This window comes from Flavobacterium sp. K77 (assembly GCF_021608205.1).
Taxonomy (GTDB): Bacteria; Bacteroidota; Bacteroidia; order Flavobacteriales; family Flavobacteriaceae; genus Flavobacterium; species Flavobacterium turcicum.
Genome location: NZ_JAKIHO010000001.1, coordinates 1,211,103 through 1,266,111, shown reverse-complemented (window position 1 = coordinate 1,266,111; position 55,009 = coordinate 1,211,103). Strand labels below are relative to the sequence as shown.

The 55,009-nt window shown below is 34.8% G+C and carries 54 protein-coding genes and 1 other RNA gene (1 of these 55 running past the window's edge); 33 read left to right on the top strand and 22 right to left on the bottom strand.

All coding sequences use genetic code 11. From position 1 onward, the window contains the following. The 3 genes from L1S34_RS05630 to L1S34_RS05620 all read left to right on the top strand — a co-directional run. A partial coding sequence (locus tag L1S34_RS05630; protein WP_236363169.1) for a DUF7507 domain-containing protein occupies positions 1–1,497 on the top strand: 1,497 nt, incomplete at its 5' end. Between the two features lie 141 nt (positions 1,498–1,638). Next, a complete protein-coding gene (locus L1S34_RS05625) occupies positions 1,639–2,547 on the top strand; it encodes a PorP/SprF family type IX secretion system membrane protein (RefSeq protein ID WP_236363168.1) in 909 nt (302 codons plus the stop codon). A 10-nt stretch (positions 2,548–2,557) separates the two neighbouring features. After that, entirely contained in the window at positions 2,558–4,498 is a 1,941-nt protein-coding gene (locus L1S34_RS05620; protein ID WP_236363167.1) for an OmpA family protein, read from the top strand. 595 nt (positions 4,499–5,093) lie between these two features. Here the strand turns inward: L1S34_RS05620 and L1S34_RS05615 are convergent. From L1S34_RS05615 to pyrR, 6 genes are all read right to left on the bottom strand, one after another. Next, on the bottom strand, positions 5,094–5,600 hold the full coding sequence (locus tag L1S34_RS05615; RefSeq protein WP_236363166.1) for a CAP domain-containing protein: 507 nt from the start codon (positions 5,598–5,600) through the stop codon (positions 5,094–5,096). A 167-nt stretch (positions 5,601–5,767) separates the two neighbouring features. Continuing rightward, the gene (gene pdxH, locus L1S34_RS05610) at positions 5,768–6,412 is read right to left on the bottom strand and encodes a pyridoxamine 5'-phosphate oxidase (protein ID WP_236363165.1); all 645 of its coding nucleotides are present in this window, start codon (positions 6,410–6,412) and stop codon (positions 5,768–5,770) included. 88 nt (positions 6,413–6,500) lie between these two features. Further along, a complete protein-coding gene (locus L1S34_RS05605; protein ID WP_236363164.1) occupies positions 6,501–7,406 on the bottom strand; it encodes a ribonuclease Z in 906 nt (301 codons plus the stop codon). Between the two features lie 67 nt (positions 7,407–7,473). Further along, the gene (locus L1S34_RS05600; protein WP_236363163.1) at positions 7,474–7,806 is read right to left on the bottom strand and encodes a ribonuclease Z; all 333 of its coding nucleotides are present in this window, start codon (positions 7,804–7,806) and stop codon (positions 7,474–7,476) included. A 75-nt stretch (positions 7,807–7,881) separates the two neighbouring features. Then, a complete protein-coding gene (locus L1S34_RS05595) occupies positions 7,882–8,808 on the bottom strand; it encodes an aspartate carbamoyltransferase catalytic subunit (RefSeq protein ID WP_210788993.1) in 927 nt (308 codons plus the stop codon). A gap of 44 nt (positions 8,809–8,852) precedes the next feature. Continuing rightward, positions 8,853–9,392, bottom strand: a complete 540-nt coding sequence (gene pyrR, locus L1S34_RS05590; protein ID WP_236363162.1) for a bifunctional pyr operon transcriptional regulator/uracil phosphoribosyltransferase PyrR — start codon at positions 9,390–9,392, stop codon at positions 8,853–8,855. A 201-nt stretch (positions 9,393–9,593) separates the two neighbouring features. Here pyrR and L1S34_RS05585 point away from each other — a divergent pair, with 201 nt between their 5' ends. Further along, complete coding sequence (locus L1S34_RS05585) at positions 9,594–9,767, top strand: hypothetical protein (RefSeq protein ID WP_236363161.1); 174 nt, start codon at positions 9,594–9,596, stop codon at positions 9,765–9,767. 72 nt (positions 9,768–9,839) lie between these two features. Here L1S34_RS05585 and L1S34_RS05580 read toward each other — a convergent pair whose 3' ends face one another. Next, positions 9,840–11,459 carry an ABC-F family ATP-binding cassette domain-containing protein gene (locus L1S34_RS05580; RefSeq protein WP_236363160.1) on the bottom strand — a complete coding sequence of 540 codons (1,620 nt, stop codon included), beginning with the start codon at positions 11,457–11,459 and terminating at the stop codon, positions 9,840–9,842. Positions 11,460–11,941: 482 nt separating this feature from the next. On the opposite strand from L1S34_RS05580, the gene L1S34_RS05575 reads away from it, so the two are divergent. Further along, positions 11,942–13,603, top strand: coding sequence for an MFS transporter (locus L1S34_RS05575; RefSeq protein ID WP_236363159.1), 1,662 nt, complete (start codon positions 11,942–11,944; stop codon positions 13,601–13,603). A gap of 111 nt (positions 13,604–13,714) precedes the next feature. On the opposite strand, the gene fsa is transcribed toward L1S34_RS05575, so the two are convergent. The 4 genes from fsa to ffs form a co-directional block, all read right to left on the bottom strand. Continuing rightward, positions 13,715–14,371, bottom strand: coding sequence for a fructose-6-phosphate aldolase (fsa, locus tag L1S34_RS05570; RefSeq protein ID WP_166137560.1), 657 nt, complete (start codon positions 14,369–14,371; stop codon positions 13,715–13,717). A 146-nt stretch (positions 14,372–14,517) separates the two neighbouring features. After that, complete coding sequence (locus L1S34_RS05565; protein WP_236363158.1) at positions 14,518–15,363, bottom strand: hypothetical protein; 846 nt, start codon at positions 15,361–15,363, stop codon at positions 14,518–14,520. 10 nt (positions 15,364–15,373) lie between these two features. Beyond that, positions 15,374–16,177 carry an SDR family oxidoreductase gene (locus L1S34_RS05560; RefSeq protein WP_236363157.1) on the bottom strand — a complete coding sequence of 268 codons (804 nt, stop codon included), beginning with the start codon at positions 16,175–16,177 and terminating at the stop codon, positions 15,374–15,376. A 97-nt stretch (positions 16,178–16,274) separates the two neighbouring features. Then, positions 16,275–16,372, bottom strand: an RNA gene (ffs, locus tag L1S34_RS05555) — signal recognition particle sRNA small type. 88 nt (positions 16,373–16,460) lie between these two features. On the opposite strand from ffs, the gene L1S34_RS05550 reads away from it, so the two are divergent. Together L1S34_RS05550 and hutI are read left to right on the top strand one after the other, a co-directional pair. Next, entirely contained in the window at positions 16,461–17,537 is a 1,077-nt protein-coding gene (locus L1S34_RS05550; RefSeq protein ID WP_236363156.1) for a glutaminyl-peptide cyclotransferase, read from the top strand. Positions 17,538–17,543: 6 nt separating this feature from the next. Beyond that, on the top strand, positions 17,544–18,782 hold the full coding sequence (hutI, locus tag L1S34_RS05545; protein ID WP_236363155.1) for an imidazolonepropionase: 1,239 nt from the start codon (positions 17,544–17,546) through the stop codon (positions 18,780–18,782). Positions 18,783–18,835: 53 nt separating this feature from the next. Here the strand turns inward: hutI and L1S34_RS05540 are convergent, their stop codons facing one another. Continuing rightward, positions 18,836–19,720, bottom strand: a complete 885-nt coding sequence (locus L1S34_RS05540) for a hypothetical protein (RefSeq protein WP_166137545.1) — start codon at positions 19,718–19,720, stop codon at positions 18,836–18,838. 105 nt (positions 19,721–19,825) lie between these two features. Here L1S34_RS05540 and L1S34_RS05535 point away from each other — a divergent pair, with 105 nt between their 5' ends. Beyond that, complete coding sequence (locus L1S34_RS05535) at positions 19,826–20,854, top strand: formimidoylglutamase (protein ID WP_236363154.1); 1,029 nt, start codon at positions 19,826–19,828, stop codon at positions 20,852–20,854. Positions 20,855–20,967: 113 nt separating this feature from the next. Further along, positions 20,968–22,221 carry a DEAD/DEAH box helicase gene (locus tag L1S34_RS05530; RefSeq protein WP_236363153.1) on the top strand — a complete coding sequence of 418 codons (1,254 nt, stop codon included), beginning with the start codon at positions 20,968–20,970 and terminating at the stop codon, positions 22,219–22,221. 95 nt (positions 22,222–22,316) lie between these two features. Here L1S34_RS05530 and rho read toward each other — a convergent pair whose 3' ends face one another. After that, positions 22,317–24,098 carry a transcription termination factor Rho gene (gene rho / locus L1S34_RS05525; RefSeq protein WP_236363152.1) on the bottom strand — a complete coding sequence of 594 codons (1,782 nt, stop codon included), beginning with the start codon at positions 24,096–24,098 and terminating at the stop codon, positions 22,317–22,319. A gap of 187 nt (positions 24,099–24,285) precedes the next feature. Between rho and L1S34_RS05520 the strand changes: the two genes are divergently transcribed. From L1S34_RS05520 to L1S34_RS05510, 3 genes are all read left to right on the top strand, one after another. Then, positions 24,286–24,696: a DUF4293 domain-containing protein gene (locus tag L1S34_RS05520; protein WP_236363151.1), complete on the top strand. Its 411-nt coding sequence runs from the start codon at positions 24,286–24,288 to the stop codon at positions 24,694–24,696. A 237-nt stretch (positions 24,697–24,933) separates the two neighbouring features. Next, positions 24,934–25,593 (top strand): response regulator, encoded by a 660-nt coding sequence (locus L1S34_RS05515; RefSeq protein WP_236363150.1) that lies wholly within the window; start codon positions 24,934–24,936, stop codon positions 25,591–25,593. Between the two features lie 50 nt (positions 25,594–25,643). Beyond that, positions 25,644–27,368: a tetratricopeptide repeat-containing sensor histidine kinase gene (locus tag L1S34_RS05510; RefSeq protein ID WP_166137529.1), complete on the top strand. Its 1,725-nt coding sequence runs from the start codon at positions 25,644–25,646 to the stop codon at positions 27,366–27,368. Here the strand turns inward: L1S34_RS05510 and L1S34_RS05505 are convergent. After that, the gene (locus L1S34_RS05505) at positions 27,343–27,840 is read right to left on the bottom strand and encodes a metallophosphoesterase family protein (protein WP_236363149.1); all 498 of its coding nucleotides are present in this window, start codon (positions 27,838–27,840) and stop codon (positions 27,343–27,345) included. The two genes, L1S34_RS05510 and L1S34_RS05505, sit on opposite strands and share 26 nt — an antisense overlap. 240 nt (positions 27,841–28,080) lie before the next feature. On the opposite strand from L1S34_RS05505, the gene truA reads away from it, so the two are divergent. From truA to L1S34_RS05450, 11 genes are all read left to right on the top strand, one after another. After that, positions 28,081–28,821: a tRNA pseudouridine(38-40) synthase TruA gene (gene truA / locus L1S34_RS05500; RefSeq protein WP_236363148.1), complete on the top strand. Its 741-nt coding sequence runs from the start codon at positions 28,081–28,083 to the stop codon at positions 28,819–28,821. 113 nt (positions 28,822–28,934) lie between these two features. Beyond that, complete coding sequence (locus L1S34_RS05495; protein ID WP_236363147.1) at positions 28,935–30,692, top strand: ABC transporter ATP-binding protein; 1,758 nt, start codon at positions 28,935–28,937, stop codon at positions 30,690–30,692. A 47-nt stretch (positions 30,693–30,739) separates the two neighbouring features. Next, positions 30,740–31,282: a hypothetical protein gene (locus L1S34_RS05490; protein WP_236363146.1), complete on the top strand. Its 543-nt coding sequence runs from the start codon at positions 30,740–30,742 to the stop codon at positions 31,280–31,282. 163 nt (positions 31,283–31,445) lie between these two features. Further along, a complete protein-coding gene (gene lpdA, locus L1S34_RS05485) occupies positions 31,446–32,834 on the top strand; it encodes a dihydrolipoyl dehydrogenase (protein ID WP_236363145.1) in 1,389 nt (462 codons plus the stop codon). Between the two features lie 204 nt (positions 32,835–33,038). After that, on the top strand, positions 33,039–33,875 hold the full coding sequence (locus L1S34_RS05480) for a serine O-acetyltransferase (RefSeq protein WP_236363144.1): 837 nt from the start codon (positions 33,039–33,041) through the stop codon (positions 33,873–33,875). A 4-nt stretch (positions 33,876–33,879) separates the two neighbouring features. Continuing rightward, positions 33,880–34,797 carry a cysteine synthase A gene (cysK, locus tag L1S34_RS05475; RefSeq protein WP_236363143.1) on the top strand — a complete coding sequence of 306 codons (918 nt, stop codon included), beginning with the start codon at positions 33,880–33,882 and terminating at the stop codon, positions 34,795–34,797. Between the two features lie 231 nt (positions 34,798–35,028). Next, on the top strand, positions 35,029–35,319 hold the full coding sequence (locus L1S34_RS05470) for a hypothetical protein (protein ID WP_236363142.1): 291 nt from the start codon (positions 35,029–35,031) through the stop codon (positions 35,317–35,319). Positions 35,320–35,484: 165 nt separating this feature from the next. Continuing rightward, complete coding sequence (locus L1S34_RS05465; RefSeq protein ID WP_236363141.1) at positions 35,485–36,069, top strand: fasciclin domain-containing protein; 585 nt, start codon at positions 35,485–35,487, stop codon at positions 36,067–36,069. A gap of 204 nt (positions 36,070–36,273) precedes the next feature. Then, positions 36,274–36,720: an endo-arabinase gene (locus L1S34_RS05460; RefSeq protein ID WP_236363140.1), complete on the top strand. Its 447-nt coding sequence runs from the start codon at positions 36,274–36,276 to the stop codon at positions 36,718–36,720. Positions 36,721–36,933: 213 nt separating this feature from the next. Beyond that, the gene (locus L1S34_RS05455) at positions 36,934–39,546 is read left to right on the top strand and encodes a PAS domain S-box protein (protein ID WP_236363139.1); all 2,613 of its coding nucleotides are present in this window, start codon (positions 36,934–36,936) and stop codon (positions 39,544–39,546) included. Next, the gene (locus tag L1S34_RS05450; protein ID WP_236363138.1) at positions 39,539–39,925 is read left to right on the top strand and encodes a response regulator; all 387 of its coding nucleotides are present in this window, start codon (positions 39,539–39,541) and stop codon (positions 39,923–39,925) included. The genes L1S34_RS05455 and L1S34_RS05450 overlap by 8 nt, the downstream gene beginning before the upstream one ends. A 123-nt stretch (positions 39,926–40,048) precedes the next feature. On the opposite strand, the gene L1S34_RS05445 is transcribed toward L1S34_RS05450, so the two are convergent. Both L1S34_RS05445 and L1S34_RS05440 read right to left on the bottom strand, forming a co-directional pair. Further along, positions 40,049–41,173: a cysteine desulfurase family protein gene (locus tag L1S34_RS05445; RefSeq protein ID WP_236363190.1), complete on the bottom strand. Its 1,125-nt coding sequence runs from the start codon at positions 41,171–41,173 to the stop codon at positions 40,049–40,051. Between the two features lie 37 nt (positions 41,174–41,210). Beyond that, a complete protein-coding gene (locus L1S34_RS05440) occupies positions 41,211–42,110 on the bottom strand; it encodes an EamA family transporter (RefSeq protein ID WP_236363137.1) in 900 nt (299 codons plus the stop codon). 195 nt (positions 42,111–42,305) lie between these two features. Here L1S34_RS05440 and L1S34_RS05435 point away from each other — a divergent pair, with 195 nt between their 5' ends. Next, the gene (locus L1S34_RS05435; RefSeq protein WP_236363136.1) at positions 42,306–43,253 is read left to right on the top strand and encodes a hypothetical protein; all 948 of its coding nucleotides are present in this window, start codon (positions 42,306–42,308) and stop codon (positions 43,251–43,253) included. Positions 43,254–43,382: 129 nt separating this feature from the next. Here the strand turns inward: L1S34_RS05435 and L1S34_RS05430 are convergent, their stop codons facing one another. Together L1S34_RS05430 and L1S34_RS05425 are read right to left on the bottom strand one after the other, a co-directional pair. Further along, positions 43,383–43,934 (bottom strand): Smr/MutS family protein, encoded by a 552-nt coding sequence (locus tag L1S34_RS05430; protein WP_236363135.1) that lies wholly within the window; start codon positions 43,932–43,934, stop codon positions 43,383–43,385. Beyond that, complete coding sequence (locus L1S34_RS05425; RefSeq protein ID WP_236363134.1) at positions 43,924–44,109, bottom strand: hypothetical protein; 186 nt, start codon at positions 44,107–44,109, stop codon at positions 43,924–43,926. Before L1S34_RS05425 ends, L1S34_RS05430 begins: the two co-directional genes overlap by 11 nt. A 91-nt stretch (positions 44,110–44,200) precedes the next feature. Between L1S34_RS05425 and L1S34_RS05420 the strand changes: the two genes are divergently transcribed. From L1S34_RS05420 to L1S34_RS05410, 3 genes are all read left to right on the top strand, one after another. Next, the gene (locus L1S34_RS05420) at positions 44,201–44,488 is read left to right on the top strand and encodes a DUF2752 domain-containing protein (protein WP_236363133.1); all 288 of its coding nucleotides are present in this window, start codon (positions 44,201–44,203) and stop codon (positions 44,486–44,488) included. Positions 44,489–44,795: 307 nt separating this feature from the next. Beyond that, a complete protein-coding gene (cysM, locus tag L1S34_RS05415) occupies positions 44,796–45,683 on the top strand; it encodes a cysteine synthase CysM (RefSeq protein WP_236363132.1) in 888 nt (295 codons plus the stop codon). Positions 45,684–45,726: 43 nt separating this feature from the next. Beyond that, on the top strand, positions 45,727–46,407 hold the full coding sequence (locus L1S34_RS05410) for an SGNH/GDSL hydrolase family protein (protein ID WP_236363131.1): 681 nt from the start codon (positions 45,727–45,729) through the stop codon (positions 46,405–46,407). A gap of 63 nt (positions 46,408–46,470) precedes the next feature. Here the strand turns inward: L1S34_RS05410 and L1S34_RS05405 are convergent, their stop codons facing one another. Continuing rightward, positions 46,471–46,884 (bottom strand): OsmC family protein, encoded by a 414-nt coding sequence (locus L1S34_RS05405; protein WP_236363130.1) that lies wholly within the window; start codon positions 46,882–46,884, stop codon positions 46,471–46,473. A 249-nt stretch (positions 46,885–47,133) separates the two neighbouring features. On the opposite strand from L1S34_RS05405, the gene L1S34_RS05400 reads away from it, so the two are divergent. Next, positions 47,134–47,913, top strand: a complete 780-nt coding sequence (locus tag L1S34_RS05400) for a CPBP family intramembrane glutamic endopeptidase (RefSeq protein WP_236363129.1) — start codon at positions 47,134–47,136, stop codon at positions 47,911–47,913. 138 nt (positions 47,914–48,051) lie between these two features. Here L1S34_RS05400 and L1S34_RS05395 read toward each other — a convergent pair whose 3' ends face one another. Next, positions 48,052–49,107: a sensor histidine kinase gene (locus L1S34_RS05395; RefSeq protein ID WP_236363128.1), complete on the bottom strand. Its 1,056-nt coding sequence runs from the start codon at positions 49,105–49,107 to the stop codon at positions 48,052–48,054. 319 nt (positions 49,108–49,426) lie between these two features. Between L1S34_RS05395 and rlmD the strand changes: the two genes are divergently transcribed. From rlmD to L1S34_RS05380, 3 genes are all read left to right on the top strand, one after another. After that, positions 49,427–50,839, top strand: a complete 1,413-nt coding sequence (rlmD, locus tag L1S34_RS05390; protein WP_166137463.1) for a 23S rRNA (uracil(1939)-C(5))-methyltransferase RlmD — start codon at positions 49,427–49,429, stop codon at positions 50,837–50,839. 115 nt (positions 50,840–50,954) lie between these two features. After that, positions 50,955–51,452 carry a DUF6452 family protein gene (locus L1S34_RS05385; protein ID WP_236363189.1) on the top strand — a complete coding sequence of 166 codons (498 nt, stop codon included), beginning with the start codon at positions 50,955–50,957 and terminating at the stop codon, positions 51,450–51,452. Then, the gene (locus tag L1S34_RS05380; RefSeq protein ID WP_236363127.1) at positions 51,424–52,257 is read left to right on the top strand and encodes a DUF6048 family protein; all 834 of its coding nucleotides are present in this window, start codon (positions 51,424–51,426) and stop codon (positions 52,255–52,257) included. Before L1S34_RS05385 ends, L1S34_RS05380 begins: the two co-directional genes overlap by 29 nt. A 37-nt stretch (positions 52,258–52,294) precedes the next feature. Here L1S34_RS05380 and L1S34_RS05375 read toward each other — a convergent pair whose 3' ends face one another. Together L1S34_RS05375 and L1S34_RS05370 are read right to left on the bottom strand one after the other, a co-directional pair. Continuing rightward, on the bottom strand, positions 52,295–52,534 hold the full coding sequence (locus L1S34_RS05375) for a hypothetical protein (RefSeq protein WP_236363126.1): 240 nt from the start codon (positions 52,532–52,534) through the stop codon (positions 52,295–52,297). Positions 52,535–52,572: 38 nt separating this feature from the next. Further along, positions 52,573–53,769: a THUMP domain-containing class I SAM-dependent RNA methyltransferase gene (locus tag L1S34_RS05370; protein ID WP_236363125.1), complete on the bottom strand. Its 1,197-nt coding sequence runs from the start codon at positions 53,767–53,769 to the stop codon at positions 52,573–52,575. A 69-nt stretch (positions 53,770–53,838) separates the two neighbouring features. On the opposite strand from L1S34_RS05370, the gene L1S34_RS05365 reads away from it, so the two are divergent. Together L1S34_RS05365 and L1S34_RS05360 are read left to right on the top strand one after the other, a co-directional pair. After that, a complete protein-coding gene (locus L1S34_RS05365) occupies positions 53,839–54,603 on the top strand; it encodes a class I SAM-dependent methyltransferase (RefSeq protein WP_236363124.1) in 765 nt (254 codons plus the stop codon). 82 nt (positions 54,604–54,685) lie between these two features. Continuing rightward, a protein-coding gene (locus L1S34_RS05360; protein WP_166137448.1) for a ZIP family metal transporter crosses the window boundary here: on the top strand, positions 54,686–55,009 show its beginning. Its footprint extends 345 nt past the window's final position; the window shows 324 of its 669 coding nt (coding positions 1–324); the start codon lies at positions 54,686–54,688; the stop codon falls past the right edge of the window.

Genomic DNA, 55,009 nt, shown 5'->3' with positions numbered 1-55,009 from the left:
CTTGCAACTTCTGCTACGCAGTTCTCTAACGTAGGTGCTTATCCTATCGTGGTAACTTTAGGTAGCAATCCTAACTATAATGTTACTGCTGTAAACGGAACTTTAACAGTTACGCCTCTTAAAATTCTCGCAAAAGACGATGCAATTACAGCAACAGCCGGCACAACAGATGCTGGTAACGTATTACTGGATAACGGTTCTGGAAAAGATACATTAAATGGAGAACAAGCTACTACTACACTTGTGGTAATAACTGTAACAAGACCTGCAACGTCAGCTACAAATTCACCTGTACCTGTTCTTAACCCAACTAATGGACAAGTAAGTATTCCACTTGGGACATTACCAGGAACATACGAAATCAAATATGAAATTTGCGAAATTATAAATTCTTCTAATTGCTCTACTGCAACTGTGATAGTCAAAGTAAATGAACCAATCTATAATCCTGGAATTTCAGTTTTGAAAGAAGGTACTTATGTTGACAAAGATGGTAGCGGAAATGCAAACATCGGTGATACAATACAATATACATTTGTGATTAAAAACACTGGTGATGTAGACTTGACAAACGTAGTTTTAACAGATGATAACGCTGTTGTAAACGGTGGACCTATAGCTCTTTTAGCTGTTGGTGCAACAAATTCTACAACATATACAGCAGTTCATACAATAACTCAAAATGATATTGATGCTGGCTTCGTGTATAATTTAGCAATAGTAAAAGGTAGCTTACCAAATGGATCAACTGTAACTGCAACATCTACTGATCCAACACCTTGCACGACCTGTCCTGTAATTCCAACTTGTACAACATGCACGATAACACCTATTGCACAAAATCCTAGTTTATTGGTTGTAAAAACATCTAGTACTGAAAACTATATCAATGTTGGAGACGTCATCAATTACACCATTAAAGTCACAAACAATGGAAATGTAACTTTAGCACAGATTGTTGTAACTGACCCGCTTACTGGTATGAATGAAACTATCGACACTTTACTACCAGGAGCGTCTAAAGAATACGAGCAAAGCTACAGAGTAACTCAAAGCGACATCACTAATTTAAGTGTTACAAACGTGGCCTTCGCAAAAGGAAAAACACCTCAAAATAATGAGGTAAGTACTTCTGATGACGCAATAGTAGATGCAGCCATTGTGTTAGGTTGCGGAACTATAAAAGTTCACAAGGCATTTTCTCCAAACGGTGATGGTATCAATGAAGTGTTTGTAATTGACAATATTGATGCAACATGTTACCCAGAAAACACAGTTGAGATTTACAACCGTTGGGGAGTTTTAGTATTCGAAACGAAAAATTACAATAACGAAACTAATAATTTTGATGGTACTTCTAGAGGTAGATCTACAATTCAACAATCAGCTGGACTACCAACTGGAACTTACTTCTATATCTTGACATACAAATCAGTCGATGACAGTAATAGAGTTGAAACAAAAAAATTAGATGGATATTTGTATCTTTCAAGATAATAATCACAAATACAATCCTGAGCAACACCTATCTCAGGATTGTATTTAATATTACTCGAACTAACGCAAAGATGAAATAAATCGATTACAACCTTAAGAACACATTACAGCTTAGGTACCATTATATTAAAAAAGCCCACTATGAAGACGAAAATATTTTTTGTTTTGTTGCTACTTACAGCTTACAAGAGCGTTGCACAACAAGATTCCCAATTCACGCAGTACATGTACAATACCATAAATATTAATCCAGCATACGCAGGCTCTAGAGGGGCAATGAGTATTTTTGCTCTACATCGTGCGCAATGGGTAGGATTAGATGGTGCACCTGTTACTAATGTAGGCTCTATTAATACGCCCTTAAATAACAGCAACCTCGGACTTGGGGTGTCATTTATTAACGATAAAATTGGTCCAACGAACGAGACAACAATATCTGCAGATTTATCATACAGCATACAAATATCTCCAAGTTATAAACTTGCTTTTGGTTTAAAAGGAACAGCCAACTTGTTAAATTTAGATCCTTCACGATTAGATCCTGTTACATCAGATCCTACTCTACAAAATTTCAATAATAAGTTTACCCCTAATATAGGTACAGGTTTGTACTTACATTCAGATAAGGCATATTTGGGTTTATCTGTTCCTAATTTCATCGAATCCAGTCGCTATGACGATAATGAAGTAGCTATTTTAAAAGAAAGAATAAACTACTATTTAATTGGAGGATATGTATTTGATTTGAACAATAGTGTAAAGTTTAAGCCTGCGTTTTTGTCAAAGTTAGTTACTGGAACACCTTTACAAGTTGATATTTCTGGAAATTTTATGTTTAACGAAAAATTTGTTGTTGGACTTGCCTACAGATGGAGTGCCGCTGTTAGTGCTATGGTAGGATTCCAAGTAAGCGAAGGTATGTACATTGGTTATGGTTTTGACAACGAAACCACAAATTTGAAAAACTACAACAGAGGCTCACACGAAATATTTATTCGCTATGATATTTTCAAAAATAACGGTAAAATAGTAGCTCCACGATTCTTCTAAATAAAATTATATGAAACAGAATATACTCTTTTGTATCACTCTATTGATTACCATTTCAATATCAGGATATTCTCAAAAGTCACAAGTAAAATTAGCTAACAAGGAATATGAAAATTATGCTTTTATAGATGCTATTAAAACGTATGAAAAAGTAGCTGAAAAAGGATATAAATCTGCAGAGATGTTCAAAAAACTTGGCAACTCTTACTATTTTAATGCACAATTAGATCAAGCGGCGAAATGGTACCAGGCTCTTTTCGAAATGAATACTTCCGATTTAGAAACTGAATATTACTACAGATATGCTCAATCTCTAAGAGCCATCGGTCAAAATGACAAAGCGGATAGAATACTTCTTGAATTTACAAAAAAATCAGGTGGTGATTCACGAGGGATTTTATACAAGAAAAACACCAATTACTTAGAACAAATAAAAAAGAATTCAGGGCGTTACACAATTGAAGATGCCGGAATTAACTCTGTTTATTCTGATTACGGAACAACCATTTACAACGACAAAATTATCTTTACATCAGCGAGAGATACGGGTGGCATTAGCCAACGTAAACACAAGTGGACTAATCAACACTTTACCAACCTGTACAGTGCCTCTTTGGATCAAAGTTCTGCTACATCAAAACCGACAAAATTTGATGAAAATGTAAACTCCAAGTTCAATGAATCAACACCTGTTTTCACCAAAGACCTCAACACTATGTACTTTACTAGAAATAATTTTCTAGATGGTAAAAAAGGAAAAAACACAGAGAAAGTAACACTTTTAAAAATATACAAAGCCATCAAAGTGAACAACACTTGGACTAACATTATTGCACTTCCATTCACTAGTGACAATTATAATACAGCCCACCCAGCGCTTAGTCCTGACGAAAAAACGCTTTATTTTGCTTCTGATATGCCAGGCACAATTGGCCAATCTGATTTATTTAAAGTTGCAATTAACGCCGATGGCAGTTTTAGCAATCCTGAAAACTTAGGCAAAAGTATAAACACTGAAGGAAGAGAAACATTCCCTTTTATTAGTCAAGATAACGAATTGTATTTCTCATCTGATGGGCACCCAGGATTAGGAGGATTAGACATATTTGTATCTACATTGACCAGCGATTCCACTTGGGGAACTGTTGAAAATGTCGGATCGGATATCAACTCTCCTAAAGATGATTTCGCATACTATCTTGATACAACATCACGAAAAGGTTTTTTTACATCTAATAAAGATGGTGGAAAAGGATATGATGATATTTATAAATTTTTAGAACTCAAAAAGATAAAATGCGAACATGTATTGTATGGAGTTGTTACTGATTTGAGTACCTCGACCGGTTTAGCAAATGCAACAATAGTGTTATTAGATGAGCAATACAACACGCTTAAAACTCAACAAGCGGATGCTCAGGGCAAATACTCATTTAACGTGGAATGCGATAAGATATATTTTGTAAGAGGACAATATCCTGAGTTTACAACAAAAGAAGTAAAAGCAGAAACCAAAAAAGAGAACGAAAAAACATATGTTCCAATTGCTTTAGAAAGTTCAAAATGCAAAGTTGCAATTGGTGATGATTTAGGAAAATGTTTCAATATTAAAATGATCTATTTTGATTTGGATAAATCAACTATCAAGCAAGCTGCAGCATTTGACTTAGAAAAAATATTAGATGTATTGCAACAAAACCCAACAATGAAGCTAGATATAAGATCGCATACAGATAGCAGACAAACCTTCAAATACAATGAAGCATTATCTGATCGTAGAGCTAAAGCGACAATTGATTGGTTAATTTCTAAAGGTATCAATGCAAATCGTTTGACTGGAAAAGGATACGGTGAAACTCAGTTAGTAAACAAATGTGCTGATGGAGTAACGTGTACCGAAGAAGAACACCAACTAAACAGAAGAAGTGAGTTTATAGTTACAGCTTTATAATTAGAGTTAAATAAACAGTTTTCAAACTGATTGAAAAAAGGAGTAGTTGACACTACTCCTTTTTTTTTTTACGACAAGATTTGTGGATCAAAGAACTAATTTGGATACGACATCAAAATATAAGTAAGGATAAAATCTTTAAAACCGTATTCAAGATATAAAACTTCTTTACAAAATTAAAAGGCAATGCAATAATTTTCAACTGCGCGTATAAAACAACTAGATACTTTATCAATTGATATTAGTCCCATAATCGTTATGCGGCAATTTTAAAAATAGTATTTATTAGCTACGACCCTTTTCATGACCTACGTCTTCTCTAAACTATCAATAAGGTATTGCTTTTAAACGTGAAAAAGAAGAGCGTATAGCACTAAAAACACGTTAGTGCTAAAAGTGTACTTGTAATGCAAAATTGTCTCTCAAAACTAAATTAAATACATTATTAAAAGTAAAAGAATTGAAGGCCTAACTGCATTCCTAAACGCAAAAAACCGAAATTGGTAAATAAAAATAGCTGGTCACTACCCTATTTTAATAACAAAAAAAAGCTGCCTCTTGGGGAGAAGGCAGCTTTTTTTATCACAAACTCAACTTATATTTTAGCAAAGATATTAGTATAGTACTTTTTACCATTTGCTGGATTCTCTTTAATTGCTAGGCCAAAGTGTGTAAAATTTCCTTCGATATTTTCTTTGTGACTTGGACTTGCTAACCATGCATTTAGAACAGCTTCTGGCGTGTTAAAATTGTATGCTATATTTTCGCTTACTTTTTTTGCACCTAAAGTCTTCATAATGTTTTCAGATCTTGCAACAAAATCATTATGGTTTACTACATTGTTTGCAATCATATAATTATCATGTTCTTCAGATTTGAATGACATGTGATTAATACGTTGCAACGGATTTAAACCTTTACTCACTCTGTATTTATTGATCAAATCCATCGTTTCAATCTCGATAGTATTATACTCATAACTTACTACTTTTTCAAGCGATGCTGTTGGTTGCGTTTCTGCTTCTGAACCATCAGATGCACAAGAATTCATAGTTAAGATAACATTTGCAATCAAAAAGATACGGAGTAAAGTTTTTTTCATAATAAATAGTAGATTAAAATTAAAGTAGGTTGTGGGGCAAAAAACTTTAATACATCATTAATTTTTTCCTTGATTTCTTTGACAAATATACAAGCATTATCGTTAAAGTACCAAAAAAAATCGATGAACTACATCATTACAAAAAATAAACAGGTATTTATCTTACATCAAGGTGCCAAACGGTTATAATTCCAAACCCCGTTTTGATTGTCTGTAAATCGAATTCGATCATGTAAACGATTGGGTCTTCCTTGCCAAAATTCAATTTCAACTGGTGAAACTAAAAATCCACCCCAATGTTCTGGCCTTTTTACTTCTTTGTCTATCATTTCATTTTCTAACTCCGTCAAGGCATCCTCTAAAAATGATCTTCCGGCAACAATATCACTTTGATTCGATACAATAGCCCCTAACCTACTTCCTAATGGGCGCGAATTAAAGTAGGCATCCGATACTTCAGGACTTGTTTTAACAGCAATACCTTTAATTATTACTTGGCGCTCTAGATTAGGCCAAAAAAATGACAAACAAACTTGTGGATTAGAAATTATAGCTTTTCCCTTTTCGGAGTTGTAATTGGTGTAAAAAACAAATCCTTCTTGTGTTACTTGCTTTAATAAAACAACTCTCGATTTTGGGAACCCATCTTTACCAATTGTAGCAACAGTCATTGCATTTACTTCAAACTCTCCTCCTGCATCCTCAACTTCTCGAAACCATGAATCAAATAATTCCATCGGATTAGTTGGTATTGTCGACTCTAATAGTTCATTTTTATCATAAGACTTACGATAATTACTTAAATCATTCATACTTATATATTTTAATTTATTGTGAAAATCTATTTAGTAAATCAGAACTGATTGTAGTTACAGCTCCTTATTTCTACAGTATATCATTTTAGAACTCGAAAGTTTTACCATCTTCAGCCAAAAGAACAAAGGGGAAAATCGATTCAGCTTCGGCTTTAAATAATGAAATAGAATCATATCGTGTAGAATAATGACCTAATATCAATTGCGTGACCGCTGCTTTTTGGGCAATCAAGGCTGCTTCTTGTGCGGTGCAATGGAATGTTTTTTTTGCTAAAGCTTCTTCTGACTGCAAAAATGTCGATTCATGATACAATACATCAACATTTTTTATAATGGGAATAATTGCTTCATGATATATAGTATCCGAACAAAAGGCATAGCTCTTGGCAGCGTCAGGATCGAAAGTTAATACCGTGTTAGGTATGATAGTGCCATCATCTAATGTAATATCTCTACCGTTTTTGATGTTTTGGTAATAGCAAGTTTCTATTTTGTATTGCTGTACGGCTGCAACATTTAATTTTCGCTCTCCAACTTTTTCTTCAAATAAAAAGCCGTTCGTATAAACACGATGCTTTAAAGGAATCGTTTTCACTACTACCTTATCATCTTCATAAATAATCTCACTATCGAGCGATTTTAATTCATGAAAAAACAAACCATAATTAGTCCAAGCGTTTGATAATTTAAGTTGAAGTAGGATAATATCCTTAATTCCCTCAGGACCGTAAATGTGCAAATCAGTCGTTCTATTTAATAATGAAAAGGTAGAAACCAAACCAACAAGGCCAAAAAAATGATCACCGTGCAAATGGGATATAAAAATATGATTGATCTTAGAAAACTTAATCTTGTTCTTTCGGAGTTGTACCTGAGTACCCTCGCCACAATCAATCAAAAAAAGTCTGTTTTTTATCTCTAATACTTGCGAAGTAGGATTGGTAAAAGTGCGCGGAGTGGCGGCATAGCAACCAAGGATAGTTAGTTTCAAAGGGGTTCGTATTCAATTAATTTAGAGGTATTCCTTTTTGCAACACTTTCAAGATTTGAGAATAAGTTTAAAAACCCAAATCACGTTCAATTTCTTCCATTTCAATAATATCATGTGCTTCAAGTAATGAAGGTACAACAGTCAACTTGGCTGGAAGTGCGTTAAAATCAAAATCAGCTACCACAATGACAAATGATTTTTTTAATTTTCTGTGTTGTTTTGCCAAAGGAGCAAATGACTTTACATCAGCAACTGAAACTTCCTTGTACGCCAACAAATCAATTATTATATTGTGCGTTTCAAAGGTTTTGTGTTGGTGTGTTACTTTCATCAAAAATCCCATTAAATCTCCTTGTGTATCTTTAATGGTGATAGTATGTCCTTTTTGATCTACTTTCATTTTGTAATTATTCTGAAATCAATTTTTATAATGTAATTGTATTGCTTTGGCTAATTTACGAAGTTTTTCAACAAACTATTGAATTTTAGAAGCCAAAAGATAAATTACCGCCATACGGATTGCTACTCCATTTTCAACCTGATTCAAGATAACCGATTGACCAGAATCAGCCACTTCACTAGTAATCTCAACTCCACGATTTATCGGACCAGGATGCATGATGACAATTTCTTTATTCAACGATTCTAACAACGGAAGATCCACTCCGTACTGTTGGGCGTACTCACGAGTTGAAGGAAAAAAATTCACATCCATGCGTTCGTTTTGTACTCGTAACATATTGGCTACGTCACACCATTCTAATGCTTTGCGCAAATTAGGTTCGACTGTAACACCTAAGGATTCGATGTGTCTAGGAATTAATGTTTTAGGTCCGCACACTTTAACTTCAGCACCTTGCATTTGCAACGCGTAAATATTAGAAAGTGCAACTCGGGAGTGCAAAACATCACCCACAATAACTACTTTTTTACCTGCTACCTCTCCTAATTTTTCTCGAATAGAATAGCTATCTAACAAGGCCTGTGTAGGATGTTCATGTGCGCCATCGCCTGCATTTACAATACTGGCTTTTACATTTTTACTCAAAAAATAAGCGGCTCCAGGATTGGAATGTCTCATTACCACCATATCAACCTTCATGGAGAGAATATTGTTTACGGTATCAATTAAGGTTTCACCCTTTTTAACAGATGACTGCGCTGCCGAAAAACTAATAACATCAGCAGATAATCGTTTTTGAGCTAATTCAAATGATAATTTAGTTCGGGTACTGTTTTCAAAAAATATATTGGCAATCGTAATATCTCGTAACGAAGGTACTTTTTTAATAGGTCTGTTGATTACTTCTTTAAAATGATCCGCAGTTTCAAAAATTAGGTCAATATCATCTTTTGTAATGTACTTGATACCCAATAAATGATTTACGCTTAATTCTTTCATTTTAGTTTACGATTATATGTTTTTACTTGATAGTTTCGCTTGTATTAGCTTGTAATCAAATACACGCCATCCTCGCCTTCTTGCTCCTTCCAACTAACTTTTACTTTTTCGTTGTTGATGGCATCAACTTGCCTACCTCTGTAATCGGGTTGAATTGGCAAATGCCTACTGAAACGTCTGTCTACCAGAACCAAAAGTTCAATTTCTGAAGGTCGCCCAAAAGATTGAATTGCTGTTAATGCCGATCGAATACTACGACCGGTATAAAGTACATCGTCAATAAAAATTACTTTTTTATTTTCGACAATAAAATTGATCTTGGTTTTGTTTGCTTCCAGAGGTTTATCAGTTCTTCTAAAATCATCTCTAAAAAAGGTGATATCTAGATAGCCTAACGCAATTGCCGGTGTATTATATTCTTGCTCTAAGATTTGTTTTAAACGCTCTGCCAAAAAAACACCACGAGGTTGAATTCCTACTAGAATTGTATCTGAAAAATCTGAGTGTTTTTCAATTAATTGACAAGCCAAACGATGCAGTATGATAGTAACTTCTTGTGCAGTAAGTAATACTTTTTGACTCATAGTAATAAGGTAGATTGTTAAGCAAATATACAAATTCAATTTTAGCTTTTGGTAATTCAATTAGGAGAAAAAAGCGCAAATTATTTTCAAAAGAACTTTTTAAATATGACAATCGTGTAAAAACCAAACAGAATTGTATAACCCACATACTTGTAATTCGCTTACTTTTGTCACTTCACTAACCATTAAAACCTCTACCTTATGTTTCAGCAAATATCAAGAGTCTTTCTATTAGTACTCGTTTTACTCACCATATCAAGTTGTTCCTTAATCGAAGGTATTTTTAAAGCGGGTGTTGGCGTAGGAATTTTTATTGTAGTAGCCATACTAGCCATACTAGCCTTTATAATTTCAAGAATCTTAGGACGTAAATAGAATCCAAATAAAAACCCCAACGGCTAGTGCAGTTGGGGTTTAGGTATTGTTTTATAGATAAGTAATTTGTAATTAAACCGTATACATTCTAGTTCGTAATTCTTGAACTTTATCATCCTCAAGGTATTCATCAAATGTCATGTAACGATCAATAGCACCATTTGGCGTAAGCTCTACTACTCTATTACCTACAGTTTGTGCAAACTCGTGATCGTGTGTTGTAAAAATCACAGAACCTTTAAAGTTTTTAAGCGAGTTATTGAATGCAGTAATCGACTCCAAATCCAGGTGATTGGTTGGCTCATCTAACATCAAAATATTAGCACGCTCCATCATCATTCTAGACAACATGCAACGTACTTTTTCTCCTCCTGATAGTACTTTACTTGTTTTTAAAGCTTCTTCGCCAGAGAAAATCATTTTACCCAAAAATCCTCTGATAAAAACCTCATCACGCTCCTCTTCTGTTTTAGCATACTGACGTAACCAATCGACTAGTGTTAAGTCATTATCAAAAAAAGAATGATTTTCGCTTGGTAAATAAGCTTGATTTGTAGTAACTCCCCAATCAAATTTACCTGAATCAGCAACTTGATTGCCGTTTAAAATTTCATAAAAAGCGGTTGTAGCACGCGAATCTCTTGAGAAAAGAACAATCTTATCTCCTTTGGCCATGTTCAAATCGACTCCTTTGAATAAAAGTTCACCATCTACAGTGGCACTTAAATCTTGTACATTCAAAATTTGATCTCCTGCTTCGCGATCTTGATCAAATATAATAGCAGGATACCTGCGGCTTGAAGGCTTGATTTCAGAAATATTTAATTTAGAAATCATTTTTTTACGAGAAGTAGCTTGTTTCGATTTAGCAACGTTGGCACTAAAACGACGAATAAACTCTTCTAACTCTTGCTTTTTCTCCTCAGCCTTTTTGTTTTGTTGCGCACGTTGTTTAGCAGCTAATTGACTAGACTCATACCAAAACGTATAGTTACCAGAATAGTGACTAATTTTATTGAAATCGATATCAGAAATATGCGTACAAACCGCATCCAGGAAGTGTCTGTCGTGAGATACCACAATTACTGTATTCTCATAATTAGCCAAGAAATTTTCTAACCAAGCGATCGTTTCAAAGTCAAGATCGTTGGTAGGCTCATCCATAATCAATAAATCAGGATTCCCAAATAAAGCTTGCGCCAAAAGCACACGTACCTTCATTTTTCCTTCAAGATCAGCCATTAAGATGTAATGACTATCCTCATTAATACCTAAGTTAGACAACATAGCTGCAGCATCAGAGTCAGCATTCCAACCGTTCATTTCTTCAAATTGCACTTGCAATTCGCCGATTCTATCCGCATTTTTATCATTATAATCTAAGTACAGCTCATCCATTTCTTTTTTAACGGCATAGAGCACTTTGTTACCCATCATTACAGTTTCAAGAACGGTATGCTCATCAAACATGTTGTGATTTTGGTTCAAAACAGACATACGTTTGCCTGGCTCTAAATGAATGTGTCCAGAAGTTGGATCCATATCACCCGAAATTATTTTCAAAAAGGTAGATTTTCCAGCACCATTAGCACCAATCACACCATAAATATTTCCGTGCGTGAAAGTAGTGTTTACCTCGTCGAATAAAATTCGCTTGCCAAATTGAACTGATAAATTATTAACTGTTAACATGAAGATCTGATTATAAAATTTTTGCAAAAATACAAAAAAAATACGGTTTAAAAACCATCAAAAAAAATGGTGCATATTCTATTACGATTGCCCGTAAAACAAACATATTTTTAAAATTGTTCTTTCAAAATGACAAATGGTTTTTAGAAAGCAAAGCTCCTTTTTTAATTAATAGTCTAGTATATAAAACTACAAAACAAAAGAAACGCTTCACAAGCGAGTTACTTGACATAACTTAAATACGCAAGTAATAACGAAATAATGATTCAACTTATCTATAGTAACAGACGTACGACACTAGTTCTAAGAAAATCAAATAAAAAGTTTGAAAAAAAAGCAGATATCTCGATTAAAAACTAGTTATTCGATAATTATAATATTATTTCGTTCGATTAATTTTTTTTTAATTCACTTAACAAATATATTTACGCTCTAACAGCAACACATATCTGCTATTTCTAATTTTAAATTAATTTACACGTATGAATTCAGAACAAACAAAGTCTAATAATTCTGCCCTGTATACGCTAATTACAGTGTTCTTTTTTTGGGGATTTATTGGAGCATCAAATGGAGTATTTATTCCATTTTGTAAAGCCAAATTTGGTTTAGACCAATTTCAAAGTCAATTAATCGATTTTGCTTTTTATGGAGCCTATTATATTGGAGCCTTGCTGCTATTTATTTTTAGTAGCATTGCCAAAAAAGACATTTTGAACGGTTGGGGATTTAAAAAAGGAATTATCTACGGCTTATTGATTAGTACTTTTGGTGCTTTATTGATGATACTTGCCGTTACACAAGGGAGTTACCTATTTATCCTTGGCGCTTTATTTATTGTTGCACTAGGTTTTTCATTACAACAAACCTCTGCGCAACCTTTCGCAGCATCTTTGGGAGAAGCACATACCGCTTCAAGCAGGTTAAACCTTGCTGGAGGAATTAATTCTTTCGGAACTACTATTGGACCAATTGTAGTTTCAATTGCGTTATTTGGAGTAATTGCAGGTGTAAACATTGAAGAATACGCTCAAAGACCTGATTCATTAGATTCCATGCGAATTTTATATGTTTTCGTAGGAGGATTATTTTTACTTGCAGCTGCTTTATTTCAATTTTCAAAAAAATTACCGTCAGGTAAAAGTGATTCTACTTTTGAAACAGCAAATAAAGCCATGAAAACATTAATTGGTATTACAGTGATTTTAGTTGCTGTATTTGCTTATATTTTCTCTCGTTATGAAGATCCTGAATTCATCACAAGATTTATCGAAAACAAAGAAAAAGATTTCTTAGGCTTGGGGCTAACAGTTTCTACATTATTAATTGTTGTAGTTGGACTTTTGTTTGCTAACACAACTGCACAAAAAAATCCTGAGGGTTGGGGAGCCATGAAATACCCTCAATTGGTTTTGGGAATGTTAGCTTTATTTGCTTACGTTGGCGTAGAAGTTACAATTGGAAGTAACTTGGGTGAATTATTAGTAACTCCTGACTTTGGTTCCATTTCAGGACCAGGATTAGCGCCTTACATGTCTATGTATTGGGGAAGTTTAATGATTGGTCGTTGGGCTGGTGCGATTACTGTTTTTAATCCATCTTCTCAAATGAAAAAAATATTATTAATCGTTGTTCCTTATGTTGCCTTTGGAGTTGTATTAACTGCTAATGCCATTTCAGGACAAGATGTAACGCCGCTTTATGCTTACGCTTTTGTAATTTTATTTCAAGTTGCAGGATTCTTTTTAGGAAAAGATCAACCATCAAGAACTTTAATGATTTTTGGCTTAATGGGAATGACAGCCATGCTAATCGGTTTATTCACCACAGGTACTATTGCTATTTTTGCTTTTATGAGCGGTGGTTTATTCTTAAGTATTATGTGGCCATCTATTTTCTCATTAGCTATTGCTGGATTAGGAAAATATACTTCACAAGGATCTGCATTTTTAGTAATGATGATTTTGGGTGGTGGAATTATCCCTCCATTACAGGGTAAACTAGCCGATATTATTGGTATTCATACCTCTTACTTTATTCCTGTACTTTGCTTTGCATTCATTGCATTTTACGGTTGGAAAGTGATTGGTATTCTAGAAAAACAAGGAATCGGAAAAGAAATAGAAGTTGGTGGAGGACACTAATTTCGCAACAAACTAACCAAAACCAAACCAACAAAAAATCCCATTCGCCGCGGCGAATGGGATTTTTTTATTTCATCCAGTTTGACTAAAAAGTGTACACCGAAAAATGTTTTATTTATTTCCTTTCTCGAAATCAGCAACAAACTGCGCCAATCCAATATCTGTCAAAGGGTGTTTTAACAAACCGTAAATTGCTGATAACGGGCCAGTCATTACATCAGCACCAATTTTAGCACAATTTACAATATGCATTGTATGACGCACTGATGCAGCTAAAATTTGAGTTTCGTAACCGTAATTATCGTAAACCAAACGAATCTCTTCAATCAATGCCAATCCGTCTGTTGAAACATCATCCAAACGTCCCACAAATGGCGACACATAAGTTGCTCCCGCTTTAGCAGCTAAAATAGCTTGCCCAACAGAAAACACTAAAGTAACATTGGTCTTAATTCCCTTATCTGAGAAATATTTAGCAGCCATAACCCCTTCTTTGGTCATTGGTAATTTTACCACAATTTGGTCATGTAAGTCAGCAAGCTCCTCACCCTCTTTAACCATACCCTCGTAATCAAGAGCATTTACCTCAGCACTTACGTCACCTTCAACAAGGTTACAAATGTCAACATAATGCTTTAGAATATTGTTTTTACCTGTAATGCCCTCTTTTGCCATCAATGACGGATTGGTAGTTACACCATCCAAAACACCTAATGCTTGCGCTTCTTTAATTTGAGCTAAATTAGCTGTGTCAATAAAAAATTTCATAATTGTTGTATATTTAATTGTGTGTTATTACTCTTTTGGGCGTTACCCTCCGCAAAGCTACGGGTCGTGCTTTTCGCTATATCCTCGCAAAAAAAGCGAGGGATGCCGCTACAATCACTAACGCGAAACCGTTGCAAAACTACAATTTAGAATCTGAATTTAGCTCCAATCGCTAAATCTATTCTTAATAAATTTTCATATTCTTCCTCATTGAGTTTGATTGTTTGTGTAGATCCATCTTCATAAGTATACTTTAACTTTTTTAGAACCGATCCTGCAAAATTAAACTGAGGACCTATCAAAAAATTAGGACGCACCTTAAAATGATATCCAAGTCCACCAACAATTCCAACGTCACCACCAGTAATTTTTACTGGATTACCCACAATCGAAGCATCATTTCGATAAGCCATATAACCTAAAGCAAGTTCTAAACTGGGTTCTCCTAATTTGCCATTTAAGTTATCCGAAATAATAAATGATGGCCCAATAAATGATATTTTGATATTATCAGCAATATCTCCACTAATGAAGTTCCCGTTACCAAAATCAATAACTTGATTGCGCAGTACAGCATCTGAACTAAATACATTATACTTTAAACCTACTCCATTGCTCTGGTTAGTAATGTAATAAGCAGAAAAATCATAACTACTCCCCGATTTCAACTCTTTATAATATTTTTTCTCTTGTGCAGTTAGATTATCAGGTGAGGAAGCAACTCTCCAACTCTTTGCTAAATTAGCCATTAGCAAAAATTTAGGATTTTCACTCTTTGCTACAGCAGCCGTTACTTCCTTTTCATTAAAATTTACGTTTGATTGTACAATCGGGCCACTATTGATAGTATCTTTTACTGATGCTGCATCATTCCATGCACTACTATTTGTATTTTTTATGACACCAGTTGTAGCATCATTAATTCTAAATTGTTGGGCAGCCGCAGCGATACTAAAAAGCGGAATAATTAAAAGAGCTTTCTTTAAAACCATATTTAAATAATTATAAGTTATAATGATTCATTAGTATTTTTTCGTACACTTTGTCAGGAAGGATTCGCTTTAGTACGATACTGAATTTTTGTAAAAACGCACCTACCTTATAATGTCCTCTCGGACTTGGCGCAGAAATAATAGCGTATACAGCTTCTGCCATTTGATTGGGATTGCTACCACTGTCAACATGTGTATCCATTGTTTGCAAAGTTTTGCCGTAAGAAGCCTCGTAAGGCGAACCCGAAATTATAGGCGCATGATACCTTCCAGAAGCTATATTGGTAGCAAAATCTCCTGGTGCAACATTTGTAATATGTACTCCAAAAGATTTAACCTCCATACGCAAAGCTTCAGTTATCAGCTCCAAAGCTCCTTTTGAAGCCGAATAAATACTGCGATATGGCAAACCCATGTAGCCCGCAATAGAAGTAATATTGATTATCAAACCTGATTTTTGTATGCGCATTTGCGGTAAAGCGGCTTTCATAACTTCAATTGGTCCAAAAAAATTAGTCTCGAAGTGATTTTTGATTTCCTCCATCGGAATTTCTTCTAGAGGACCTGTAATCCCAACTCCAGCATTATTAATCACTACATCAATTCGTCCAGCCAACTTAATAACCTCAGCAACTGCAGCATGAATTGAACTTGCATTTCTTACGTCTAGTTGTAATAATGGAAAAACAGAATTTTGAATATTTTTAGGATTTCTGCTTGTTCCAAACACCACAAAACCCTTTTCATGTAAAAATTTGCCTATTGATTTTCCAATTCCTGATGATGCGCCCGTGATCAATACTACTTTTTTCATTGGTATTTTGTTGTTGCTAGAAAGGTCCAAAAATAAAAAAATCCTCCGTAAGGAAGACTATATAATGAAGTGAATTTCGGAAAGTAAATAAAATAAAAAATGGCAAGCGACCTACATCGCACCGCTCAACCACGTACCCTTGCTATGTTCCCATCCTGGGGGAGTCTGCAGGAGCTGGTCGTGTAGGACTTGCCGGTGCAAATATACAACCTTTTTATATTTTCGCAAGAGCTTTACCTATTAAAAATAACGTTGTATATTGCTTCAACAAAAAATAGATCTCATGAAAAAACATAACTTCCTATCTGTCATTTTATTAAGCATAGCATTAACAAATTGCGGCGATACAAAAAAAGATACAAATACTTTATTTTCCTTTGATAGTAGCAAATTAAAAGAGCAATACACACCAAAAGAAACAGCTTCATTAACACTTTTGAACAAGGAGGATAAAGCAATTGACAGCATTGTTTATTATGTAAACGATAAAAAAATTGCAACCAAAAAAGATGCTACAGCTCTGCCATTGGTATTACAAGACCAGAAACTAGGTTACCAAACCATAAAGGCTTTGGTCTATTTTGAAGGACAAAATTCTGAAGCAACTACTCGCATCGAGCTAGTCTCAGATGTACAACCCAAATTATTAAAGTATACCATCGTAAACACCTACCCACATGACACAGCAGCCTACACGCAAGGTTTAGAGTTTTATCGCGATACTTTATACGAAGGAACAGGAAATGGAGCAGGAAATAGCACGGGAGTAAAAGGAATTTCGAGCTTACGCAAAACCAATTACAAAACCGGCGAAGTGTATAAAAAAGTAGAATTGGCAGAACAATATTTTGGCGAAGGCATTACCATTTTAAACAATAAAGTATACCAATTAACTTGGCAAAATGGCGAAGCTTATGTATACAATGCCGACACTTTTGCGAAAGAAAAAACTTTTCCTTATTACAAAAAAATGGATGGTTGGGGATTGGTAAATGACGGAACTAATTTATACATGACAGACAGTTCAGAGACCATTCATATTTTAAACCCTGCTACTTTTCAACTAATTGATCAAATACATGTTTACTCGCTTAACTCTAAAGTTGCAGCGGTAAATGAACTCGAATGGATTAATGGAAAAATTTACGGAAACGTTTACCAAAAAGACGCTATAGCTGTTATAAACCCTAAAAACGGAGCCGTAGAAGCCATCATTAATTTAGTCGATTTAAAAAAGAAAATCACGCAATTACCAGATACTGATGTACTAAACGGAATTGCTTACAACCCAAAAACTAAAACTATTTTTGTAACCGGTAAAAACTGGGATAAAATGTTCGAAATCAAAGTAACAGAATAATTACTTATGATCACGCTATTTACCAATATCAAAGAGTTAATTCAAATCAGAAAAGTAGGAATCACAAAGGTTTCAGGTTCCGAAATGGCCGTTTTACCAACCATACAAAATGCTTTTCTGGTTATTGAAAATGATTTAATTGTTGATTTTGGATCAATGGACAATTTACCAGAAATAAATCCTGACAAGACGATTGATATTACTGGGAAAATGATTTTACCTACTTGGTGCGATAGTCATACGCATTTAGTTTATTCTGGCAATCGGATTCAAGAATTTGTAGATCGAATTAACGGACTGAGCTATGAACAAATAGCACAGCGCGGTGGCGGAATTTTAAACTCTGCCAACAAACTCAACCAAACTTCTGAAGACGATTTATACGAGCAATCAAAAGAACGTTTAGAAGAAATCATGCGCATGGGCACAGGCGCTGTTGAAATAAAATCAGGTTATGGTTTAACTGTTGAAGGCGAGTTGAAAATGTTACGAGTTATTCAGCGTTTAAAAACAGCATATCCTATTGCCATAAAAGCAACATTCTTGGGCGCTCATGCATTACCTACCATTTATAAGAACAACAGAGAAGAATATATCGACCTAATAATAAATGAATTGTTGCCCGCTATTGTAAAAGAAGAGTTGGCTGATTTTATTGATGTTTTTTGCGAAACTGGCTATTTCACTGTCGCAGAGACAGAACAAATCATGCAAGCAGGAATTTCTTTTGGCCTAAAACCAAAAATTCACGTCAACCAGTTCAATGCTATTGGTGGCATTCAAGCCGGAGTCAATAACAATGCGCTTTCTGTAGATCATTTAGAAGTTCTTACTCCAGCTGATATTGAAGCCTTGGCAAAAAGCCAAACGATGCCTGCTGCATTACCATCTTGTTCGTATTACTTAAGCATTCCTTATACACCAGCTCGCGAAATGATCACTGCAGGCCTTCCGCTGGCTTTAGCCTCTGATTATAATCCAGGATCAACACCTTCTGGAAACATGAACTTTGTAATAGCAACAGCTTGCATCAAAATGAAAATGACACCCGAAGAAGCTATAAATGCTGCAACAATCAATGGAGCCTATGCAATGAACTTATCCAACACTCACGGCAGTATTACCATTGGTAAAAAGGCCAATTTTATAGTAACTAAACCCATTGCATCTTATGCCCAATTACCTTACTCTTTTGGAAGTAACTTGATAGAAAATGTTTTTATTGAAGGAAAAATAATTTCATAAAAAAAGAGGAATCAACTGATTCCTCTTTTTTTATGAAAACTACCTACCTTGAATTATTTCAAAGTAAAACTAGTTTTCGAAACCAATTGATCTTTGTCAAAAATGTTAACATAATAAACACCCTTTGGAAAATCTTTCCCTTTCAAGTTTTCAGTTACATCAACTGTTTTGTTCTCATAATTAATATTCGATACAAAACTATAAGTCAACGAATTCTCTCCAAAGTTTTCTGTTTTCTTGTCTCCAAGAACATTGTTTTTGCTGTCAATAACTTGAACAAAGTAAGTTTTAGCGCCAGATTGTGCCACTTGATTTTCAGCAATAGTGTAGCTAATTTTTAAAACATCAGCACGACTAGCTTTTTCAGTAGAAATTTCTTTACCACTACTTCTCAATTTAAATGCAGATCCTCTTGTATTCAAAACAGTCAATTTTGCAGCTTTTTCTACCACTTTAGATAATTCTTCGTTTTGCCCCACTAGAGTTTCGTTGTATTTTTTTGACTCTCCCAAAACAGTTGCAGTACTATCTCTTTGCGCTGTTAAAGTAGTATTAGCCTTTTTAAGTGCTTCATTCTCCTCCATTAAAACCTTCATGTTGCCTTGCAAAGTATTGTATTGCGCTTTGTATTTTGCCAAACTTGCCACGTCACCTTTCGACTTTGATAAACTTGCCATTAAATTAACCACCTTATCACGCTCCACAATCAGTTCGTCTGACATTGAAGTATTTTCAGCGATTGCCGCATCATAAGTAGCTTTTAGTTCTTCTAAGTCTTTCATAACAGACTCTTTTTCAGTCGTAGTTGTTTTTAATTCTGTTTGTACAACTTCTGCTTCCGATGTCATTTTAAAGATATACACCAAACTTCCCACTAAAAGAAGTGCTAATATGGCTACTATCGCTTTAAGACTTGAATTGCTTTTTTGATTTTCCATCTCGATTTAATTTTTTATTTATTTTTCAAATTTAACAATATATAATCACCTACTAACGAATGTTAACACAATTATATTATTTTTGGAAAAAAATTTATTTCTCTAATGGAAAAAATAATCCCGTTTACCTCTCACGATCTTGCTAAAATAACCAACCACCGCAGTGGAGAAATAAAGTTTGGGGAAAAAATGATTACCATTCCAAAAGAGAATGACACGCTTGAGTTTTTAAAAAAATCAGAGGCTAAATATGTGTTATTTGGTATTCCTGAAGATATTGGCATACGTGCCAACTACGGCAGACCCGGAGCTGCATCTGCTTGGGAAAGCGCTATAAAAAGCATTGCCAATATTCAGCACAATAAATTTTGTAAAGGAAATCAAATTTTGGTTTTAGGCACATTAGATGTAAAACAATTAATGAAAGATGTTGCCTCTTTAGATTTTAATGATATCGATGACCGTTCAAAACTCAGTCAATTAGTTCAAAAAATTGACAAAGATGTATCGCACATTATATTTAATATTGTTTCCTCAGGAAAAATACCAATTGTAATTGGTGGCGGCCATAACAACTCTTACGGTAATATAAAAGGTACCGCTCTCGCAAAAGGAAAACCTATTAACGCAATTAATTTTGATGCGCACTCTGATTTTAGAATCTTAGAAGGTCGCCACAGCGGCAACGGATTTTCCTATGCCTACGAAGAAGGTTTCCTGAAAAAGTATTTCATCTTTGGATTACATGAAAATTACACTTCAAAAAATGTATTAGACATTATCAAAAAACTTGAAAATAGAGTTCGATACACTACCTATGACAGTATTTCTATTCGAGGCGAAAAAGACTTCAGACAAGAAATGCAAGCTGCCTTAGAGTTCATCGATGACAACCACTTTGGTATTGAAATCGATCTTGACTCTTTACCTAATATAGCTTGTAGCGCCATGACAACTAGTGGTTTTTCAGTTGAACAATTGCGCCAATTTATTTCCTTTTTTGCAAAGAATAAAAATGCTGCATACTTGCATATTTGCGAAGGTGCTCCTGACTTAGGAGAAGAATTAAATAACCACTTAATTGGAAAACTTATTGGTTATTTAGTAACTGATTTTATAAAAGCAAATCAATAAGACAATAAACCAAAACATAACATAAAATGGGAGTGCAGAAACCCAAACAATAAATAAACTATCTTTGCAGCTCCAATCTTGTACTTCTTGCAAGATTTATTAATTTATAATTTATGTTATTCGAAGAATTATCATTATCCAAAAGCATACAAAGAGCCGTTTTTGAAGAAGGCTACCTAAACCCTACTCCTATTCAAGAGCAATCCATTCCTATTATTTTATCAGGTCGCGATTTAGTTGGTTGTGCGCAAACTGGAACCGGAAAAACAGCCGCATTTGCCATACCTATTATTCACCAATTGCACCGAATTGTTGGTTCATCAAAAAAAGCCAAACAAATTCGCGCATTAGTCGTTACACCAACTCGCGAACTAGCAGTGCAAATAGGACAGAGTTTTGACACTTATGCCAAATACACCAATTTAACTCAGCTAACCATTTTTGGTGGTGTTTCACAAAACCCGCAAGTTGACACTTTAAAAAACGGTATTGATGTACTTATTGCAACGCCAGGCCGCTTACTTGATTTACACAAACAAGGTTTTATAGATCTAGATCATTTACACACTTTAGTACTAGACGAGGCAGATCAAATGTTAGATATGGGTTTTGTAAATGATGTCAAAAAAATTGTGAAACTCACGCCAAAGAACAGACAAACGCTGTTTTTTTCGGCCACAATGCCAATTGCAATTAGAGAATTAGCCGAATTGTTTTTAACTGATCCTGCCTCGGTGACCGTTTCTCCTATATCTTCAACTGCCGAAAATGTAGAGCAACGCGTGTATTTTGTCGAAAAAGGTGAAAAAAGAAACTTACTTTATCACTTGATTAAAACTGAAAATTTGACCGATGTACTCATTTTTTCAAGAACAAAACACGGTGCTGATAATGTTGTAAAAGCATTAAACAAAAACAATATCGCTGCCGAAGCTATTCATGGTGATAAATCGCAAAACGCCAGACAAAGAGTACTTGATGCTTTTAAAAACAAAGAAATTGGTGTATTAGTGGCAACTGATATAGCCGCTCGTGGAATTGATATTGAACAACTTCCGGTTGTAATAAACTTTGATTTACCTAATATTCCAGAAACCTACGTACACCGAATTGGTCGTACAGGACGCGCAGGTAATGGCGGAATTGCTATCTCTTTTTGTGGCAAAGACGAGCATCCTTATTGGAAAGACATTCAAAAACTTATAAAAGTTGATGTTAAAACAGTAACTGACCATCAGTTTCAATGGCATTCAGGAAGTCCTGACGCTGCAGCGGGAAGCAAGCCAAAAAATTCAAACAGAAGCGGTGGCGCTCATAAATCCAGAAAATCAGCAGGTTCTAAACAAAACAAGAAACGTTGGTATTAAAAAATATTTAGACAATAAATCAAAAAAGCCTCAATTGAAATTAATTAATTTGAGGCTTTTTCTATTGTAATTATTTTAAAATTCGATATTAGCTTTTAATCATTCATCGAAATTAAAAACTCTTCGTTATTTCTGGTTTTCTTGAAACGATCATTGATAAAATCCATTGCTTCAACAGGATTCATATCAGATAGGTATTTGCGCATAATCCACATACGTTGCAATGTTTTTTGATCTAGTAACAAATCATCACGTCTGGTACTTGATGAAGTCAAATCAATAGCTGGGAAAATACGTTTGTTGGCAATTTTACGATCTAATTGTAACTCCATGTTACCCGTACCTTTGAATTCTTCAAAAATTACTTCGTCCATTTTAGAGCCAGTTTCAGTTAATGCAGTAGCAATAATACTTAACGAACCGCCATTTTCTACGTTTCTAGCAGCTCCAAAAAAACGTTTTGGTTTTTGCAAAGCATTAGCATCAACACCACCACTTAACACCTTTCCAGATGCAGGTTGAACAGTGTTGTAAGCACGAGCCAATCTGGTGATCGAGTCGAGTAAAATAACTACGTCATGACCACATTCTACCAAGCGTTTTGATTTTTCGAGAACAATATTGGCAATTTTCACATGCTCTTGCGGCTCACGATCAAATGTTGAGGCAATTACTTCACCTCGCACACTACGCTGCATATCCGTAACCTCTTCCGGGCGCTCGTCAATCAATAAAACAATTAAGTAAACCTCAGGATGATTTGCTGCAATAGCATTAGCAATTTCTTTCAATAACATGGTTTTACCTGTTTTTGGCTGCGCCACAATCATACCACGCTGCCCTTTTCCGATAGGAGAAAAAAGATCAATGATACGAGTAGAAATAGTACTTTGCTTCTCAGCTAATTTGAATTTTTCAGAAGGAAAAACTGGAGTTAAATGCTCAAACGAAACACGATCACGCACTACTTGAGGATCGTGACCATTGATTTTCAAAACACGTACTAATGGAAAAAACTTTTCTCCTTCTTTCGGAGGACGCACCACACCCTTTACTGTATCACCAGTTTTTAAACCAAAAAGTCTAATTTGTGAAGTAGAAAGGTAAATATCATCTGGCGAAGCCAAGTAATTATAATCTGATGATCTTAAAAATCCATAACCATCAGGCATCATTTCTAAAACTCCTTCACTTTCTATGATTCCATCAAATTCAAAATCTGAAGAAGCAAAATTGTTTTTTTTGTTTTTGAAATTTGGGTTTTGATTCCCGTTTTGATTTCCGTTCGCGTTGTTATTTTGGTTTCCGTTAGAATTTCCGTTCTGGTTTCCATTGGATTTATTCAACTGATTAGGATTTATTTTTTTTGGAGCAACTGGCGCTTCAGCTTTCTCCTCAGCTATTTCAACCGAAGTATTTTCAACCTCATTAATAGGTTTGTCTCGATCGCCTTTCTTTTGTTTTAAAGCTATTTTTTTCTCGTAAGCTGATTTATTGAATTTTATAACCTTACCTATTTTCTTTTCAGCAGGTGTACTTTCAATACCAATCGTTTCGTCTTTGGTTTCTTCAGTTTCAGCTTTTACTGGAACTGCTTCAATGCGCTCTTGTGTTTGTTGATTTTGCTCTGATTCAACTCCTTCTTCAACATCTCTGTTTTTTGTCGGTACAATACGAACTCTTTTAGACTTATTATCTTCCTTAAGCTCTCCTTTAGTTTTTTCAGTTGCAATTGGAGCAGCGCTTGCTTGAAAATCTAAAATCAGACCAATTAATGTTTCTTTTTTAACACCATTAAATTTAATAGTTTTAGCGGCTTTAGCTATTTGTTGAAGCTCGGTAAGCTTCATTTGTTTTAATGCAGAAATATCAAACATGAAAGTTCTTGGAGTTTAATTAATTTTGTGTTGGGAATACTGTAAGGATAGGTAGTAATCGTAAAATGAATGAACCGCAGTATGAAGTGCTTACGGTAATTTGATGCAATAATACGAATAAAAATTAAGCATACAATAGTATTTTTAAAAAAGAAAATATATTTTTGTAACAGATAATGACCACAAAATGATACAAAGAATTCAAACTGTTTATTTATTTTTAGCATTTGTTGTAACGGGTGTTTTGGTTTTTTTCATTCCTCTTTGGAAAGGGACTGATGGAACTCCTTTTTACTTTATGCAAAGTCAAGTATACACTGTTCTTCTTGGTTTAAGTACAACACTTTCGGTTTTTAGTATCCTTTCCTATAAAAAAAGACAAAATCAATTTGTGTTAGGCAGATTGAATATGATATTAAATTTGATTTTATTAGGATTATTTGTTTATCGCTCACTAAGTGTATCTGGAGAAACTGCTGTTTCTGAGAAAGGTATTGGGATGTTTCTGCCTGTCGTAGCTATCGTGTTATTAGCCCTTGCTAATAAGGCCATCAAGAAGGACGAAGATCTTGTAAAATCTGTGGACCGATTGAGATAAACCTATAAATTTTAATTTATTAGTGCGAAGGAAACCCGAATTTAATCATTCGGGTTTTTTTGTACTCCTATTTTACCATTAATAACAAATAAATCACTTTAGCCTCTTTAAATTTTTCAAAAAAGAGAAGAGTAAAAACATTCTTATAGTTCTAAAGAAAAAGAAAATGATAATAAAGTTCTTAATAAATTAAAAACTTAGTATTTTTTTCATAAATTTGATTCATAGAACTTCCACATGCTTCACAAAGTCCGTATTCACCTTGCCGATGACCACCAAATTTTAATTGACGGAATTAAAACATTATTGCACACCCATTCTAATTTACAAGTAGTAGGTACATCACTAAGCGGAAGCAACTTATACCAAGAGGTAATTGACAATCAAGCAGATTTATTAGTTCTCGATTTAAACATGCCCGAAACAGACGGTGTGCAAGTTATAAGAGAATTCAATGCTAAAGGATTTCCTTGCAAGGTAATTGTTTTATCAAGCCATGACGACCTGCGAATAATTAAAGAAGTCATGAAATTGGGAGCAAAAGGTTTTTTGACCAAAAAATGTGCAGGCGAGCATATCATTGAAGCAATTGGCGCTGTACTAGACGGAGAAGAATATTTTTGTAAGGCCGTTCGCGAAAAGATTTTTACCTCTGCAACCAAAGATCTAGCTAAAGCATCAATCTTTGAAACTAAAGATGATGATAACTTAACTGAGCGAGAAAGAGAAATAATTACACTCATTGCACTTGAGTTTAGCGGAAAAGAAATTAGCGAACAACTTTTTATTAGCGTCAATACAGTTGAAACACATCGTAAAAATATAATGAAAAAATTAGATGCAAAAAACTCTATTAGCTTAGTAAAATATGCATTAAAGAAAAAACTAATTCAATAACACTACAACCACTTTTTCTCTTATCACCTTTTTTTACAAAACCAATTGCCATGCTGTTACCTCAATTTGTATTGTTGATCACATTTTATCTCAGTAGTATAAATACAACACTTGCACACCCTAATCCAACCCTTAACAACAAAACTGCAGCCCTAGCAAAACAAGCTAATGAGCTGATGAAAAAAGGAGATTTTGAACAATCTCTGGTTCAATCAAGATTAGCATTAAGTCAAGCTATTGCATTGAAAAACGATAATTTAATAGCTAGTTGTTACAATACTATTGCTGCTAATTTTGATCAACTTTCAGAGTTTGACAAGGCTTTTTACTATTATAATCAAGGTCTAACTTATGCCAACAAAACTAATAATGATGTTTTAAAAAATTGGATTCATAACAACCTTGCCAACATCTATTGTTTTGATAAAAAAGAATACAAAAAAGGAATTTATCATTACAAAAAATCCTTGTCATACAGCCTGAAGTTAAAAGACTCAGCACAAATTGTTTTCACCAAATTAAATATCACTTGGGCGTACTTTGATATTGGCAATTTTAACCAAGGCGCACCTCATTTAGATTACATCAACAAACACCATCCCAAACATGGCGACATATCAACTACGGTGGCATTAAACATGCTCAATGGTATGTATCAGGCTTCGCTAAAAAACACTAAGGAAGCACACCAATTTTTTCAAAAAGCAATTAAGGAAGGTCTTGCAGGAAACGAAAAATCAGATTTATCATATTCTCATAATGAGTACTCAAAATTCCTTTTATCAGTTGGTGATTATAAAAATGCTTACCTCAACTTAGCTCGATACAACCAAATTACTGAAGAACTCAACAACGAAGAAAAATTAAACAAGGCCAATGTGGCTGGTATCAATTTGCAAATTGACGAATACAAAAGAGAAATAGATAAAATTGAAAACCAATATGAGGATCAAAAGATTAAACTTTTAAAAGAGCAAGATCGAAATAAAAAAATAGTCATTGTGGTTGTCATAATTGTGTTGTTACTATCACTACTTTTTTATATTTGGGCACAAAATTCGAAACTCAAGCACAAAAACAAACTCAAAGATTTAAAAAGTAAGGTGCAAGAAAACATCATCAACGCATCCATAAACGGGCAAGAATTGGAGCGCAAAAAAATCGCCTCCTTTTTACATGATAATATTAGTGCTTTACTATCTTCTGCTGGGATGCAGTTACAAGCTTTTTTGATACAAAATCCTATTCCGTCCCCAGAAATAAGAAAAACAAAAGCAATTTTAGACAATGCACACGACCAAGTACGCGATTTATCACATGAACTTATGCCGTCTCTACTCGCTCGTTTCGGACTTTTTGACGCACTAGAAGATTTGTGTGAAAAAAACTCGAGCCCAATTCTAGAATTTAAATTCAATTCGGCAACAACCCATGACAGACGCTACCACGAAGAGTTTGAAATAAAGATCTACTATATTGTAATGGAACTAACAAACAATATCATCAAACATAGTGAAGCCAATCAAGCACTACTAGAAATTGAGGAAATTAATCAAGCGCTGCACATCAACTTAAAAGACAACGGCAAAGGCTTCGACTCAAAAAACTTTCAAGTGTTAGAGGGCTTTGGAATCAACCAAATCAAAGCACGTATCAATAATTTGAAAGGTTCTATAATTATCGACTCAAAATTAAACAACGGCTCGAGTATTCAGTTACAAATTCCAATTGCTTACCAAAAAAAGAAAACTAACCCCGTTTACCCAACTCAATAATCTCCATATCCTTAATCGCAGCTCCGTCAATTACAAAACGCAGCATCGTTCGCATTTGATGAAAACCACTTTTACCTGCAGCACCTGGATTTAAATGCAACACCTGAAACTGCTTATCAAACATCACTTTCAAAATATGCGAATGTCCACAAATAAACAACTTAGGAGGATTGGTTGCCAAAACTGATTTGATTGCCGCGCTGTATTTACCCGGATAACCGCCAATATGCGTGATCCAAACATCCACATCCTCACACAAAAAACGCTGGTGCAATGGGAACTCCAAACGTGCTTTCGCATCATCAATATTACCATACACGGCACGCAAGGGTTTTAATTCCTTAATTGTATCCGTTACTGCTAAATTGCCAATATCACCAGCATGCCAAACTTCATCAGCTTGTGCCACATATTTTAAAATAACATCATCAACATGACTGTGCGTATCCGAAAGTAAAAGTATTTTTTTCAATGTTTTATATTTAGGAGCTTTTTCCAGCTATCCGCTTTATTCCCGATCAAAAAACTACGGCAAAAAAGCCTTGTTTTTTAAAATCGGGAGATACCGCTGCTATCTGGGCTATAATTTTCGGTAAAAATAGCCATTATTTGGTCAATAAGAATGCCTCATTTAATCTTAACAAACTTTGGCTCTTTGCTACTTCCTAGCGCAAAAATTAATAAGTATCTTTGTGCTTTCAAAAAAATAGAATTGAGGTATTTTATCAAATTCGCCTACAATGGCACGCATTATCACGGTTGGCAAATCCAACCCAATGCCGCATCGGTTCAAGAAACGCTCAACAAAGCACTTTCGGTTGTCTTAAACACAACTATTAGTGTCATGGGAGCGGGCCGCACAGATACTGGTGTTCACGCAACCCAAATGTTTGCCCATTTTGATTATGATACTCCAATCAACGAGCCAACTTTAGTTCATAAACTCAACTCGTATTTGCCAAAGGATATTGTCATTTTTGCAGTGCAATTGGTTCATGATGACGCTCATTGCAGGTTTGATGCTAATAAACGTACCTACGAATACCACATTAACACCTTTAAAAATGCCTTTTTGCAAGAACAAAGTTGGTATTTTCATCAAGCACTTGATGTAGAATTAATGAATCAAGCGGCACAAATTTTGCTTGTGCACACTAATTTTCAATGCTTTTCTAAAGTAAACACCGATGTTAATACATTTGATTGTACTGTTTTTGAAGCCTATTGGACCGCAAACAATGGTCATTTGGTTTTTACCATTTCGGCCAATCGATTTTTGCGTAACATGGTTCGCGCCATAGTAGGAACATTAGTTAATGTAGGATTACACAAGATTACAATTGCTGATTTTTCAGCAATAATCGAAAGTAAAAACCGAGATAAAGCTGGATTTTCGGTGCCGGCACACGGGTTGTTTTTAACCAAAATAGAATACGATTACATCACTGAATAGCCTTGATTAAATTCCTAGACTTTAATTTTAGTAGAATTTCAGTAAATTATATTTATATCTAATAGCAGACACGAGCAAAGCGAATTGACGAAGTAAATAGCTCCAAAAAAAATATGAAAGCAAAAGCATTTGATACCCGACTGTTTAGTCGCATTTTAAAATTTACAAAACCATACAAATGGCGTTTTAATGGCGTTATAATATTTGCCATTTCACTCTCCATTTTTGCCGCATTACGGCCGTATTTGCTTAAGCAAACCGTTGATGCATATATTGCAACCGAAGATCAAAAAGGCTTGCTGTTGTACGTAACCTTGATGGGAATCGTGTTGTTACTGGAAGTCTTTTCACAATTTTACTTTGTATTTTGGGCCAACTGGCTCGGTCAAGATATTGTAAAAGACATTCGAACTAAATTGTTTCAACACATTTTAAGTTTCAGAATGAAATACTTTGACCACGTTCCTGTTGGGCAGTTAGTAACGCGAAGTGTATCTGATATTGAGTCTATTGCACGTATTTTTAGTCAAGGTTTGTTTATGATTATTAGCGACTTGATGAAAATGGTAGTCGTGTTAGGTTTCATGTTTTATATGAACTGGACTTTGACTTGGATTGTAATTGTAGCCATGCCAATTTTGGTGTTTTTCACTCGTATTTTTCAGAAAAAAATGCAGGTTGCCTTTGAAGAAGTTCGTACTCAAATTGCCAATATGAATTCCTTCGTGCAAGAACGTGTTACCGGAATGAAGATTGTTCAACTCTTTAATAGAGAAAATATTGAATCCGAAAAGTTCAAAGAAATCAACGACAAACACAAAAAAGCTTGGATAAAAACCATTTTATACAACTCCATCTTCTTCCCTATTGCAGATATCATCTCGTCATTGACACTTGGTTTTATTGTACTTTACGGCGGAATAAAAATTTTAAATGGAGATAACTTTACCACTTTTGGAGATTTATTCTCGTACACGATGTTTATTGGTATGTTATTTAATCCGTTGCGTCAAATTGCTGATAAATTCAACGAAATGCAGCTTGGAATGATTGCTGCCAATCGTGTTTTTGATATTTTAGACACGCAAGATCAAATACAAGATACTGGTGTTATTGAAGCACCTACTTTTAATGGTGCCATAACTTTCAATAAAGTTCGTTTTGGGTACATTCCGGAAGAAGAAGTAATCAAAGGCATCGATCTTGAAGTGCAAGCTGGCCAAACAGTTGCCATTGTAGGATCAACTGGAGCAGGAAAATCGACCATTATTAATTTATTGAATCGTTTTTACGAAATCAATAGCGGTTCGATTTATATTGATAATCAAAATATAGAGAACTATACTTTGGGTTCGTTACGAAAGCAAATAGCAGTGGTTTTGCAGGATGTTTTCCTTTTTGCAGATACTATCTTTAACAATATTACCTTACATAATCCAGAAATTGATCGCGACCAAGTATTGGCTGCCGCCGAAAAAATTGGTGTTCATGACTTTATTATGAGTCTGCCAGATAATTATGATTTTGATGTTAAGGAACGTGGCGTAATGCTTTCATCAGGTCAACGCCAATTAATTGCTTTTTTAAGAGCTTATGTAAGCAACCCAAGTATTTTAATTCTTGACGAAGCCACATCTTCTATTGATACTTACTCTGAAGAATTAATTCAGCGTGCTACCGAAACTATTACTAAAGGTCGCACCTCTATTGTTATTGCGCACCGACTAGCAACGATTGTCAACGCTGATAAAATTGTGGTAATGGACAAAGGATTAATTGTAGAGCAAGGAACACACCAAGAACTAATTAATCGCGAAAGTGGTTATTACAAAAACTTATACGAATCGCAATTTGTTTCTGAGTATAAATAAAATCCTTACATTTACTTGAAAATATTGTTACTATAACACATAAGCAAGTGAAAAAAATTGGACTTTCTTTCTTAATTGTACTATTCTATTCGTGTATCCCACTGCGAATTGCCCCAAATATTAAGGGCGACAAGATTGTACAAGCTAAAAAATTTAAAAAAGACCTACCCAATTGCTACGGTTTTGTATTTGAAGATAAAAAAAAGGCTGATGAATTTTATAATTTCATCAACACTAAATACAATTTAAAACATAGCAATGTCGATGCAAATGTTCCTATTATTATCGACAAGAAGACCTTTTATATGTCGTTTTTTGAAAGAGAAAGAATCTCAAAAACACTGAATTTAATACCAATTGCTGTTGACGCAGGTTTACAAAACAGAGGAAATGAGCCTATTTTTGAGAACAATTATACTTCCAGAGACGGGTATTGGTATATTGTCATTTCAGTTCGTGATGCTGAAATTAAAGACTGCCTCGACCCTACTCATCCCGAACAAGCAATTGTAATCAAACATTTAAAAAAGATAAAGGACGAATATTTTTCGACCACAAATTATGTTGAAGCCTATCTAAAAATGAAATGATTCTATTTTGGCTATCAACAAAGCTAATAAACTTGTAAAACGGTTAATTTTTTTTAAAATAAATCCTTAATTTTGCTACCCGAAAAGTGTTTCGAACCACTCGTAAATTACAGTGGTAGAGGTGCTAGATTTTCAACAATAAAAAAAACAAAAAAACTTTACAATGAAATACGATATTATAGTTTTAGGAAGTGGTCCTGGTGGGTACGTTACAGCTATTAGAGCATCGCAATTAGGCTTTAAAGTAGCGGTTATTGAAAAAGAAAACTTAGGTGGTGTGTGCTTGAACTGGGGATGTATTCCAACAAAAGCATTGCTGAAATCAGCTCAAGTTTTTGATTATTTAAAACATGCTTCGGATTACGGATTAACTGTTTCTTCATTTGATAAAGATTTCCCTGCTGTAGTACAACGCAGTCGCTCTGTGGCAGACGGCATGAGCAAAGGAGTTCAATTTTTAATGAAAAAAAATAAAATTGACGTTATTGATGGTTTTGGAAAACTAAAACCAGGAAAAAAAGTTGATGTTACTGACAAAGACAATAAAGTTACTGAATACAGCGCTGATCACATTATTATTGCTACCGGAGCGCGCTCTCGTGAGTTGCCAAACTTACCACAAGATGGTGTAAAAGTAATTGGTTACAGACAAGCAATGACTTTGCCAACACAACCAAAATCTATCATTATTGTAGGTTCTGGAGCAATTGGAGTTGAGTTTGCTCATTTCTACAACGCAATGGGAACAGAAGTAACTATTGTAGAATTCATGCCAAACATTGTTCCTGTTGAAGATGAAGACATTTCTAAACAAATGGAACGTTCTATGAAAAAAGCCGGAGTTAAAATCATGACTAACTCTTCTGTAGAACGTATTGATACCACTGGCGCAGGCGTTAAAGCATTTGTAAAAACAACTAAAGGAGAAGAAGTCCTTGAGGCTGACATTTTACTTTCAGCGGTTGGAATCAAAACTAACATTGAAAACATCGGACTAGAAGAAGTAGGTATCGCTACTGATAAAGATAAAATTTTGGTAAACGCATTTAATGCAACGAACATTCCAGGTTACTACGCTATTGGCGATGTTACTCCAGGGCAAGCATTAGCACACGTTGCTTCTGCTGAAGGAATCAACTGTGTTGAAAAAATTGCAGGTCTTCATGTAGAACCAATTGATTACGGAAACGTTCCAGGTTGCACGTATGCTACTCCTGAAATTGCATCAGTTGGATTAACTGAAAAACAAGCTAAAGAAAAAGGATACGAATTAAAAATTGGTAAATTCCCATTCTCAGCTTCTGGAAAAGCAAAAGCTTCTGGAACTCCAGATGGTTTTGTAAAAGTAATTTTTGACGCAAAATACGGCGAATGGTTGGGATGTCACATGATTGGTGCTGGTGTTACAGATATGATTGCTGAGGCAGTTGTAGCTCGTAAACTGGAAACTACAGGTCATGAAATTTTAAAAGCCATTCACCCACACCCTACAATGAGTGAAGCAGTAATGGAGGCCGTTGCTGATGCTTACGGTGAAGTGATTCACTTGTAATACTAAACTTTTAGGACAAAAAAATCCGATTGGCTCAAAATGCTAATCGGATTTTTTTTTGCAAAACAACACGATGTGACGCATTTGTTTAATTTTTGTACATTAACAATTATTTACAAAATGTACCCTAAATTCTAATTAAATCTACTTTATCTTTGTGAATGGTGGTTTAAACCACTTTTTTATTGAACTTATTTTACAGCAATGACACCAGAAAACAAACGATTTTCTACACTTTTAAGCGAAAACCAGAACAACAATTGGGTACGAGCAATCGATTCGACAAAAATCATTAAATGGATTGATGATTTATTCAAAATATTATTCCCTGAAAAGGCTTTGGAAACGCTACAGATTGAAGTATTACTAAATCAAAACAAGGCCGATTTTATCAGTATCTTATCTGAAATCGTAAAAGACAAACCTACCAACACCATCTTAGATGATGCTGAGGCGTTTTACAACAGCTTGCCGGAACTTTATTCTAACATGCAGGCTGATGCTCAAGCGATTTTAGATACTGATCCAGCTGCTGATTGCATTCAAGAAATTATCAATTCTTATCCAGGATTTTTTGCTATTGAAGTATACCGAATTGCCAATGCCATTGCAAAAAGAACTCCTTGCCTACTGCCACGTATAATTACGGAGTATGCACACAGTAAAACGGGTGTCGATATTCATCCAAATGCTACTATTGGCGTACCATTCATGATTGATCATGGCACAGGTATTGTAATTGGTGAGACTACCGTTATAGGAAAGCACGTGAGCGTTTATCAAGGAGTAACACTTGGCGCCTTGCAAGTAGAAAAAAGCATGCAAGAAAAAAAACGTCATCCAACAGTTGAAGACCATGTAATTATTTATGCCAATGCTACAATTTTAGGTGGCAGCACTATTATTGGAAATCATAGTATTATTGGTGGAAATACTTTTATAACAAAAAGCGTTAACCCATACTCGTTTGTAATGCAATCAAATAAAAACACTGTATTAAATCAACAGGAAACTAAGGATATTAACTTTTTTACGATCTAAAGAAATGACAAAATACAACAACATACTCGAAACCATTGGCAACACGCCACATGTAAAAATCAATCGCTTATTTGGCGAAAAACATAATGTGTACATCAAATTAGAGCGTGCCAATCCTGGAGCAAGCATCAAAGATCGTATTGCACTAGCTATGATTGAAGATGCCGAAACAAGTGGAAAACTAGTTGCTGGAGGTGTGATCATTGAAGCGACTTCTGGAAATACCGGAATTGGACTTGCAATGGTGGCAGCCGTAAAAGGTTACAAATTGATTTTGGTAATGCCCGAATCAATGTCGATTGAAAGACGCCGATTAATGAGTTTGTACGGTGCTGAATTTGTACTTACACCTCGCGAAAAAGGCATGAAAGGCGCTATCGAAAAAGCCCAAGAGTTAGTTGCAGAATTGCCAAATGCGTGGTCGCCGCTTCAATTTGAAAATCCTGCTAATATTGCTATTCACCAACAAACTACTGCTCAAGAAATCATTGCTGCTTTTCCGGAGGGAATTGATTATTTGATTACTGGCGTAGGCACAGGCGGCCATATTACAGGTTGTGCCGACATTTTAAAACAAAAATTCCCGAACTTAAAAGTCTTTGCTGTAGAACCCGAAGCGTCTCCAGTAATAAGCGGCGGAGCTCCTGCCCCGCACCCTATTCAAGGAATTGGAGCTGGTTTTATTCCAACAAACTTACACACAAATTTGTTAGATGGAAGTATCCAAGTTAGCAAAGACGAAGCTTTCACCTTCGCACAACGCGCTGCAAAAGAAGAAGGCATGTTTATTGGGATATCTTCAGGCGCATCGCTTGCTGCAGTAGCACAAAAATTAAATGAAATTCCAGAAAATGCTACCGTCCTCACTTTTTGTTACGACACAGGAGAACATTATTTGAGCATCGAAGGTTTATTTGTCTAATTCTTACAACAACCGACTTATAAATTTTAAGTCGGTTTTTTTTATTAAAGTTAAAGTAACTTCTCGAATTAATTCATTAATAGCTATCTAAGTCAATTACTTATAAATACTATGAAAAAAAATTTCTCGTTACTTGTTGTTTTCTTCCTCACTTTTATTTCCTGTAATCCTGATGATGATTTTAGAAATCCCGAAAAACAAATAAAAGGAACATGGGTTTTAAAGTAAGTCGTGCAACATAAAAATAATGCAACAGTTGTACTTGATCGCAGTAACACCGAATTTACTTTTGACGGAGCTACCGTTTCAATTAAAAAAGATACGCCTCTTCATTTATCAGGAAACTACAATTACTCCTTATTGATCGAGAACTATTTTAATCCAGATTTACAAGAACCAAAAGGAAAAGTCCTTTCAATAGATGGTATTAGATATATGTTTGAAATCACAGCAACTGGTGATAACATCAATTTAACGAATTTTTCAGATGGCAGAATCTCTTACTATTTAGAACGTAAATAACTACATAGCAATACACTCAACTATTACATAAAGAATAATGAGTTAATCTCAACTCTTAAAAAACCAAACGATTAAATTTTGTTTAATATTTTGTTAAATAAGTTAAACAGTTAGTTATTATACCTACATTTGAACATCTTAATTTAACAATCTAAAATAAACCTTATGAAATTAGTAAAAACAATTAGTGCATTAATGGTGGTTGGAGCTTTAACCACATCTTGCGGAGAAAAGAAAACAGCTGAAACAACAGAAGCTGTTGACTCAACTGCTGTAGCAGTTGATAGCACAGTAGTAACAGAAACGCCAAATATTGTAGGAGTAGCATCTGAGAATGCAGACTTCTCTACTTTAGTAACCGCTGTTAAAGCAGCTGGACTAGTTGAAACTTTGAGTGGTGAAGGACCCTTTACAGTATTTGCACCAAACAATGCAGCTTTTGACAAATTACCAGCTGGAACTGTTGATACTTTATTGAAGCCTGAGAGTTTAGAAAAATTAAAATCTGTATTAACATACCATGTTGTAGCAGGAAAATTTGATGCTGCAGCTGTAACAGATGCCATTACAAAAGGAAATGGAAAATATACTGTAACCACTGTACAAGGCGGAACTATCGTTCTAAGTTTAATAGATGGTAAAGTAATTTTAACTGATGCAAACGGAGCTACTTCAACAGTAGTGCTAGCTGACGTACCGGCTTCAAACGGAGTGATTCATGCAATTGACAGCGTTGTGATGCCAAAATAATTAGCTCTATATATTCAATCTGAAAGCCGTTGCATTAATTTGTGGCGGCTTTTTATTTCTAAGTTTGAATACAACTTAATGCTAGTTTTTGAATCCGTCACAATATTATTGTAATGTTAGCCTAAACTGGGAAAGTCAAATTGAGGCTCAAAAATGGTAGGTTTTTAATATCTTAGCATTTAAAAAATTATAAACCACAGCATTATGAAATTCAAATTATGTATCGTAATAGCTCTTTTTTGCGCTTCATTTGCGTTTGCACAAAAAGAAAAAGATCAAGAACAAATTAAAAAACTACTAGAACGAGAGTCATCAACCTGGCGTTTGCAAGATACAAAAGGTCATGCTGAATGTTGGCACATTCAACCTTACAGTCGAATTTTAGTTTCAACACTTGATGGAAAAACTTATGACGTACCACCATTGGCAATGATAACTACAGACACTCAACAAATGGGCAACGGCGGTTCATCAGTAAATAGTAATTACAAAATGAATATTAAAAAGAATACAGCATGGGTTAGTCACGATGAAATTTCTACTTCAATTGAGGGAAAAAAAACATACTCCTATGAAATACGCTTACTCGAAAAAATCAAAAAAAAGTGGAAACTTGTTGGACAATCGATTCATATTTACAAAAAAGAATAATTGTTTCTCCGAACGATTTTGATTTTTTGATAGTTTTTTTATCGATAAATACAGTTTTTAATATATTATTCTAACCAGCAAAACACTTCACCTTGCAACAAAATGAGGATTTTTAATTTTAGTCCTTATTTATTTACAATTTATTCCGTACTAAAAATGGTTTTTCACAAAAAATAAATTTATATTTGAGTACTAATTATACGTTTCTATCGAATGAGCTACTTAAAAAAGGAACTATATGAATTGATCAGCAATGATAACTCCATTTTTGATTTTATTCAAGAATCAGCCCTCGACGGTCTTTGGTACTGGGATTTAGAAAAGCCAGAGGAAGAGTGGATGAATCCAAAATTCTGGACAACTTTAGGCTATAATCCAGAGGAAATGCCTCATAAATCTAGTGCTTGGCAAAATATTATTTTTCCAGAAGACCTCGCCATTGCTGCAAACAATATCACAAAACATTTGGAAGATCCTAATCATCCCTATGATCAAATTTGCCGATACAAGCATAAAAATGGCTCTACCAAATGGATAAAATGCACAGGTAAAGCCATTAGAGATGAAAGTGGTAAGCCAACTCGTATGTTAGGCGCTCATATTGATATTACCGACTTAAAATACCAAGAAGAACTTTTAGAAAAATGCAATGAAGCTGCCCTAATAGGATACTGGGAGGTAGATTTAATCGAACAGAAGCTATATTGGAGTAGAATGACAAAAATCATTCATGAAACTCCACTAGACTTTCAACCAGTACTTGAAACAGCAATTAATTTTTTCAAAGTGGGAGAAAATCGGGAAGAAATAATTGCAAAATTTACTGCCTGCGCTGAATATGGAAAACCATATGATGTTCGTTTACAAATAATAACTGCAAAAAATAATTTAAAATGGGTGCGATCAATAGGTCAAGCCTCATTTGTAAACGGTAAATGCGCTAAAGTTTATGGTACTTTTCAGGATATAACCGCTGAAAAAAAAGCCAAATTTGCCTTAATTAAAGAAAAAGAAAAGCTTCAAACCGTTCTAGAAGGCACTAATTTAGGTACTTGGGAATGGAATATTTATACCGGCGAACTACAATTTAACAAACGCTGGGCTGAAATGATCGGGTATACGAGAGATGAATTAGAGCCTATTAGCATTCAAACTTGGTTAAATTTGGTTCATCCAGATGATTTAAAAATATCTCAAGCAAAACTTCAAGAATGTTTTGAAAAAAAATCAGAATTTTATAGCGCGGAGTGCAGGATGCGTCATAAAAACGGAGAATGGATTTGGATTCTTGATCACGGTAAAATCATAAGCTGGGCTGATGATGGACAACCATTACTTATGTATGGCACCCACATGGACATCACCGAAAGTAAAAAGTTATTTGAGTTAAACAAACAGTTTATTGCTCAAAACCCAACAGCTATAGCCATGCTAGATAACGACATGGTTTACATACAAGCCTCTGAAAAATGGAGAAATGATTATGGACTCAAAGATATTGATGTTGTTGGAAAATACCACAAAGACCTATTCCCAGAAATAGCGCGCGAGTGGAAACCAATTTACGATGACGTACTTGAAGGAAATATAAGAACTAACGAAGGACAAGAATTTATTCGAGAAGATGGCTCATCCTTATGGCTTGAATGGGAGATAAAACCTTGGTATAATGATGCGAAAAAAGTCGGAGGAATTATAATTTATACCTCTGACATAACGCAAAGGAAAAAAACAGAGGAAAACTTACGCATTAGCGAAGAAGCATTTAGAGGGAATTTTGAAAATGCAGCCATTGGAATGGCTTTATTAAACTTAGATGGGCAGTGGCTTAAAGTCAACAAGAACCTTTGCGGTATCTTGGGCTACTCAGAGTCTGAACTCTTAGAACTGACCTTTCAAGACATCACCCATCCAGAAGATCTCGATGCTGATTTAAAACAATTAAATGAACTCATTGCCGGAAATATCAAGTATTACCATATCGAAAAAAGATATATTTGCAAAAATGGTGCTATAGTTCATATAATATTAGCTGCTTCTTTAGTCCGAGACGATAATCAAAAACCTTTATATTTCATTTCACAAATAATTGATATTTCTTCTCAAAAAAAGGCGGAAGAAGAAATCCAAACATTATTATTAGTGACCAAAGATCAAAATGAAAGACTGAAAAACTTTGCTCATATTGTATCGCATAATCTTCGATCACATTCCGGAAACATTGCAATGATGATTGATTTATTATTGTACGAAAACAAATACCTAGCAGATAATGAAATTATACAATTACTTGATGGAGCTTCAAAAAACCTAAAAGAAACGATTGCGCATTTAAACGAAGTAGTATTGATGAACACAACTATTAGCGATAATTTAATTAGCGTTGATCTAAAAAAATCAATTGAATCCAACATTCAAAACCTTCAAGCTTTAATCATTAGCGCACATGTAGAGGTTTACAACGCAATTCCTGAAGGTGTTTTCATCAAAGGTATTCCGGCTTATGTAGATAGTATTCTATTAAATTTTTTGACTAATGCAATAAAGTACAGATCAATAATTCATCCTCCTACAATCAAATTATCCCTATTAGACCATGAAAATCAAGCCGTTTTATGTATTGCTGACAATGGTATTGGAATTGATTTGAAGCAAAATGGAGATAAACTATTTGGTATGTACAAAACTTTTCACGGTAATGAAGACGCCCGAGGAATTGGTCTTTTTATTACCAAAAATCAAATAGAAGCTCTCGGGGGAAAAGTAGAGATAGAAAGCGAACTTAACAAAGGTACCACCTTTAAAATATATTTTAATTATGCCTAAGATTGACATTGCATGTATTATTGATGATGATCCTATTTTTGTATTTGGAACAAAAAGAATCATGGAAATTGCTGATTTCTGCGAAAGTTTTATGATTTTCAGAAATGGAAAAGAAGCCTTTGAGCACCTTGAAACAATTATTTTAGCCGATAAAAAATTACCGGATTTAATTCTTTTGGATTTAAATATGCCAATTTGGGATGGGTGGAAATTTTTAGATGAATTTACAAAAATTCCTAGTGCTAACCCAATCACTATTTACATCATGACAAGTTCGATTGATCCTGCCGATGTAGAAAAAGCAAAAAGTTATGATGCTGTAAGCAACTATCTAGTAAAACCAATTACCATGGATGAGTTGCAAAAGCTTATTTTATAATATCGCATTCGCTAAAATTTGTAAGTTTTCAGAACTTTTTAATTTAAAAAAAGCTTTTTTCAAAGGATTACAAAAATGTCCATTGAAAAAAGCTTTTTTATTTTAAAAGTAAAATAAAGTTGATCAAATTGCATGCAAAGCTTGAACAAATAGATCTATATCTTCTTTGGTATTGTAATGACTCATCGAAACACGCAAACTTGGTTTTTTTAGATCCTCACCCGTAAGTAATTCAGCCAACACATGCGAAGGCTTAATACTACCCGATTGACAAGCACTACCACGCGATACAGCAATACCTTTCATATCCAAATGAAATAAAATCATCGCCGTTTTACTTTCTGAAAAAGGTAGCAAGATATTTACAACCGTATGTAAACCTTCTGCTGGTCCATTTACTCTAACACCCGGAAACGAATCTTCAAGTGATTTCAGTAAATAGGATTTAAGCAATTTTATATGCTGTTCATCCTCGCTTAAACTCTCATAACTCAAGGTCAAGGCATGCGCCATACCAGCAATTTGATGCAAAGCCTCAGTACCCGCACGCAAGCCTTTTTCCTGTTCACCTCCAAAAAAAAGTGGTTGTAATACTGTATTCTTGCGAATAAAAGCAAAGCCCACACCTTTTGGACCATGAAACTTATGGGCACTTGCAACTAAAAAATCAATAGGCAACTGACTCACATCAATCGGTAATTTCCCTACTGATTGAACTGCATCTGTATGAAACAAAGCAGAATGCTCTTGACATATTACACCTACACGATGCAAATCAAGTATGCTACCAATTTCATTATTTACATGCATTAAACTTACGAGGGTTTTGCGTTCCTGACTAAGTAATTCAACTAAATGAGTCAAATCTACACTACCATCGGCTTGTAAATTCACGTAATCAACTTCAATTTTAAATTCATTTTGCAATGCCAAAACTGCATGTAAAACCGCATGATGCTCAATTTTACTGGTTATAATACGGGTTATTTTTAAATCACGCACCGCCGATCGAATAATCCAATTGTTTCCTTCGGTACCACCTGAAGTAAAAATAATCTCTTGCGCTGTTGCATTTAAGTTTTTTGCAATCGATTTTCGAGCTAATTCTAAGGTGTTTTTGGCAGATCTACCAGAACTATGCGTAGACGATGGATTACCATATTCTTGGGTCAAAACACGGGTCATTTCTTGAATTACTTCAGGTCTTAAGGCGCTGGTAGCAGCATTATCGAGATATACTTTATTCATGGTGATAGATACTAATTGGGTCAAATAAATAACGTTGTTATACCAAACTGGATTTCTTTTTAGCAAACAATAACTTTTCATTAAAAACTACAATCGAAACCAAAATTAGGAAATACGAAAATAGTTGTACGAAGCTTACTTGTTCTTTGTAATAAAAAATAGCTAGTAAAAAATTGATGATTGGATTAATATAAATCATGATTCCAACTGCCGAAGAACTTATTCCTTTAAGTGCATATAAATTTAAAAACAAGGGAATAACCGTAAAAAACACAACAATTAGTGCCATACACCCGTAAAACAATGGTTCAGTAGGAACAGCTCCACTATAAGTAGGATAAAAGGGAGCCAAAATCAGCGCAGTAAAACTCAGTTGTAAAGTAAGTCCAAAAAACTTATCAATGGCAGTGTTTTTTCGTTGACTAATAATATAAAACGCATAAGTAGCCGCTGTTAGAAGGCTATAAAAAATAGCACTAAAATGACCATAACCCAACAATAGGCAACTCACAAAACTGATAAAAACAGCAAACCATTGCCACTTACTTAGTTGCTCTTTAAGTAAAAAATAGGCGAATACAGTCGTCAATATAGGACAAATTAGATAAGCTAATGAAGCCGCATTAACACTAACGTGGTTCATTACAAAAATATAAATGAACCAATTGCTTGATAAAAAAACAGCTCCACCCAAGGTCATCACAATTGCATTGCGCCGCTCCGCCAAGGGCAATGAACGCAAATAATACCAATTTTGTACAACTACTTTTCTCCTAAAAAGTACGTTGATCAAAATCATTGTAGCTACACTAAAAAAAACGCGGTAAAACAATATATCGAGTGAGGGATAATCTTGCAAAGGTTTGAGAGCAAAACTAAAAAAACCCCAAATAAAGAAAGCCGCAAAGGCCGCCGCATAATACGTATTTCGTCCCATGTAAGATATAAAATAAGTGCAAAGATACTCATTTATGTTGGCTAAATCCGCAAGCGAACTCCTTTGTAACAGCAAACTATTGAGGTCAAATAAACATTCACTTAACACAATATCTTGTTAAAAATGGGAATTTTGAAACGGAATCGATTCGATACAGATTAAAAATTATATTTTTGTTACAAATAGACGAAAAAAATGAAAAAAATATTGAGCCTAGTAACGCTAGCCCTGCTGTTTAACAGCTGTGATGACGGAGATATAGTTATTGAAGACATTAGTTTTGAAGATGGTACACCTACCAAATGTGCTACTAACAACATCATTTATAAAACAAAAGATAATGAGGCTTTGATTTTTGATGCCAGTGGGATTACGTTTCCTACTGAAGAAGGAAGTCAAGAAATCACGATCAACTCTTCTAACCGCGTGCTTTATCGTTTTTATAACGGACCAGTGACATCAGCAACGCTATGCGAAACCATACCTCCTGCGACACCTATTGTCATAAACGAATGGATAGCCACAAAAGGAATAATAGTAATCAATACAAAAGCCAATAAGGAACCAAATACTACGGATAACAGCAATAGAATTACAGGATATAATCACAACATCAGCTTTAAAAACATCGAATTTACAAAGACTGATAGTGCTCCCCAAACGTATCCAACATTCTTTTTTGGAGACTACAAAACTACCGCAACACCTTTGCCATTTTCATTCACCAAAGTATTAAAGCAATGCCCAACATCCAAACAATTGTACGACAGAAATAGTGCTGAAGCGCTAATTTTGGACATCGACCCAAGCCTGATAAGCAATACACCGACACCTTTAAATACTCCAAGAACAGCATTAATTAGTACTACAACAAACAAACTTACTTACCAATTATTTGGCGGTTTATTAACTGACGACTATTTCTGCAACCCTACATATCCTGCTACACCTGTAGTGAATGAAGAGTGGTTAGGCGTAGCTGGAGTTGCCAATACTAGCGGAATAATTGAAGTGACAACAACCTCTTTTGGTAACGGATTTAAACATACGATTGTATTAAAAAAGGTCAAAATGAAGAAAGGAAATAATGATTTTTTACTGGGTGACAATTACATTTATGGCGAACTTTTAACCACAAATTAAGAGTGAAAATCGGTTAAAAAAACACTGCTTTTTTGAGCTAAAAAATCCTAAATTCTAGGAGGTATTTAATACCATAAAACTAGAATTTGGGATTTTTTTTTATGCTCTAAAAAAACAATAAAAAAGCTTTTACATCGCACTTTGCTTGATAAAAACTTCAGTTGCACCTAAGCCATATTTTTGATAATTGGCATCTCTAAAATCGATGTTATCATAGCGACCCAGCAAAAAATCCAACTCCGATTTTAAAATTCCTTCACCAACTCCGTGAATAAAAATGATTCTCGGAATTCTGTTTCTGATTGCAAATTCAATATGCCTCTTGGCCGTTTCTGTTTGCAAGGTCAAGATATCATAATTTGACATACCACGTTTGTTCGGGACCAACTTTTCGATGTGTAAATCGAATTCTGGAGCGGCAATTTCGTGCTTCGATTTCTTTTCTTTTACAAAACTTCTCGGTTTTGGAATTTCTTTTTCCTTCGCAATCTCACTTACATTAATTCTTTTAATATCATTAAGTAAATTACTGGAATCGTTTACTTTAATAACTTCATTGACAAAAAATGTCATCGTAAAACCATCCTCAGTTTCTATTGTAACTTGGTTATTTTGAACGCTCAACACGCGTCCGCTGATGGCATCATCTAATACCTCTACTCGATCGCCTTTAGTTATCATGCTCTTCTTTTTTATCTTGATTTTTACTTGGTGTTTTAGCGCTTAATCGCATCATGCCAAACATGAAAACTAGAATTGCAACCACCATTATGTACACGTTTTTTTCTTTGCTCACCTGTTCGTTGAAAGCTATAGCTATTGCAACCACCATTATCAGAAGTACTATTTTTTTCATCTTTAAAATATCAGTTTCCAAAAGTACTGAATTTAAAATTGCCTCCTTTATTCTCAAAAAAGTTTCTCTTTTTTTTGTACTATTGTACCATATGGAACTCGAAGAAATACAAAAATTCATGTTACCTTGTTTAAGCAAAACACTCTTTGGAATTGAGTGTTTGGGTTGCGGTTTTCAGCGCAGTTTATTCTTGCTATTACAAGGAGAATTTCAAGCCTCTTTCGAAATGTATCCAGCCATTTTTACGAGCTTAATTTTCATTGCTTCGCTACTTCTAAATGCTGTTCATAAAAAAGGGAATTACTCAAAAATGATTTTTGTTTTAGCGGTCATTAACGTATCGATAATGATAGCTGGTTATTACTACAAACATTTTTAAAATTCATTTTTTCGAGAAAAACTTGCCGCGAAATTTATTCGCATACGCACAAATTCTTTTTGATTGTAAAGACCTTTTTTAACAAATTGAATTGAATTCGTGTTTCACTTTTTGCGTAAGCGTACGGCTGTATAAAAATTGTTCAATACCTTTGCAAAAGATCGCAACGATCTAAATTTTAAAAATAAAAGCAAGTCAAAAAATCTTTCAAATAAAATAGACCAAATCATCTCTCAAAAGTTGAAGATGACTTTACAATTGCTATGAGTAAAATGAAAGATAAAAAGTGCATTACAAATTATATCCAATGAAAGCATACCCCTTACTTCAATTAATTGGCAACACGCCTTTAGTCGAATCAAGTCACTTAGTAAAAAATAAAAACGTCAAACTTTTATTAAAGTTAGAAGGAAATAATCCTGGCGGTAGTGTAAAAGACCGAGCAGCTTACAATATGATCAAAGCGGCACTAGATCGCGGTGACATCAAAAAAGGCGACAAGCTTATTGAAGCTACAAGTGGCAACACCGGAATTGCATTAGCCATGATAGCGCAACTTTTTAATATTGAAATCGAACTGGTATTACCAGAAGACTCCACAATTGAGCGAACTCTGACGATGAGAGCTTATGGAGCGACGGTTACTTTAACTCCAGCCGAAACGGGAATCATTGGCTCAAGAGATTATGCAGACCAAAAAGTAGCCAAAGGCGGCTATGTTATGCTAAACCAATTTGCCAATGATGACAACTGGAAAGCACACTACAATACCACTGGACCAGAAGTTTGGCGCGATACCGAAGGAACCGTAACTCATTTTGTGGCGGCCATGGGAACAACAGGAACAATAATTGGAACCTCAACCTTCTTGAAAGAGCAAAATCCAGCTATTCAAATTGTGGGCGCGCAACCAAGCGATGGATCTCAAATTCCGGGTATTAGAAAATGGCCTCAAGAATACTTGCCGAAAATTTTCGATGCAAGTAAAGTTGATGTTACAATTGAAATTACAGAAGCAGAAGCGAGAGCTATGACCAAACGTTTGGCACGAGAAGAAGGCATATTTGCGGGTATGAGTAGTGGCGGCTCGGTAGCGGCTGCTTGTAAAATTGCCGAATCAATCGAATCTGGAGTGATTGTAGCCATTATTTGTGACCGCGGCGACAGATACCTATCATCTGACTTGTTTGATTAATAGTGACCATCTACAACAGTAATTTTTGCAAACCTTTATATTTATGAAAATCAGCAAATTTATTCCAATTCTTATTTTACTTGTCATGACAACTACAGCTCAAGGTCAAGATTGGCCAAATTTCAGTAAATACCAGTCACAAAACGCTGCACTTGTCACTACTAACAAGAACCAAGGACGAATTGTTTTTATGGGCGACTCCATAACCGAATTTTGGAGCGCAACAGATTCTGATTTTTTTTCAGGAAAAAACTATATTAACAGAGGCATTAGCGGACAAACAACCCCGCAGATGTTGGTGCGTTTTAGAGCAGATGTTATTGCATTGAAACCGGAAGTAGTGCATATTTTAGCAGGAATCAATGATATTGCAGGTAACACAGGACCATCAACTATTGAAATGATTGCTGATAACATCTTTTCGATGGCGGAACTCGCTAAAAGTCATAACATCAAAGTAATATTATGCAGTGTATTGCCTGCATACGATTTTCCTTGGAAACCCAATCAAAATCCAGCTGAAAAAGTTATTGCTCTTAATACAATGCTGAAAACCTACGCCAACGCGAACCAAATTGAATACATCGATTATTTTACCGCAATGAAAGACGATCGCAACGGACTCCCTTTAGCTTATTCTGGAGATGGTGTGCATCCCAATAAAATAGGATACCAAGCCATGGCTCCACTAGCAACCAAAGCTATTCAAAGAAGTTTAAAATAAAATCAAAAAAAAATGGCTCAAATTCATACTGATTTTGAGCCTTTTTTTTTAAAATACATCGTTCTACTTGATAAGTGTTGCAGTACTTGATATAGTTGCGTTTAATAACTTTGAAATCGGACAGTTTTTTTCTGCCTTTGTTACTAATTCTTGAAAAGCATCCTCGGTTATATCTTGTACTTTTGCTTGCACAGTTAAATGAGAGGTTTGTATGGCTCCATCAACAAAATCAATATCGCACTTAGTTTCTATTTGGTCTATTGCAAAACCAGCTTCTGAAATATAAGCGGTTAATTGCATCGTAAAACACCCTGAATGCGCTGCCGCAATCAATTCTTCGGGATTTGTACCTACTCCTTCATCAAACCTTGATTTAAATGAATATTGTGTATCGTGCAGAACAGTGCTTTGCGTACTCAAGTGACCAGCTCCTTCTTTTAAAGTGCCTTTCCAAACGGCGGTTGCATTTCTTTTCATAATAGTTTGTTTTTAGTTCATGTGTTTTATCAAAGATAGACGGAAGTCTTTAAACCAACTCTTTAAAAACTTTTTTTTAACACAAATTTGACTTAGCGATGTTCAACAAATCATCATAGAAATTAATAAATACAAAAAAAAGAATTAGTAAAGTAAAACAAACATTCAATCATATTTTGTAGTAAAATAATTAACTTTGTAAGGAACAGTTCGACTTCAAAACTTTTAAGAATCATTAAAACCTTGTCAATGTCAGATTTCATCAATAAGCAACTACTTCAATTTTTATCATTTTTAAAGAACCCAACAGACGAAGTTTCTTTGCCTACAACAATTGCATCAAAGTTTAAAATTGTTCTTTCGTTTTTTTTACTTGAAATACCTGTAATGCTCGTTTTGATTTTAATTATTAGCGGTTTAGAAACTGCTAAATTAATTAATACAGATAATCACTCCATCGAAACCTTATTAAAAACTGTACCAACAACAGCACTTTTTTTTCTCGTTGTGATTATTGCCCCTTTATTTGAAGAACTTATTTTTAGACTTTATTTGCGCTATGAAACGAATTTATTAATTGGAACAAGCATCAGATTTAGTCAACTTTTTTTTGATAGGGAAAAAGCAGCACAATTCGATTTGGCTATGAACAGCAAATGGTCTCGGTTTTACCCGAAGATTTTCTACTTTTCGGCACTGCTATTTGGCCTTGTTCATCTCGTAAATTTTGAAATAACCCCTGCAATCCTTTTACTTTCGCCTATTATAGTGGCACCACAAATAGTATTAGGACTAGTAATTGGGTACTTAAGAGTTCGTCACGGCTTTTGGACTGGATTTTTGATGCATGCCTTCCATAATTTTGTATTCATTGGCATCAGTATCATAGCTCTTAAAACAAATCCTGACCTTGAAAAAAAGAAAATTTCGCAGCAGAAAATCATAGAATGGAACTCAAGCCAAGAATGCATAGTCCACAATACTTTAAAACACGAAAAAGTATTTCAGCTAAACAATGATAATACGTAGTAATTGTAACGAAAATAAAATTTTCCCAAACAAAAAATTGTGAGGTTTAAAATCAGCCAATTTGGTGCACAACAAGAGCATCAGCAAGGCTTTTCTCTCTCAAAAACAGATAATTTAAACTTTCTAAATAAAAACATTTTAGTCAAAACTAGGTAAGCTAATTGTAAATGTAGCTCCATTATTCACCCCTAAACTTACAGCAGAAATTTCTCCGTTAAATTTTTCTACTATTTTTTTGCAAAGATACAACCCAATACCTGTAGAATGCTCTCCTGCAGTACCAAGTCTGCTTTTACTTGTGAATTTTTGAAATAGTTCAGGCACTTTGTTGGGATCAAAACCAATACCATAATCCTTTATTTCAAAAATAATTCTTTTGTTAGCCTCAAAAATAGCAAACTCAATATGGCTGTTCTCAAATGAATACTTTAGCGCATTATCTACTACATTAACTAAAACTCTGGTAAGCAAATCAATATCAACTTTAAGCTTAACTGATTGTAGTATAACATTTTTCTGAAATACAATATTTTTAGATTTTAATTTCGCCTCCATTTCAAGTTGGATTTGTGCAACAAGAGATTCAAGAGGAACAGAAATTAATTTTTTACTTTTTTTAGTCACCTCATCCTCCGTGTGAATCAGTTTAATAAAAGAACCAATCATCTCCAATTGTTGTGTCATTGATACCTCTATCAACTGCGCATATTCTGTTACCTCCTCTGATCCTTTTTCGTCAATAATTAAAGTCGCAAGTGTCTTTGCATTTGCAGCAAAAGCTCTAAGATCATGTGATAAAAGATAAACCAAATCTTGCTTATCATCAATAAAACGCTCATTTTCAATTACAGCACTTTGTATATTTGCCAATAACAACCCTGCCTCATCTTGAAAATCAATGGGCAACTGCGGAATAATTCTTTTTTTACGATATTTTTGGAGTGCTTTAGAAGCAAGCTCAATAGGTTTTATTAACAATTTTAGCGTCCATAAAGTGATGGATGTGGCAAGCAAAGTAACAATTAGAATAAAATAAATTGCAGACTCTGCCGTAAAATGCTCTTTGCCAAAAAGCACAAAAAACACCAATCCAATTAAAGGCAAGTGAATTCCAACAAATGCAACAAACAAAAATTTGAAGGCATACCTTTTTTTAAGAAAAGAAATTTTTGATAACTGACTGTAAAAATGCATCTTATATATTTTAAATGTAAAAATGGAGGCTAAACGAAAATAATTAAATACAATAAGCTATTTCTGATTTAAATCATAAGAAAAAGTTAAAGCTTTTATGGTGATTGAAATGACGTACGATGAAATTAACTAATTGGTTTTTGTAGTATGACAAAAAGCACAAATTGACTAAAATTGTTAAATTACACAGCAATCCAATAAATTTATCAAAGTTAAAAACTCCATGAAGCAGGTACATCCTTTACTTGAAAAAAAATAGGACTTAAAAATATTTCACAATTTAAATTCAAAAAACCATTCAATCCCTTATTTTTGCAGCATGGCTAAGAAAAATACAGACAAAGTTGTCTTTCATCAAATAAAAGTCCTTGATGCTGGTGCAAAAGGCGTATCAGTAGCAAAAGCTCCTGATGGTAAAGTAATCTTCATCCCGAATGTAGTTCCGGGTGATGTAGTTGATGTACAAACCTTTAAAAAACGCAAAGCGTATTACGAAGGCAAAGCAGTACATTTTCATGAATATTCAACACATCGCGTTGATCCTGTGTGCGAGCATTTTGGTGTTTGCGGAGGATGCAAATGGCAAAACATGAATTACAACCAACAATTGTTTTACAAACAAAATGAGGTTCAAAATCATTTGCAACGCATCGGAAAAATTGAATTACCAGAGTTCGAAAATATTCTTGGATCTGAGAAGAAGTTTTTTTACAGAAACAAAATGGAGTTTTCTTTCTCCAATAGTCGCTGGTTGACTCAAGCCGAAATCGACAGTACAGACGATCTAGGGAACCGCAATGCCTTAGGTTTTCATATCCCAAAAATGTGGGATAAGATTTTGGATATTACCAAATGCCACCTTCAAGAAGATCCATCAAACGCGATTAGAAACGAAGTACGTGACTTTGCTAATGCAAACGGATTAACATTTTTCAACCCGAGAGAGCACGCTGGATTGCTAAGAACTTTAATGTTACGTACAGCTTCTACCGGAGAAATCATGGTGTTGATTCAGTTTTTTGAAGATAACAAAGAACAAAGAGAATTATTGCTTGATCATTTATACGCTAAATTTCCGCAAATTACTTCTTTACAGTTCGTAATCAACAACAAAGCGAACGATACTTTATACGACACAACCATCGAATTGTACAAAGGAAGAGATTACATCCTTGAAGAAATGGAAGGTTTAAAATTCAGCATTAATGCCAAGTCTTTTTACCAAACCAACTCTGATCAAGCTTACGAATTATACAAAATTACCCGCGATTTTGCAGGTCTTACTGGTAATGAAGTAGTGTATGATTTATACACGGGAACGGGAACTATTGCGCAATTCGTATCTAAAAAAGCGAAAAAAGTAATTGGTGTAGAAAGTGTTCCTGATGCAATTAAAGACGCCAAAGCAAATGCCGTACGAAACGAAATAACCAATTGTGAGTTTTTTGTTGGAGATATGAAAGTAGTTTTTAACGATGCTTTCATTGCACAACACGGACAACCAGATGTAATTATCACTGATCCACCACGTGACGGAATGCACAAAGATGTAATTGAACAAATCATGAAAATTGCGCCTCAACGTGTGGTTTATGTTAGTTGTAATTCGGCTACACAAGCTCGTGATTTGGCTTTAATGGATGAAAAATATAAAGTAACGCGTGTGCGTCCTGTAGATATGTTTCCGCAAACGCATCACGTTGAAAATGTTGTTCTTTTAGAGCTAAGATAAACGCGACAGTTTCATTTTTTGTCAAAATTAGCTGTGTAACCACAATAATTTTGCTTAAAAAATGTTTGCGCTCAAGTACAAAAATATGCAAATGAAAAAAATAGTAGTGTTCATCATGCTCTTGGCGTGTGTATTCTCATCTTGTGAAAAGGATGATATTTGCGATGCGAATACACCAACCACTCCCCGACTCATTATCGAATTCTATGATTTCGATAATCCTTCGGTGCTAAAAAACGTATCCAACTTGAGAGTCATTGGCCAGGGAATGACCGAACCGCTGCTGTTCGGTGGTGCTCCTACTACTAGCGCAAGCAAAATTGCTTTGCCCTTGCGAACTGTCGGTACCACCACAACATTCAGCCTGACACTCAACTCCGGAAATGCAAATCCTGCTTTGATTGACGAGGATATTATCCGTTTTGATTACAGCACACAGGAGTTATTTGTATCAAGAGCGTGCGGCTACAAAAGTAACTTTACATTAGATCCTACTACACCTTTTACACATACAGATCCGATTGCGGCTAACCAAAGATGGATCCGATTTATTTCAGTTGAAAAAAACAGTATAACTAACGAAAATGAAACACACCTTAAAATCTTTTTTTAGTAGTTTGCTTTTCTTTTCGATAGCGATCACTACTGCACAAGAAACAACAACCAAAGGAGAAATTCCGAAAGCACCCAAAGCAAAAACTGCTGCACCTTCAGTTAGTAATCAAAAACCGCTTAGCAATACAATTATCAATGATACAGTAAAAAAAGCCACTGTAGTACCACCCAAAACAGATCGTTATGGGGTAAGGGTAGGTCTTGATTTATACAAAATCACAAGAGGTTTGTATGATCGTGATTACAAAGGATTAGAACTTGTTGGAGATTACCGCTTGACTAAGAAATATTTTTTAGCAGCTGAATTAGGTAACGAAAACAAAACGACTGATGACGATCGGGTTAACTTCACCACAAAAGGTTCGTACTTGAAAGTAGGTTTTGATTACAACGGTTACGAAAATTGGCTGGATATGGAAAACATCATTTCGATTGGTTTGCGCTACGGCTTTAGTACTTTCAATCAACAATTGAATTCGTATCGAATTTACAATGCCAATCCGTATTTTCAAGAAACACCAACTATAGCTTCTGGACAAAAATTCGAGGGATTGTCAGCAAGTTGGATCGAAGTAGTGGCAGGAATAAAAGCGAAAGTTTTTGATAATGTTTTTATGGGATTCAGCCTTCGTTTAAACCGATTGGTTACTAATAAAGAACCTGATAATTTTTCAAACTTATATATTCCGGGATTCAATCGAACTTATGATGGTAATTTTGGAGTTGGATTTAATTATACCGTAACGTATTTTGTTCCTATCTTCAAAAAGAAGGTAGCACCAAAAGTAGTAATAAAAAAATAACCGCCAATTGGCGGTTATTTTTTTGATGTAGTATCAACTACGATCCTATTTCTTTGAATCCTTTTATAAAAAGCCATTTCATATACAACTTCTCGCCATCTTTAGTTTTGACAGCTTGAAATTTTGGTGCAACTAATGTTCCTATCACAAATGCGGTTAAGGGGATCCAAATCCCAGTTAAATTAGTGTATTCTGCAATGGCGTAACGCGCTGCGATAAATAAAACTGCAAAACTAGCCAATTGGTAAACAAATGCTTGTACTTGTTTTTTTGTCATTTCTTTATTTTTTTGAAAATATAAATCAACTTATATAATTAAGCCTCTTCTGCTGCTTGTTCACCGTCGGCTTTGCCAACTGCTGCAAATTTCGTTCGCTTACTACCTTCGTACATTTCGTATTTAGCCAATCGAGCTTCTAGTCCGGCATTAAATAATTTAATCTTACGAGAAGGTTTCAATCCCACAAACTTTAAGGCTTCTAGATTTGCTGTAATCATCCAAGCATTCGTACCCGGATAATTTTTCTTTAAAGTGTCACCAATATTTTTGTAAAATGCTTCCATGTGAATATCCAAACGCTCATCATACGGCGGATTGAATACGATATGCAATTTGCCTTCAGAAGTTTTTTCCGAATCGAAAAAGTTAGCTTCACTTATCGATACATAATCCTCAAGGTTAGCATTCCTGATGTTTTCTTTTGCTTTTAAAACCGCACTTGGCGCTTTGTCATAGCCTTTTATAGTGTAATGAAACTCGCGCACACGCTTAAGCAAACTATCTGTGATAGCATCGAATAAGTCATTATCCCAATCGTTCCATTTTTCAAATGCAAATTGATTTCTGTTGATATTCGCCGGAATGTTGCAAGCAATCATGGCTGCTTCGGCCAAGAAAGTCCCTGAACCACACATTGGATCTAAAAAATCCGATTGCCCATCCCAACCAGAAAGCAATAAAATACCCGCTGCCAGCACTTCATTTATAGGTGCTATGTTCGTCGCCGTTCTATAACCACGTTGGTTCAACGCATTTCCAGAAGTATCTAATGCCACCGAAACTTGATCTTTGTCAATATGAATGTTGATGCGCAAATCAGGATGCACTTTGTCAATACTTGGGCGTTGTCCCGTACGTTCTCTAAACTGATCTACAATAGCATCTTTACATTTTTGTGAAACAAACTCCGAGTGATTAAAATAGGTAGAATGCACCGTTGTGTCAATCACAAAGGTTTGATTGGCTTGCAATAATTTTGACCAATTCATGCTCGCAATACCGCGATACAAACCTTGTTCGTTATTGGCTTTAAAGAAATATATAGGTTTTAAAATTTTTAAAGCCGTACGCAAAGACAAATTCGCTTTGTACATAAAACCTTTATCCCCTTTAAAACTAACCATTCTTACACCTTGCTCCACGTTTTGTGCGCCAAGCATTTGCAATTCTTTTGCTAATATTTCTTCAAAACCAAAAAAGGTTTTGGCAATCATTTTAAAATTATTTTCCATTGTAAAATCAAGTATTCGTTGCAAAAATACACTAAATTTGCATCAATCGAATTAATTGAAAAAGAATAAATGTCTGCAGATCAAAATACGTCTCAAGAAAACCAAGAACTTTCTAAAGCCAATTGGTACACTTCCTGGTTTGACACTCCTTATTACCACATCCTTTACAAAGACCGTAATTACCGAGAAGCGCAGCTTTTCATGGATAATTTAACGCACTACCTCAACTTACCCGAAAAAGCCAAAGTATTGGATTTAGCCTGTGGCAAAGGCCGTCATTCTATTTACTTGAATCAATTAGGATTTGATGTTTTGGGTGCCGATTTATCAACCAACAGCATTGAAACAGCCAAGAAAAACGAGAATAACAATTTGCACTTCAAAGTACACGACATGCGCGTTCCTTTTGAAGAAAAATTCGATGCTATCTTTAATCTTTTTACCAGTTTTGGGTATTTTGAAAATGACGAAGACAATTTAACAACCCTAAAAGCCATCAAAGAAAGTTTATCTGAGTACGGCTTTGCAGTGATTGATTTCATGAACGTTAATCAGGTGTTGAACACACTGGTACCCGAAGAAACAAAAACCGTTGACGGAATCGATTTTCACATCACCCGTTACCTGAAGGATGGACACATTTACAAAGAAATTCAATTTCAAGACCAAGGGCAAGAATACCATTTTACCGAAAAAGTAAAAGCGCTCACTCTGATCGACTTTGAAAACCTAATGGAAGAAGCTGGAATTTATCTCTTAGACCTTTTTGGCGATTATAAATTGAAAAAATTCCATAAAACAGAGAGCGAACGATTGATTATGATTTTTAAATAGGAAACGATTGTTATGTATCACAGCTACAAAATGAAAGTGTAGTTGCAGATTAAAACAACAATTTATTCGTTAAGCAAAGCCCATGAATTACCTATTGCCCTTACTTTCTGTTTTACTTGGTTACATCATAGCACTTGCGCTAAAACCAAAAAACAAAACCAACTTAAAATTACTACTCGCCTTTAGCGGGTCGTTTTTGTTGTCGCTAACAGTCATGCACTTGCTGCCTGAAATTTACGAAAGTAGCATAAGCAATATTGGTTTGTTTATCATGCTGGGGATTTTGTTCCAAATTATCTTAGAATTCTTCTCCAAAGGCGCAGAGCACGGACACGTTCACGGCAAAGCCAGCATGAGCCAAATTCCGTGGTTGCTATTCATCAGTTTGTGCATACATGCCTTTCTG

What these genes read in the sequence shown, in the direction of transcription:
- L1S34_RS05625 (WP_236363168.1), top strand. Translation starts at nt 1,639, where the DNA reads ATGAAGACGAAAATATTTTTTGTTTTGTTGCTACTTACAGCTTACAAG.
- L1S34_RS05620 (WP_236363167.1), top strand. Translation starts at nt 2,558, where the DNA reads ATGAAACAGAATATACTCTTTTGTATCACTCTATTGATTACCATTTCA.
- L1S34_RS05615 (WP_236363166.1), bottom strand. Translation starts at nt 5,600, where the DNA reads ATGAAAAAAACTTTACTCCGTATCTTTTTGATTGCAAATGTTATCTTA.
- pdxH (WP_236363165.1), bottom strand. Translation starts at nt 6,412, where the DNA reads ATGAATGATTTAAGTAATTATCGTAAGTCTTATGATAAAAATGAACTA.
- L1S34_RS05600 (WP_236363163.1), bottom strand. Translation starts at nt 7,806, where the DNA reads ATGAAAGTAGATCAAAAAGGACATACTATCACCATTAAAGATACACAA.
- L1S34_RS05595 (WP_210788993.1), bottom strand. Translation starts at nt 8,808, where the DNA reads ATGAAAGAATTAAGCGTAAATCATTTATTGGGTATCAAGTACATTACA.
- pyrR (WP_236363162.1), bottom strand. Translation starts at nt 9,392, where the DNA reads ATGAGTCAAAAAGTATTACTTACTGCACAAGAAGTTACTATCATACTG.
- L1S34_RS05585 (WP_236363161.1), top strand. Translation starts at nt 9,594, where the DNA reads ATGTTTCAGCAAATATCAAGAGTCTTTCTATTAGTACTCGTTTTACTC.
- L1S34_RS05580 (WP_236363160.1), bottom strand. Translation starts at nt 11,459, where the DNA reads ATGTTAACAGTTAATAATTTATCAGTTCAATTTGGCAAGCGAATTTTA.
- L1S34_RS05575 (WP_236363159.1), top strand. Translation starts at nt 11,942, where the DNA reads ATGAATTCAGAACAAACAAAGTCTAATAATTCTGCCCTGTATACGCTA.
- fsa (WP_166137560.1), bottom strand. Translation starts at nt 14,371, where the DNA reads ATGAAATTTTTTATTGACACAGCTAATTTAGCTCAAATTAAAGAAGCG.
- L1S34_RS05565 (WP_236363158.1), bottom strand. Translation starts at nt 15,363, where the DNA reads ATGGTTTTAAAGAAAGCTCTTTTAATTATTCCGCTTTTTAGTATCGCT.
- L1S34_RS05560 (WP_236363157.1), bottom strand. Translation starts at nt 16,177, where the DNA reads ATGAAAAAAGTAGTATTGATCACGGGCGCATCATCAGGAATTGGAAAA.
- L1S34_RS05550 (WP_236363156.1), top strand. Translation starts at nt 16,461, where the DNA reads ATGAAAAAACATAACTTCCTATCTGTCATTTTATTAAGCATAGCATTA.
- hutI (WP_236363155.1), top strand. Translation starts at nt 17,544, where the DNA reads ATGATCACGCTATTTACCAATATCAAAGAGTTAATTCAAATCAGAAAA.
- L1S34_RS05540 (WP_166137545.1), bottom strand. Translation starts at nt 19,720, where the DNA reads ATGGAAAATCAAAAAAGCAATTCAAGTCTTAAAGCGATAGTAGCCATA.
- L1S34_RS05535 (WP_236363154.1), top strand. Translation starts at nt 19,826, where the DNA reads ATGGAAAAAATAATCCCGTTTACCTCTCACGATCTTGCTAAAATAACC.
- L1S34_RS05530 (WP_236363153.1), top strand. Translation starts at nt 20,968, where the DNA reads ATGTTATTCGAAGAATTATCATTATCCAAAAGCATACAAAGAGCCGTT.
- rho (WP_236363152.1), bottom strand. Translation starts at nt 24,098, where the DNA reads ATGTTTGATATTTCTGCATTAAAACAAATGAAGCTTACCGAGCTTCAA.
- L1S34_RS05520 (WP_236363151.1), top strand. Translation starts at nt 24,286, where the DNA reads ATGATACAAAGAATTCAAACTGTTTATTTATTTTTAGCATTTGTTGTA.
- L1S34_RS05515 (WP_236363150.1), top strand. Translation starts at nt 24,934, where the DNA reads ATGCTTCACAAAGTCCGTATTCACCTTGCCGATGACCACCAAATTTTA.
- L1S34_RS05510 (WP_166137529.1), top strand. Translation starts at nt 25,644, where the DNA reads ATGCTGTTACCTCAATTTGTATTGTTGATCACATTTTATCTCAGTAGT.
- L1S34_RS05495 (WP_236363147.1), top strand. Translation starts at nt 28,935, where the DNA reads ATGAAAGCAAAAGCATTTGATACCCGACTGTTTAGTCGCATTTTAAAA.
- lpdA (WP_236363145.1), top strand. Translation starts at nt 31,446, where the DNA reads ATGAAATACGATATTATAGTTTTAGGAAGTGGTCCTGGTGGGTACGTT.
- L1S34_RS05480 (WP_236363144.1), top strand. Translation starts at nt 33,039, where the DNA reads ATGACACCAGAAAACAAACGATTTTCTACACTTTTAAGCGAAAACCAG.
- cysK (WP_236363143.1), top strand. Translation starts at nt 33,880, where the DNA reads ATGACAAAATACAACAACATACTCGAAACCATTGGCAACACGCCACAT.
- L1S34_RS05465 (WP_236363141.1), top strand. Translation starts at nt 35,485, where the DNA reads ATGAAATTAGTAAAAACAATTAGTGCATTAATGGTGGTTGGAGCTTTA.
- L1S34_RS05460 (WP_236363140.1), top strand. Translation starts at nt 36,274, where the DNA reads ATGAAATTCAAATTATGTATCGTAATAGCTCTTTTTTGCGCTTCATTT.
- L1S34_RS05455 (WP_236363139.1), top strand. Translation starts at nt 36,934, where the DNA reads ATGAGCTACTTAAAAAAGGAACTATATGAATTGATCAGCAATGATAAC.
- L1S34_RS05450 (WP_236363138.1), top strand. Translation starts at nt 39,539, where the DNA reads ATGCCTAAGATTGACATTGCATGTATTATTGATGATGATCCTATTTTT.
- L1S34_RS05445 (WP_236363190.1), bottom strand. Translation starts at nt 41,173, where the DNA reads ATGAATAAAGTATATCTCGATAATGCTGCTACCAGCGCCTTAAGACCT.
- L1S34_RS05440 (WP_236363137.1), bottom strand. Translation starts at nt 42,110, where the DNA reads ATGGGACGAAATACGTATTATGCGGCGGCCTTTGCGGCTTTCTTTATT.
- L1S34_RS05435 (WP_236363136.1), top strand. Translation starts at nt 42,306, where the DNA reads ATGAAAAAAATATTGAGCCTAGTAACGCTAGCCCTGCTGTTTAACAGC.
- L1S34_RS05430 (WP_236363135.1), bottom strand. Translation starts at nt 43,934, where the DNA reads ATGATAACTAAAGGCGATCGAGTAGAGGTATTAGATGATGCCATCAGC.
- L1S34_RS05425 (WP_236363134.1), bottom strand. Translation starts at nt 44,109, where the DNA reads ATGAAAAAAATAGTACTTCTGATAATGGTGGTTGCAATAGCTATAGCT.
- L1S34_RS05420 (WP_236363133.1), top strand. Translation starts at nt 44,201, where the DNA reads ATGGAACTCGAAGAAATACAAAAATTCATGTTACCTTGTTTAAGCAAA.
- cysM (WP_236363132.1), top strand. Translation starts at nt 44,796, where the DNA reads ATGAAAGCATACCCCTTACTTCAATTAATTGGCAACACGCCTTTAGTC.
- L1S34_RS05410 (WP_236363131.1), top strand. Translation starts at nt 45,727, where the DNA reads ATGAAAATCAGCAAATTTATTCCAATTCTTATTTTACTTGTCATGACA.
- L1S34_RS05405 (WP_236363130.1), bottom strand. Translation starts at nt 46,884, where the DNA reads ATGAAAAGAAATGCAACCGCCGTTTGGAAAGGCACTTTAAAAGAAGGA.
- L1S34_RS05400 (WP_236363129.1), top strand. Translation starts at nt 47,134, where the DNA reads ATGTCAGATTTCATCAATAAGCAACTACTTCAATTTTTATCATTTTTA.
- L1S34_RS05395 (WP_236363128.1), bottom strand. Translation starts at nt 49,107, where the DNA reads ATGCATTTTTACAGTCAGTTATCAAAAATTTCTTTTCTTAAAAAAAGG.
- rlmD (WP_166137463.1), top strand. Translation starts at nt 49,427, where the DNA reads ATGGCTAAGAAAAATACAGACAAAGTTGTCTTTCATCAAATAAAAGTC.
- L1S34_RS05385 (WP_236363189.1), top strand. Translation starts at nt 50,955, where the DNA reads ATGCTCTTGGCGTGTGTATTCTCATCTTGTGAAAAGGATGATATTTGC.
- L1S34_RS05380 (WP_236363127.1), top strand. Translation starts at nt 51,424, where the DNA reads ATGAAACACACCTTAAAATCTTTTTTTAGTAGTTTGCTTTTCTTTTCG.
- L1S34_RS05375 (WP_236363126.1), bottom strand. Translation starts at nt 52,534, where the DNA reads ATGACAAAAAAACAAGTACAAGCATTTGTTTACCAATTGGCTAGTTTT.
- L1S34_RS05370 (WP_236363125.1), bottom strand. Translation starts at nt 53,769, where the DNA reads ATGGAAAATAATTTTAAAATGATTGCCAAAACCTTTTTTGGTTTTGAA.
- L1S34_RS05365 (WP_236363124.1), top strand. Translation starts at nt 53,839, where the DNA reads ATGTCTGCAGATCAAAATACGTCTCAAGAAAACCAAGAACTTTCTAAA.